This window comes from Fulvivirga imtechensis AK7 (assembly GCF_000331535.1).
GTDB lineage: Bacteria > Bacteroidota > Bacteroidia > Cytophagales > Cyclobacteriaceae > Fulvivirga > Fulvivirga imtechensis.
The window spans coordinates 1-57671 of sequence record NZ_AMZN01000051.1 but is presented as its reverse complement, the minus strand read 5'-3'; the positions used below and the strand labels follow the sequence as shown (position 1 = coordinate 57671).

The window sequence follows — 57671 nt, the reverse complement described above, 5'->3', positions numbered from 1 at the left end:
ATCAATCAATGGACAGTCTGAAGTTAATCTTACCACCCAATCTGCCCGCATTACTCTCGCTGCATTATAAAAACGGTCCAAAACATCATCGGTAGAGCCCTGATATACTTCTACGTGGTTCGCTGCTGCGATTTTCGAAATCTTGTCTGCTTCAGGCTCATTAGTTGTTGCGACAATTACATCATCTATTTTTTTTGCTCGTAATATTCGCTTAAGATGTATTTCCAGTAGAGTGGCGCCCTTAACCTCCTTAAGAACTTTCCCCGGCAAACGAGTTGAGCCATATCTTGCTTGTGTTATAGCTATAATTCTCATTTCCAATTGACAGGATTTAGCATTTTGCTATGTAAAATATCAATTTTCTTCACTCGTTCGGTAATTTCATTGTCCAGCAACCCTTTTAATGAAAGTACATTTGCTTTCAATTGGTCAAGTGTATTAACTCCGATGATCGCGTAGTCAACAGCAGGGTTGTGCACTACAAAATTCAAAGCTAGTTCCTCCATACTTATCTCAAATGAAAAACAAATTCTTCGTAATTCCGCTAATGGCTTTTTTAGTAACTGAAGATTTCCAGATAACTGATCCTCAGACATGAAAAATAAACCTTGTAGAAATATCGACCTACAATGGATCTCTGTTCCGTCAGCTTTCAACTTTTCAAAACAACTCTCAAATTTTCTATCTAACAGGTTATAAGGAACCTGAACTAAATCAGGAGTAATTTTTAAACTCCACAACTTATGCAACTGCTCTAGGGTATACAATGACACTCCTACCCTGGCCACCATCCCCTCATTTTTCAATCGTAGTAACTCTTCCCAAATGTGAGAGTTTTCGATCAAAAAATTTGCATCATGAGCCATATATCCATAGAGACGACTCACTTTTAATGCTTTAAGAGAACCTGCTAGCTGTACCTGCAAACTATCTTTTTCGTCAACTTTCAGACACTTGGAAACAATCTTGAAGGAACCCGCCAATGCTGACTGTCCTAACACCTTCTCACTTTCTCCATATGCTTTGGCCGTATCAACAAGATCAACCCCTGCTTCCTTTGCATATTGAAGTATTGATTTAACCTCCTCAAGAGAGGTTTTCCCATATATATTACTTATACCATAGTCCAGCCCGAATTGAACTGTTCCTATACCCAATTTAGAAATCATTGATTCTCCTCTTTGGTGTTAAACAGCGCCATCCTCAGCACATTGTGAAAAATTCCGTTATAACAGCTATGGTTCCTATACACCCCTTCAACTTCAAAGCCTAATTTTTCATACAGCTGTACCGCTCCCTGATTATCTTCTACTACACCAAGGGTAATTTTCCTTAATCCCAAAACCTCAAAACAAAACTGAATAACTTTCTCTGATGCTTCCCTGGCATACCCTTTTCCCCACTCACTTTTCTCTCCCATCATGATACCGTACTCCCCTCTCAGGTGTGTCATACTTACCGGATCAATTTTAATATTGCCAATGTGCTTGCCGGATTCCCTGATTACAATCGCCCAAAAAAGTATTTTCTTTTTTTCAACGTCATTCAAATACTCACGGAGTTTTTCAATAGTATAGTCACCTCCGCTCTCCAGGTATTTGTTTACTTCCTCATCATTCATCCAGCCAACATATTGTTCTGTGCAATACTTTAAACTCAGCGGTTCAAGTTTCAATCTTCCGGTCTCCATTTCTGGCGTTTCCATTGACTGACTTAGTTATAAAATGACAAAATCTTTGAAATCACAAACTCCTGTTCCTCTTCCGTTAAGGTGGGGTACATAGGCAGGCTGATGCATTGCTTATAGTAATTTTCAGCAAAAGGAAAATCACCTTCCTTCCATCCAAACTGCTTGTAGTACGGCATCAGGTGACACGGAATATAATGTATTTGTGTATAGATCCGATGTTCTCTCAAATAATTATAAAGGCCTAAGCGATTTTCTACCTCAACAACGTACAGGTGATAAGCATGTCCCTCAACCACACCTGATTGTCCCATTATAAAAGGTTTATCCTTAAATGAATCCTCATAAGTGGCAGCAATTTGTCGTCTCCTGTTTAGCCCGTCATCCGCTCGTTGCAATTGACTGATTCCCAACGCGGCCTGAAAATCGGTCAGGCGGTAATTGTACCCCAGACTTTGCATTTCCATGTACCAGCCGGGCCAGTCCTCGCCCTGCCCTCCATTGGCAAAAGACCTGGAATTTTCGAACTGGTTTGTATCGCGGGTGATCCCATGAGTGCGCAGCTCCAGCAATTTCTTATAGAGCGTGGGGTTATTGGTGGTTATCATGCCACCTTCGCCCGCTGCGATATGTTTCACGGGGTGAAAAGAGAAAATGCCCAAATCTGCAAATTCACTGTTACCACAGTTGTATTTATTATTCTGCTTGTCGATGAAAAAGCCACCGGGGGCATGGCAGGCGTCCTCGATGAGCCAAAGACCATACTCATCCGCCAGTGCTTTGAAGGCCTGCATATCCACAGCCCGACCTGCAAAATCAACAGGTATTATACCGTGATAGGTGCCCTTTGGACTTGCTTCCAGCAGCATTTGAACGCTTGCAATGTCCAGTAAATACGTATCAGGGTCAATATCGGCAAAAACCACCTCACCACCGCAATACCGTACGCAATTGGCAGATGCTGCAAATGTTATGGGTGTGGTGATCACTTTTTGCCCTTTCTCAACCCCAAGTGCCAGCGCGCTCAGGTGCAGCGCGGCTGTTCCATTGCTTACTGCTACGGCATATTCAGAACCGATGTAGCGTGCAAATGCCTGCTCAAATTCAGCGATCTTAGGCCCCTGAGTGAGATAGTCTGACTTTAAAGTTTCGGTTACGGCTTTGATATCCTCATCAGTAACAGACTGTCGTCCATATGGGATTGGGTTCATCATAATTCAAACGTAGGATCAACATGTTCCTTAATCAATGTTCGTAATTCTTCAACAGAAACCCATTCGGCATTCTCACCCGAATTGTATTTAAACCCCTGCTCCACCTTTTCAGCATTAAAATGCGATACAAAATCAGCAACTTTCCACATTGGTGTGGAGGGTATGATGGCATAGTATTTTCCAAGATCGTAAGTATAAAACGAATCTGAAGAGGTAATCATCTCTTCGTGAATCTTTTCTCCGGGCCTTATACCTACAACTTCCTTTTTACATTCAGGCGCTATCGCTTCCGCCATATCTATTATCTTGTAAGATGGTATCTTGGGCACAAATATTTCTCCACCCCAGGCATTTTCAAGCGCATGAAGTACCATGTCCACACCTCCTTCCAAAGTAATATTAAACCGGGTCATCCGATCATCGGTGATGGGTATAACTCCCTCTTTCCTCTTCTTAATAAAAAAAGGTATAACCGAGCCATTTGAGCCCATAACGTTTCCGTAACGCACTACAGAGAACTTTATGGGATTCCAGCCTTTGATGTTATTGGCGGCTACAAACAGCTTGTCTGAGGCAAGCTTTGTAGCTCCATATAAGTTAACCGGGGCAGCAGCTTTGTCTGTTGAAAGAGCAACAACTTTTTTCACCTCTGTCTCAAGGCATGCATTAATAATATTTTCTGCTCCAATAATGTTGGTCTTTACACACTCCATAGGATTGTACTCTGCAATGGGTACGTGTTTCATTGCCGCTGCATGAATGACGTATTCAATGCCTTTCAGAGCTCGCCTGACTCTATAATAATCCCTTACATCTCCTATAAAAAACCTGATGCCCGGATACTTCTCTACAGGAAACTCCTGAGCCATTTCAAATTGTTTCTGTTCATCTCTTGAAAAGATAACCAGTCGTTTGATGTCCGGCCAGCGCCCAAGGATTGACTTAGTCAGGGCCTTTCCCAAAGAGCCGGTTCCACCCGTAATTAATATTGACTTATTACTTAGCATAAATAAAATTAATATCTAAGCCAGTTAATGATCAGTATCACTAACATTTAAATTAGCTTATTACCTCCTTATTAATCTTCACTATAATACCCATAACCGCTTTTGCCCTTCCTGCCATAGCCGTACCCATAACCATAGCCGTACCCATAACCATAACCATACCCATAACCATAACCGAGTCCTGATTTACGTATGTCGTTAAAGACTATGCTAACATTTCTTAATTTTCCTGTCGAATAAATCTCCTGAATATTTGTCAATGCTTCTTTCGGTGTGTAGTCCTGGCGAACAAGAAATAGAGTATGATGTGCTTTCTTTGCTATAACAAAACCATCTGTCACCAATGCAATTGGCGGAGTATCCACTATGATATAATCGTAGCTTTCAAACAGGTCTTTACACATTTGTTCAAACCTGGGGTTCATAAGCAATTCACTGGGATTCGGAGGAACAGGTCCTGCGCTAATAATATCGAGAAAAGGTATTGATGTTTTTTGAATAATATCTTGCAGAGAAGCCATTCCTGATAAATGTTGACTCAAACCTCTATCGTTCGTCAATCCCAGATCATCAAATATCTTGGGCCTCCTCATGTCTGCTCCTATGATCAATGTTGGTTTTTCGGCAAAAGCAAAAATGGTTGCGAGATTAATCGTAGTAAAGGTTTTTCCCTCACCGGCAATCGAAGAGGTAATAACAAACAGCTTTTTATCCTTTCCTTCAGTGAAGTAATTTAGGTTACTTCTTAAAGCCCTGAAAGACTCGGCAACCGCTGATTTTGGTTTGCTATAAGCTACAAGATTATTGTCGTCTTTGTTGTGCCCTATTCCACCAATTACCGGTACTGTGGTAAATTTTTCGATATCTTCCTTTGACTGAATTTTTTGATCCAGAAGATCGCGAACTACAAAAAAGCCAAGTGGTATAAGCAAACCTATAAAAAAAGCAGTTATATAGTTTCTGGTTACCTTTGGGGTGATCGCCCCTCCTGCCAGATGGGGAGGGTTGACAACTACGATGTCGGAAGTAGTTGAGGCTCTTGAGATACCTGCTTCTGCTTGTTTCTGCAAAAGATAAGTATATAGATTTTCCCGGATATCATAATTTCGCTGTATATCAATCAGTTGCTGTTCTACACCCGGCAGCTTGCGTAGCTTTTGTTCCAGAACCCGAATCTGATCATTTATGAAATCCTCGTTAATTTTCCTTGTTTTTTTATAGTTATTAATACCTTCTCTGATGGATACTTTCAGTCGTTCATATCGTCTCTGCAATTCCTTATATAATGGATTTTCCTGCAAAAGCTGAGCCCCTCCTGATAACGCGATCTCACTTTTTAATGTGATAAGTTCATTAATAAGACTCACCAGAACAGGGTCCGATATATCTACACTGGAAGGAGTCACTATCTCCTCTGACATTTCAGCCTGATCAAGAAAATTTAACAGGTATTTAAAATATGTATCCTGAAGCCCCATTTGAACCAACTGATTTTCAAGCACTTGAAGCTTCTCATAGGCACGACTGGTTTCACTGCCAAAATCATTTATGGCATTATCTTTTTTAAAATCCAATATTCTGTTCTCGTAATACAGTAACGAATCTCCTATTATTACAAGTTGTTCATTTAAAAATTCAATTGATTTGGCTGCTGCCTGGCTTTTCTTATTAACATCATATTCCTGATAAGTCTCAATAAATTTATTTAAGAAATCCATTTCTTTTTCAGGAATGGGTCCATTGATATTTAAATTTACCACAGAAGCTCCCTGCTGAGCCCATGAAGCAGAGAGCTTTTGAGAGTATAACTTAGCCAGTCCAAAGGGATCAATAAATCTAATAACATAATACTTTTCTAATATTGGTTTTATAAATGTTCCATTCGTACGAACTAAAAACTTAAAGCCATTTATATTCACAGTATCATTTAAAGGAAGATCCTGAAACTGTTCACCTTTTACAGAAGCATCTTCGCTCAGGTATTCCATTATAAAAGTACCATTATTTTGTAGCTGGAAACCCATCGACCGGCCCCATGGCATACTTTTCCCGTCTAGAACTTTTATTTCAACAGGAAAATCATTCTCATAGATTTCGGTAGTTTTAATATTCCCTTCGCGATAAAAGGCCACAGTGAAATTAAGATCCTCCACTACCTGCTGCATCAAAGGATATGACTTTAAAATGTACAGCTCATTATAAAAATTGCGATATGGATTTACAAAACTATTATTTAAAAAAGAAGCCCCGGGATTCTCTTCATTTTCTTTTATTAAGATTGAAGCGGTCACTGGAAAAATACGGGTAGAATACCTATTAGTAAGATACGCAATGGTAAGACTTACTACTATGGTAAATATGAAAACATACCAGTACTTTAACGTTCTCGATAATATCCTTTTGAAGTTAAGAGAGACAACTGATTGTTCTCTCTGAACATTACCTTCAAATTCATTAAAATCCACACTTGAAGTTAAATGATTATCCAAGTTGTTCCTATTTAGCCAATGTTATTATGAATAATACCGTGGAAACTATAGATGCAGCAAGCCCTAGGTTTGAAGCAAAATATTTCCTGAAAGTTCTTTGCTTTAAAGGAGGCACAATTATGATATCATTCTGTTGTATGTAGTAATAGGGAGATTCAATATACTTTTCCTCCAGTAGGTTTACATAAAAAACTTCAGAGATATCTCCTTTTTGCCTTATAACTTTCACTATGCTTCTATCCGCCAATTCTGAAAAGCCTCCCGCCATACCAACCGCTTCCATCATTGTTATTCGCGTATTGGTCGAATTAATCACTTTTCCCCCATTTACCTCACCTAAAATTGTGAACCTAAAATTCAGTAATCGTATTCTAACAACTGCATCCTTAAGGTACAGATTGACTATTTTTTGTAGTTTCTCTTGCGCTTCAAATATGGTAAGTCCGGAAACATCAACTTTTCCTACTACAGGATACTCTATAAACCCTGAAGCATCAACAAGTACTCCCCCTAGTGCCGCACTATTCGCACCACCACCTGCTATCCTTGTCTGTGGAGAGGACCTTGAAAAAAAATCATATTCTTCGGCAGTAAGGCTCTCAAAATTAATGGATAATATATCGAGGGGTTGAATTCGGTATTCACGAATCTCCATGCTATGAGACCTTAATATGGAATCCCGGGGAATTTTATCTCTGTTACTCAACTCATCCCCATGCTGCAAATACACAATTTTCTTATTCGGCACACACGAAGCCCCCAGCACCACAATAAAAAGTAAAAAAATATAGTTCCTCATGTCAAAAATTAAAGCCTCGGCTATTTTACAAAACTTTTCCCCAACATCCACACATCTTTCAACATCTTTAAAAAATCCTCCATCTCATGGAGGGGCACCATATTAGGGCCATCACTGAGGGCCTGGGAAGGGTTGGGATGTGTTTCAATAAAAAAGCCATCTACTCCTACCGCTGCTGCTGCCCGCCCCAGATATGGAGCAAACTGTCTTTGGCCTCCGGAAGTTCCCCCGGCTCCACCGGGTTGCTGTACGCTGTGGGTAACGTCAAAAACTACCGGAGCGTATTGGCGCATGGTGGGTAGCGCACGCATATCGACCACCAGGTTGTGATACCCGAACGATACTCCTCTTTCGGTCAGACAAACATTTGGGTTGCCTGCGCCTTTCACTTTGTCTACTGCATACTTCATATCCTCAGGCGCCATGAACTGCCCCCGTTTTACCTTCACCATCTTACCTGTTTCAGCGGCAGCCAAAAGCAAGTCCGTTTGCCGGCATAAAAAAGCCGGGATCTGCAATACATCAGCCACCTCTGCTACCTCATTAGCCTGCTGTGACTCGTGTATGTCAGTAACGATGGGTACTTGCAAATCTTGTTTTACTCTCGATAAAATATTGAGTCCGCTTTCTAACCCTTTCCCCCTATACGAACCTGCAGATGTTCTGTTTGCCTTATCAAATGAGGCCTTAAAAACATAGTCTATTTCAAGCTTCTGGCATATTTCCTTTACTTTACTGCCTGTCTCCATGCATATTTCATAGCTTTCTGCTGCACACGGTCCGGCAAATAGCACCAGCCGATCTCCTCCAAGAGTTATATTGTCAGTTATCTTTGTTTTCTCTTTATAGATTTCCATATAGGTTAGATCTGAGATTTGAGATATGAGACATGAGATACCTCAATCCTGGTCTCATTCAAAAAATTACTCCAAATATTTATTTACAAGATCTTCAAGCACTCTCTGAGCTGCAAGAATGAAGTCAGCAGCTTCACGCACCACTCCGTCTCCACCACCCTTTTCAGTGACTACATCAGCATGTGATTTCACATATTCCAATGCATCGGCTGGCGCAATTCCTAATCCGGCTTGCTTAATCAATTTCAGGTCAATGATATCGTCACCGATATAAGCTACTTCCTCATCGCGAAGTTGATACTTTTTTAGCACCTCCTGGTAAACAGCAAATTTATCTTTTACGTTCTGATAATGAAAATCAAGTTTTAACTCCTTACAGCGCCTGTCAACCAATTCTGATGTTCTACCTGTAATTGCTCCAATGATGATCTTATGATCTCGCAGATGCTTAATGATCTGTCCATCCTTCACATTGAAGACTTTCAGTTCGTCTCCGGAATTCGTATAAATAATACCACCATTGGTTAACACACCATCCACATCAAATATAAGGGCACGGATCTTTTTCGCCTGAGCTATCTGGGATTGACTATATTTTTTAAGGATAATTTCCATTCTTCAGTAAAAACGCATCAAATATAGGAGTATTATTTTTTGCAATCCTTAATATTTTGGTGATTTATAATTACTTTAATGGATTAAGAAACCAACATCTGCCGGTATAGATGTATTCCACTTGCTAATCCTGAAAACTACATGAGGTTCGTTAAATTTTTGGTCGTTTCAGCCATTGCCATATCTGTTATCTATGCTTTTAGTAATCGTCTTGTTATATCCAATGTACCCATACCGCCTTTGGGGAAATTTTTGGATCCCAATCATGGCTTTTGGCAAAATGCAGAGGTAGATAGCTTTCCATATCATACAAACCTGGAACTCCAAGGACTTAAGAACGAGGTGATAGTAAAATATGATAAAAATGGCGTCCCTCACATTTTTGCTAACAACAACCATGATCTATACATGACTCAGGGCTACATTATAGCTCAGCATCGCCTATGGCAGATGGAATTTCAAACGCATGCTGCTGCGGGTCGTGTATCTGAAATTATTGGAAAAAATGGGTTGTCTTTCGATCGTTTGCAAAGAAGAAAAGGTATGGTAAAGGGTGCAAAAGCCACTTATGAGGCCATGCGAAAAGAGCCGGAAATTAATGAATACCTGGATGCCTATGCTGCCGGAGTTAACCAGTATATTTCCTCTCTGCCCTATGCTAATTTACCTATAGAATACAAACTGCTCGGCTACGAACCCGAAGAATGGACCCCGGTGAAGTCTGCACTCATACTGGAGTACATGATTGACAACCTCACCGGTTATGATGATGACCTTGAAAATACTAATGCGGTGCGATTATTTGGCAAAGAAATGTTTGACTTCCTGTTTCCTGAAAGATTGCCGGGAGTAGACCCCGTGATACCTACAAATATCGGACAACCGTGGGATTTTGAGGTGGTAAAAACTGAGAGGCCGGTATCTTCCGTATCAGAGGATAACATACAAACGGCCTTGCCTAAGCCAGACCCGGACAATGGTAGTAACAACTGGGCCATAGCAGGATCGAAAACAGCAAGTGGAAATGCCATTTTAGCGAATGACACCCACCTTGGCCTTAATCTGCCGTCACTTTGGATCATGCTGCAGTTGCAGTCACCCGATGTGAATGTTTATGGTTATACTTTTACAGGTGCAGCCGGCATTACTATCGGCTTCAACGATTCCATTGCATGGGGGTTTACCAATGCTCCTCGCGACCACAGAGATTGGTATAAAATACAGTTTAAAGACGAAAACGGGTATCAATACTGGCATGATGGCCAATGGAAAGATACATATAAAGAGATAGAAAAAATTGAGCTGCGTGGTCAGGAACCGTTCTATGATACGATCACCTATACGCACCATGGTCCGATAGTTTACGACAAAAGCTTTGGTGACATGGATAGTCGCAAAAACTACGCGCTCAGGTGGATTGGCCATGAGCCTTCTATGGTACAAAAGGCATTACTCAGATTAAACAGCGCTGACAACTATCAGGACTACCTAAGCGCCATTGAGTATTGGGACGCCCCTCCTCAAAACATTGTATTCGCTTCTGTAAGCGGAGATATTGCACTCAGGGTACAGGGTAATTTTACGGCTAAGTGGAAAGAGCAGGGTAAATTTTTAATGGATGGCTCTGACCCAAAAAATGACTGGCAGGCATTAATTCCAAAAGACCAAAACCCATATCAATACAATCCGGAAAGAGGTTTTGTTAGCTCTGCAAATCAGCACTCTGTCGATTCATTATATCCTTATTGGGTTTATGATGCCTCGTATGAATACTATCGCAACAGGACTATCAATAAACTGCTCTCAGAAATGGATAGCGTGACTGTTAAAGATATTATGGAAATGCACCACAACAGCTACAGCATGCTGCCACAAGAAACGCTACCATTGATGTTGGATTCCCTGGACCTCAGTAGTCTAACCGAACAGCAAAAAGAAGTAGTGAATGAATTGAGGCAATGGGACTATAACTACCTGGTGCAAGCTAAGGCTCCTTCATATTTCCAGGCCTGGTGGCGACAGTTCAACCTTGCGCTTTGGGATGAATTCGATCATGACAGCCTGGCTCTGGACGCTCCGGGTGAATACACAACAACCTACATCATGAAAAATTATCCTGATCATGAATTCGTTGATGTAGATTCCACACAAAAGAAGGAGACGTTAACGGAACTGATCAATTATTCCTTCAGACAAGCTTTGGCAACGCTCGAACAATGGAAAGAGGAACGCAAAATGGACTACACCTGGGGTAATTATAAAGGAACTTTCATCCGGCATCTGGCGGACCTGGGAGGGAGTCTGGCGGGTTTTAGCCATTATAATGTACAGGTAAACGGAGTCGCTGACGCCATCAACTCCACCAAGCGTAATCATGGTCCCTCTCAACGGCTGATAGTGGAAATGAGCTCACCTCCCCGGGCATGGGGTATTTATCCGGGGGGGCAATCGGGTAACCCCGGTAGCATCTGGTATGACAACCTGATCGATCTTTGGAGGGACGGCAAGTATATACCCCTGCTATTCATGCCTGACAAAGAGGCGGATAGTGACAAAATATTATTCACACAGACTTTCAAACCCGCAGAAAAATGAGATTTTTAGTCAAAACAATATTAATTGCAATTGGTGGTTATATCGCTGGTTTGTATCTGCCATTTTGGTCGCTGGCGTTGGTCGCTTTTATTGTAAGCCTGATCATCAGAACGAACGGCATATCCTCCTTTCTCTCCGGATTTCTGGCAATATTCGTTATTTGGGCCACCTTAGCGTTCAGTATTGATCGGGAAACACAGTCACTGCTTACAGAGAGAGTAGCCCAGGTTTTTATGGGAATATCGAGTATGACGTTGATCATCATTACAGGTGTAATTGGTGGTCTGGTTGGCGGGCTTGGAGCAGCCAGTGGAGCTTTATTGGTATCGATGACTAACAAGAAGCGTCAGCAGAAATACTACTCATGACCACATTACCGCTACACACAGGTTCCATGCGGCAGTGTTTAGAAAGGAAGAGATGAAAAGAGAATTTCTTATGGGAGAATTCTCTTTTCATCTACTTTTTAAATACAAGATGTTGGACTTATTCGCTGTCTTTAATGATCACCCCGGTAGCAACAAAAGTTACCTCGTCCTTAGGTTCTGTAATGGCATCAATTTCTTCCTGAGACTTTCCTGCATCTTTAGCAAAGTGCTTTAATGTTTCTATATCTGTAGTCACTTTCTTGGCATAGCCTTCCATTACTACATTTTTACCCTCAGCACCATCCTTAGGAACAAAAAAACCATAATCCTTAAAGGTCACTCTCATGTTATCCTCTCCGGGTATATCGACATTCATCCAGCATCCCTTCATTTTACAGGTAGCCAATATTTCGCTATTCACTTTCACTTTCACAGAATCTGCCCTTTCCAGTTGAGCAAGCATCTCTTCCGTTGAGATCACTCCTTCTTCAGTGATTTCTTCTCCAAAGCTGCCCGTTACCCTCATTTCTTCCTCCACAGGCTGCTCAACAGCCACCTCTTCTGTTTCACTTATTTTTTCTGTTACATTCTGGTTGTTATTGCATGCGCCAAGTATCAGGCTCAATACAACTACTGGTACTAGATTTTTCATGTTCTACTATTGGTTTGTTCGATAGAGTTATTACAACTTCCAAAAGTAATCATAAAAATGAAATAATCAGTAACCCCGGTAACTGTCGCGGATTGTACTGTGCGTCATTTTACTGTTAGTGAACTTGCGAGGATAGATTTCGGTTGTACTCAAAAACAAAACAAAGAGTATGCATTCAAAATTGTTGATCTTTCTCAGCTACTTATCTACAACATTTGCCATGGCTCAAACTGACAGCCAGAAGTATATTGAATGGACACCCTCCTATCAATTAAATTGGAATGATTTTGCCGGACAGCCTGGTGCCGGAGCCATTGGTGACGCGGGTACTGCTGTAGCTATTAAAGCTAAGCCCTATATCGAAAAGAGTAAAATACATTATATCGTGCATGCTCTGTTCGACAAGCACAAGTCATGGTATCGCGACAAATCCCCGTCCCTGTTAGCCCACGAACAGCTACATTTCGACTTAGCAGAACTCTACGCAAGAAAGGCCAGAAAAAAGATCATTGAAATAGCCTTGACAGGTGAAACAGATCTTAAAGTATATAATCAAGCGGTACAAAAGATCTTAAATGAGAGCAATATGATCGACCGCCAATATGATGCTGAAACGCTGCATGGTTCAATAACAAAAAAACAGCAGGAATGGAAAGAAAGGGTAGATAAAGAACTTATAGCTTTACAATCTTATACGGATCAACGTGTGGATTTGAAATAGAGGCCAGACTATTGGTTTACTAAAATTTGCCGCTATTTTTCCCTTTAGACAGAAAAATTTGAACGCATAGCACCGATATGGTTTGAAGTTTCAACGTAGTATAAAAGAAAAAGAGGAGTGAATAGCGATCATCACACTAGCGTTCAACAGCCTCTTTAATAACCTCCCATGACCGCCTTACATCAGCTTCCGTTAAATATGTTTGGCCTGTAACCATCCGGAGTACCAGTTTATCACCGATTTTGGTGTGGGTAAGATATATTTTGCCCGAAGCATTCAGTTTATCCATAAGATTTTTATTTCGCTGATTGATCTCTTCCAGGCTTTCTGCCTGATATGGTCTTAACCTGAAGCAGATCAGGTTGAGCGAAACAGTTAACACTTCAAAACCGGAATGTTCCCTGATCATTTCGGCAAGGCTTTTTGCCATATTGATATGTTCCCTGATGATCTTTTTCATTTGGTTTACACCATAACTCCTGATCACAAACCAAAGCTTGAGCGCTCTGAAGCTCCTTCCCAGTTGTATACTCCAATCACGATAGTCCTTTACCTTACCTGTAGTATTTGTCTTGAGGTATTCCGGCAATATACTGAAGGTATTGCTCAAGGCTTTTTCGTCTTTCACAAAGTAGGCCGAACAGTCAAAATTAACAAACATCCATTTATGCGGATTGAATACAAAACTGTCGACATCTTCTATCCCTTCAATCATCCATCGGTACTCCTCCAGGATAAGCGCTGTGCCGGCATAGGCCGCATCTACGTGCAGCCAAAGGTCAAACTCCCTGCACACGGCGGCTATTTCCTTTAGAGGATCAATGGCAACAGTTCCAGTGGTGCCAATAGCTGCCACCACCGCCAGTGGCTGGAAACCGGCCTCTATATCCTTTCTTATGGCCTGACGTAGTAAACGGATATCCACCGCCTGATTATCATCGACCCCTACCTTCACCAGGTTATTATTACCAGCACCCATAATCTTTACTGCTTTCTCTACAGAAGAATGGGTTTCCGCTGAACAATAAATACGCATAGGTTTTTGATCAAAAAAACCGTTACTGTTCACTCCGAAATTCGATTTTTTCTCCCTGGCAGTTATTAAAGCACACAATGTGGCAGTAGATGCCGTATCCTGAGTAACACCGGAAAAGGACTCCGGCAATCCTATCATGTCACGCAGCCAGATCATCACCTTTTCTTCCAGTTCAGCCGCTGCCGGTGAGGTATCCCATATCATACACTGGGCTCCAAGCGCTGAAGTTAGCATTTCCCCAAGAAGTGAAGGAAAACTGGTATTGGATGGGAAATAAGCATGAAAGGCGGGGCTCTGCCAATGGGTAATACCTGGCATAATGATATCCTCAAAATCCTTCAGTATCCGAGACATCTGTTCGCCCTCTTCGGGGGCTGCTCCATCCAGCTTATTAAATATCTCACCCGGACTTACCTGAGACCTAACAGGATAATCACGAATATTTTCATAATACGAGGCTATCCACTCTACTATTTCGTGTCCATACTTTTTAAATTCTTCTATATTCATTTCTGGCTTCTGGCTTCTGGTTTCTAGCTTCTGGTTGCTGGCTTCTGGTTCTCTAGCTAACGGGTTTCTGGCTGCTGGTTCTTGCTTCTGGCTGCGGTATTCTGGTAGTTTCTTGTTACTGGTGGCTGGGTTTCTGGTCGATTGTTGCTCACTGATCACTTGTCATTGGTCATTAGTTGATTTTTGATTATCCCTCCTGAATGCGATTACTGATTACTGATTACTGAGATTACCGATCAGTACCATAAAGTTTCTGCCCTGCCTCGTAATACTTATCCCCTTCTACCCAAACCGGAGTAGCATCAGCATTGGCAATATTCCTGCAAGACAAGACATATGATCGGAAAAACTTTTCCAGGTAATCGTAATCCAGTGTTTCGGGGTTATCAGTTACCTGGTGGTAGTACTTGAAAACCTCTGCGTCAAAAGCAGTAAATCCCAGGCTGAAGGTAGGTGCTGGAATGCCCTTTGCTGCAAAATGTACATTATCAGATCTGTCAAACAGATTTTGCTCCGGCGCAGGATCATCGATAGCCGTCAAACCGAAAGCTGCACAAGCATCTTTGATGTGCTGGGAAGCTGTAGTCCTCTCCAAACCCACAATTGTAGCTTTGGTTGTATCATTATACGAAGCATTGTCGCTGTTAAAGCAGTAAACCGATTGCTCCAGGGGTATCAAAGGGTGCTCAACATACCATTTACTTCCCAAAAGCCCCTTCTCTTCTGCTGTAAAAAGTATAAACAGGGCCGATCTTTTTGTGGGATACCTGGCAATATTCTCTGCTGCGCTAAGGACAGTGACAGTCCCCACCGCGTTATCGCGGGCACCGTTAAAAATAGAATCGCCTTCCGCATTGGGAGCACCAACACCTACGTGATCGTAATGTGCAGAATAAATAATGAATTCCTTTTTCAATTTGGGATCTGTACCTTCAACCATACCCACCACATTTCGTGAAGTCAGCGTCTTGTTATCAATACCATTCACTGTTAACTTCACTTTCAAATTTTCTCCCACCTTTAATGTTGTGAGCATTTTGGAAGTATCATTGACCCATAGATGAGCCAAACCATCTTCCTCCTCACTTCCATTAAAGATCGTCATTTTTTCATGATTGAGGTATCCACTCACCGAACTCCAGTACTGTGGGTTGAATTCGTGTATCTCTAACAAGGCCAGTGCGCCAGCTTTTTGAGCCAGTCCTCTTTTTTGAAGTGCCAGTTTAAACAAACTGCCCGGGTCTGTCTGATCAGGTCCACCTGCATAGGTAACCACGACTTTCCCTTCCACATGCTTTCCTTCAAAATCCTCCGCAGTTCCATAGTTCAGAAATACTGCTTGTCCGGCTGTTACTATGTTGTCTCCCTTTAACAGCGCAAGGTTCTCCTTAGCAAAGTCTGTGCTACCAATAGATGCTTTTATAGATGTAGGGACAGTGACATTCTTCAGCTTCACATGTTGAAAATATCCTTCTTCAGCTCCTTTCACCGGCTGCACACCATATGCTTTGAACTTATCAGCGATATAATCCGCAGCCTTTTCAATTCCCGGCGTACCTGTTTCACGCCCCTTGAGCTCATCAGACGCCAGATAATAGATGTGGTTCTTAATATCCTGTTTATCCACAGTGGCCTTTACCTTTTCGATATCTGTCGACTGCGCCAGTGCTATAATGCCGATCAAAAAGCAGCCAGCGGTTAATATTGATTTTTTCATAATGGATGTTTTTATAGAGAAACTGTCAAAATAAACAAAAAAATCATCCTGCCGTAAGGAAGGATCCCACTAAGATGGATGCATTCGCTGTGTTCTTAGTAAGATCCTTCGCAAAGCTGAGGATGACTTCTTTTTTAGGACACCTTCCTGCACGGTAAACGTACATAAATAAGGTGAAAACGGGAAAAATTTTATTAATGTTTCAACCAAAGCCCATCCATTTCTTCCAGGGTCTTTCCTTTGGTTTCGGGTATCATTCTCCAGGTAAATAGTATTGTTACAATACACAAAGTGGCAAAAATAAAATAAGGCAACGCGCCATTAAAAATATCGCTGTTGACCTCACTGCCATTAATTATCGGGAAGGTGTTAGCTACAATAGCATTAAACAGCCATTGTGCTGCAACCGCTATTGACATGGCCGCGCTTCTTACCTTATTAGGGAATATTTCAGAAAGCAACACCCAGGTAACAGGTCCCATTGACAGTGCAAATGAACCGATAAAAGTAAGCATGCCAATTAGCGATATTAACCCCAGTTGGTTGAGGTAAATGGAAACCCCCAATGTGCCAATACCAACGAACATACCGGTGGTACCCAGGATAAGCAATGGCTTTCTGCCCCATTTATCCACCTGGTAGATAGCTACAAAGGTGAACACCAGGTTGACTGCCCCTAACAATATCTGTTGCTTAAGTGCGTCCTCAGGGCCGTAGCCAAGTGCGTTACTGAAAATTTCGGCACCATAGTATAATATAGCATTAATACCCGTCACCTGTTGCAATATTGAAAGTGTAATACCAATGAAAAGCACAAGTCTCATACTTTTCGAAAAAACAGAAACCTTCTCTACCTTGGTTTCTCTAAAAAGTGACTCTTTGATCTCTTTATATTCACGTTCTGCTTCTGCCGGTGAGGATGTAACTTTGGCAAGTACAACTTTAGCTTCTTCATCGCGTCCTTTCATCATGAGCCAACGTGGGGTATGAGGAACAAAGAAAAGAAGTATGAAGAACGCCAGTGCGGGTATTAATTCCGACCAGAACATCACTCTCCATCCCCTGGAAACATTGTAATCATGTAGCTCTTCAATTTCGCCCGGACCAAGTTGAGAAGTATCACCACCACCAATGAAATAGGTTGCCAGGAACACAACAAAAAACCCAATAACAATGGCCAACTGATAATAAGACACCAGCCTTCCCCGCTCCTTTGGAGGGGCTACCTCCGCGATGTACATTGGCGCCGTCATAGAAGCTATACCCACACCGATACCTCCTATTATTCTGAAGATCACTAACACAGTTAATGAATCAGGAATCCCTGATCCCCAAGCTGAAATGGCAAAAAGGAACCCCGATAATATAAGCGAGTACTTTCGACTAAACCGGGAGCTTAAATATCCGGCAAAAAGAGCACCAAGGAGACATCCGTACAGGGCACTACTCACAGCCCACCCCTGCTCGGCTTTTGAAAAGCTAAAATATTCGGTAAAGTACAGTTGAGAACCTCCGATAACTCCCGTATCATAACCAAACAAAAGACCTCCAAGAGTGGCTACAACGGTTATCCCTAAGATAAAGCGCTTATAGCTTCCCGGTTTTGCAATTTCATTCATAGTTTCAAATTTTGTGGTTAGTTGTTATGTAATCCTCTTATTATGAGGAGATTAAAATTCAATTTTCATACACTCGAATATAATCAATTTCCATTCTCTGAGGCCATATAGAGTTGTCCACTCCATATTTCCCACCCCAGTCACCGCCAACTGCTATGTTGAGTATAAGGTGAAACTTGCTATCAAATGGCCAGCCGTCCCTGTTATCACCATTCTTATAGACCGTATAGAATTTCTCACCGTCTACAAACCAGCTAATATGCTCCGGCCCCCAGTCTATTGCATACACATGAAAATCCTTATGGATGTTGGCAATCTCCACACTGTCTGATTTTTGCGTACCAATTCGATGATTATATTTTCCGGTATGTATAGTACCGTAAACGGTACCCATATTATACCCTACATGCTCCATAATATCGATCTCGCCATCCATTGGCCAGTCTAGCTTCCGGTCCAGCGTTGGCAACATCCATATTGCCGGCCATGTGCCTTTTCCATAGGGTAGCTTTGCCCTTACTTCAATATAGCCATACTTCCAATCGCCCTTGCCGGTGCTTACCACTTTAGACGATGAATATGCATAAGGCATATTTTCCTCCCGATGGGCCTCTATAATCAGCTTACCATCTTCTACACGTACATTCTTCTCATCATCCGTATAATATTGGAGCTCATTATTGCCCCATCCACAAATCGTTGGACACCCGTCACCCATTTCAAATCCCCACCTGGCAGTATCGGGCTTTCCTTCGTAATTGAATTCGTCACTCCAGATCAACTGCCCGGTTTGTCCCTCAGCCGACACCACAAAAGAAAGGCTTAGGAGCACAACAAAAAATAAAGATTTCATAAAATTTTAATTTTTCAAAACAAAATGCTGTTCTTTTACATTTTTCGAGTCAGATCCGATGAAAATTTGAAAATCACCCGGCTCAATTCCGTAAGTCATATCATGCCTGTAAAATGACAGGTCATCGGATGAAAGCGTAAAGTCAACTTTCACGGTCTCTCCGTTTTTGATCATCAGCTTCTTAAAACCCTTCAATTCCTTTACAGGCCTGGTAACGCTACCCACAAGATCGCGGATGTAAAGCTGCACTACTTCCTCTCCATCATAAGGCCCTTCATTGGTTATGCTAACAGAAGCTGTTATGCTTTCACCTGCATTTAACGTATCAGCACTTAGTGTAATATCAGAATATTCGAAAGTAGAATAGCTCAAGCCATAACCAAACGGGTAGAGCGGTGAGTTTTGTACATCGCGATACTTGGACCTGTAGATACGCTCGCTCAGCGGTTCGGAATAATCTCCCTCGTATGGGCGGCCGGTATTCTTATGATTATAGTAAATGGGTACCTGCCCTACGTTGCGCGGAAATGTTACGGGCAGCTTTCCCGATGGATTGTAGTCACCAAACAACACGTCAGCCGCTGCATTACCCGCTTCTGAACCTAGCGTCCAGACTTCTAAAATAGCCGGTATGTTTTCATCCAACCAGCTCAGGTCAAGTGGTCTGCCACTCATTACCAATGCGACAACAGGCTTCCCGGTTTTTGCAATTTCCATCACCAGTTCAGGCTGTATCCCTGGTAGCCGTATATCTGATCTTGATCCTGCTTCGCCATTCATCACAGCACTCTCACCCACTGCAAGAATTACCACATCTGCTTTTTTTGCAATATTTACAGCTTCAGCAAATTTATCTTTGCTGCGATCGTACAAATTGCAGCCTTCAGCATAAAGCACCCTTGACTGGCCACTCACGGCATCTTTTATACCCTGCAGGAAGGTTATGGGGTGTTGTGCTTCACCAAAAAAAGACCATGTACCATTCATATCGGCCTGATTGTCAGCAAGAGGACCAATAACTGCAATAGTCCCAATACTTTTTTTCAATGGAAGTAACTTTTCTTTATTTTTAAGCAATACAATCGACTTTTTAGCCACATCACGGGCAGCCTCCAGGTGTTCCACTGCCCGGATATTATTCTTTTCCCGTATTGTATCACTGTAGCGGTAAGGGTCATCAAACAATCCCAGGTCATATTTTAGCTTAAGAACGTTTCGGACTGCCTCATCAACAAACTTAATATCCAGCTTTCCTTCGTTAACCAGCCGGGGTACCTCCTCAAGGTAGACATCGCCCATCATATCCATGTCTACTCCGGCTTTCAACGCCATCATGGCTGCCTCCGCATTGTTGGCGGCATTTCCATGGGCCACCATTTCATTAACAGACTGCCAATCGGAAACCACCATACCTTTGAAGCCCCACTCTTTTCGTAAAATGTCTCTGAGCAGAAACTGGCTTCCCGAAGCCGCAATGCCATTCAACTCGTTAAATGACGTCATGATGGTAGCTGCACCTGCATCTATGCCCGCCTTGTATGGTGGCAGGTACATCTCGCGCAACAGACGTTCTGACATATCCACAGTATTGTAGTCGCGTCCTCCGTCCGGAGCGCCATAAGCAGCAAAGTGCTTCACACATGCTGCCATAGTTTGTGGGTCTGTGAGTGATTGTTCCTGAAAACCTCGCACACGGGCTTTGGCTACTTCTGACCCCAGAAAAGGGTCCTCCCCTGCACCTTCTGCAATACGTCCCCATCGCGGATCCCGGGATATATCCACCATAGGGGCGAAGTTAAAGTTGATGCCTGCCGCAGTTGATTCGATAGCTGCTACCCGCTCGGCCTTTTCTATAGCCTCCAAATCCCAACTGGCGGCTGATGCCAAAGGAATAGGGAATACCGTTTTGAAGCCATGGATCACATCTGCGCCAAAAAGTAGTGGTATACCTAACCGAGACTCCTCAACAGCTATTTTTTGAAGGCGACCGGTGTATGCGGCTCCATGGACATTGAACAAACCGGTTAATTTTCCCTCCCGGATCAGTTGATCAAACTTATCAGATTCTGTTGTTCGCACTGTTGGGCCCGTATTGAAAAGGTCACCTACATAGAAATTCAGTTGTCCTACCTTTTCTTCCAGGGTCATTTGCCGGATTAAGGCTTCTATTTTCGGATTTTCATAGGTTTGAGGTTGATTTCGATTTCCTTCTGTCAGACATCCGTAGAAAATGAAGCTAATAAAAAAGAGTGGTATTTTTTTCACATCAAGTAATTTAAAAGGTTCTAAGAAAATAAAACAGTTGGCAGCACGCCAACCAATGAAACCAGTCCAACCCCTCAGACTCTTTCACTGGAAGGCATGCCGCAACATTATTGGAGGTTATTTTTTTAGCAGGCAGTGACAAAAGCCTCGGCACACCTGCCCCGGCATTGAAACTATTGGTCCTGAAATACTCTTACGTAATCTACCACCATACGCTGGGGAAATGTAGTAGAATCGTCAGGGCTTCCAGGCCAGTTACCACCAACAGCCACGTTAAAAATAAAGAAGAAATCATTCCTGAATTCACTGAGTTCAGCGGGAGTGATATCTATTTCATGATACTTAATATCATCTATGTACCAGGTGATGCTGGAGGCATCCCATATAATAGTAAACACATGAAACTCATCCGCCAAAATGCCTGAACTTAAGGTGTAGTGACCACCATAGCTGGCATATTCGCCTGCATTTTGCCAGTGAACTGTACCATGAACGGTGTTATCCTTTCCTGTACCCCCTATCATCTCCATAATATCTATCTCTCCGCAAGCTGGCCAGCCTACTGTGCTAAAGTCTGACCCCAACATCCATAGCGCAGGCCAGATGCCCTTCCCCTTTGGTAATGCAGCACGTATATCGATCCTCCCATATTGAAAGGTCTGCTTATCTTTGGTAATGATCCTTGAAGAGGTATATTCCTGCCCCTGAAATGACTCTTTTTTGGCTGTAATGATCAGGTAGCCATCGCGAACTTCCGTATTTTCCTGCCTGTAGTATTGGAGTTCATTATTTCCCCACCCGTTACTACCGGTACCTATCTCGAATGTCCAATCTGAACTGATGCCACTGCCATTAAACTCATCCTGCCATACCAGGTCCATACCTTCATAGCTCTCAGGGGTGGTGTAACCTGTGGCGGGTATATCGTCACTTTTTTCCTCCACTTCTACTACTACCTCTTTTTCCACACTCACAAATACTTCTGCTGTAGCATGTGCCTGAACAGTCACCACATAGGTGCCGGAAACTGAATAGGTGAAGGCAGCCTTTCCATCATTTGAGATTATGGGCTCATCGCCACCGTTGCCTTCTCCGAAATAGTAGCTGTAGTAGTTGGTATTATCTGCCGATGCATGGAACGTCACTAAACCTGACCCCTCATTATTCGCTTCCACTGTGACCACCAGATTGGAAGGTGGCACCAACTCTTCCGTAGGTTTGTCCTCCCCACATGCTGAAGCAAAAAGGAACAGTAATACGGCTATTAAACTTTTTTTCATATTATGGATTTTCTATAAGTAAAGTACTGCCTGAAAGGTTGGCCACAGAGGCCAGTCAAAGACTTCGGAGAGACTTTCTCTGTTAACTCTGATCATCTCTGAGACCTCTGTGGTTAACTAAACCCACTTAATATTTTATGACAACAACTTTTGTTTTTATTTACTGTTGGCTGATATCATCAAAATAGAACGTACCTGCATTGGAAACATTCCACCCCGGGAATACCACCACACGGGCATAGGTATCTGTAGCCGCAGGTGATACATCGAATTGTACCTCTACCCAGGTATCGGCAGTAGTTACATCCGCGTCCACCTCATAGAAGTCGGTATTATCCGATATATTCTCCAACTTTAACCGGAAAGTACCTGTCTGAGGAGCATAAACCTTTATCGATATAGTGGTCTGCGTGCTCAGGTCTAATGGTTCATCCAGGTCTACAAAAAGTCCCGCCCAGGTTTCTCCCCCGTGAACAGTCTCAGCCACCCTGGCACTGGTGTTGATACCTGAAGGATCAGGATTATCCACCACGGTGTAAGAGCTGCCTCCAAATGTGCTAAACACTGGCTCCTGAGATTCAAAATCAACAGGCAGCGCTACCGGAGGTGTTGCCTGGCGGATATCGTCAATATAAAATGTGCCTCCATTGTTGTTATCAAAATCCAGGAACATGGCTATTTTATCATAGGTATCAGAAGCTGCTGCCGAAAAGTCAAAAGTCAACTCTTCCCACTCGTTGGTTTTTGTGACATCGGCAAATACCTCTAGGGCAGTGGCAGTACCATCAACAGACTCAAGTTTAAATAATGCTCTGCCTGTCACCGGAGAGTAGACTTTGTACTTGATAAACTTATGAGTCGAGAAATCGATTTTACCATCCAACGTAGTCTCGATACCTGCCCAGTTACCATCCAGGCCTTTCACATACTCTCCTACTTTAGCACTGGCGTTGATACCGGAAGCGTCAGGATTATCTATTACCTGATATGTTGATCCTCCAAAACCATTGAAGGGAGGCACATCACCTTCGAAATCAATAGGCAAACTTGAAGTGGCAGGTGACAGTGGTGGCTCAGGAGAATACCCCTTCCTGATCAGTCGGTGATACCAGGCCAGATTGGCGCTGGCAGCATCTCTGAATCTTATGAACATCTCATCTTCCGTAATGGATAGTATCTGATATTGACTCACACCAGTGGCATAACCGATAAATCCTCCGTTGGTAATATTGATAAACTTATTGCCATCACCGTCTTCACTAATGGCATAATTCATGTTCTCAGGAGCGTTATAAGGAGCGGTAAAATCTCCCACTGATGCCTCTGTAGCTCCCGCAAAGTTGGGTGCTTGTGCCCCATTCAGGTAAACATTCCCGTTTGTTTCCTGCACAAATTTCGATTGGTTCAGAAAAAAGGTGAATTCGTCATCATACATCCCCCCACCTTCTTTTTCGTTAGCGGCCGCAGCGTACCAATCGGGGGTATAGGTAGGTCCACCCACAGCGGCTGTTGCCGGTCCTACACCAAAATGCCCTGCTCTACCGGCATCGATCACCCAGGTTTTACCCTCAGGAAAACCACAACCACCTGTCAGCAACTGCAACAGCTCTACATTACATATTTCCGGATCGGTCTCGTTTATGGTAACACTCTCGGATGTACTCACAGAACCCCCACCGGTATAAATAGTTAGTGTAACAGTATACTCGCCCTTAAAAGGGTAATATGCCGTAACATTATCACCTTCTGCAGTTGCCCCATTTCCAAAGTCCCACTTCTTTAAAAAGGCCGAGGAGCTATTGGAGAAATCAACATAATTGGGGCTACCTCCTTGTGGCTGGCTGGTAAACACTGCCTCGCCCTCTGCAGGAGGAGCATCCAGCTCATACTCTTCCACACAAGCGTTAAGCGCAAGTGCGAACAGTATCATGAAATATTTACTTAAATTTTTCATATTCATATTTTTTAATACCCTTTATTTTGAGCCCATCCGGCACCTGCAAGATCTATTTCGTCCTGAGGTATTGGGAATAGCTCATTTTTATTGCTCTTGAAACCTTCAATTTCATTGGCAGCTCTACCGGTTCTTACCAGGTCGAAGAAGCGATGCCCCTCTCCTGACAGCTCAACCCTGCGCTCGTGGTATATGGCTTCTGTCAACGCTGCTCCGGTAGCATTTACGGCTGGCATATCCACACGATCTCTGACTTCATTGAGATACAAACGGGCGGTTGCATCATCAGATGCTGCCTTTCTATTATGAGCTTCCGCAGCCATTAAAAGTACATCAGCATAGCGAATAGCCACATAGTTCAAAGGACTGGTAAGGTCAGTATCCGGCAGGCCCAATTCATCCTGTCGTTTAAGGTATTTATTGTTGTAGTATCCTGTGTGTCCACCTGCACCTTTTACATAGCTGATTTCATCGGGATTCTCCTGATTAGCAATAAAAGCCTCGATATCAAGCACTGATGCTTCCAATCGGGGGTCACCAACTTCAAATTCATCAACAAGGTCCTGTGTCGGCAGATTATAACTATTACCATCTGCGTAGATAGGGCCGTTATATCCTCTGATACCATGGAAGCCAACAGCGGCATGTCCTTCAAGGCAAACAAAGCAACCATAACTTCCTCCTTCCAGTGCTACATATTGTACATCGAAAACCACTTCTGAGTTATGCTCATTATCTAGCCGGAACAGTGTACCAAAATCATCAAACAGACCATATGGACCCTCATTGATCACCTGATCCAATGCCCCTGCCGCTTCGACAAATTCGTTCTGATAGAGGTGGGCCTTACCTAAAAGGGATAATGCAGCTCCTTTTGTAACCCGCCCTCTTACTGGAGATGTCCAATCCAACACACTGGCGGCATAAGTCAGATCTGCTTCTATCTGGTCGTATACCTCTGCTGCCGGTTTCCTGCTAAGGCCAGATACATCATCACTACTTAATCGTTTATCTACCACCAGCGGCACATCTCCGAAAAATTTCACCAACTCGAAATAGTAATAGGCTCTCAGAAATGCTGCTTCACCAAGTACTCTTTCTTTACCTGCGAAATCGATATTATCCTTATTTTCGAAAATAAAATTGGCTCTGGTAATACCTGCGTACATCCATCTCCAGATGCTTCTCAGCTCGGCATTTACTCCGCCATGGGTCATCGCATCAATTTGATGCAGACCTTCGCTGTCGGTAACGCTCTCACCTCCGGCTATGGCATTGTCAGAAGCAATTTCGCCAATCCACAAGCTCAGGTAGGAAGTCTGAAGCAGGTCGTATGCTGCTGTCAATGCTTTATCATAATCTTCGGGAGCTTTAAAGAAGTTATCCGCATCCCGGGTGTACTTTGGTTCTATATCTACATAGTCTTCACAGCTAAATGAAGCCACCATGCAGATCAGTAACATTATTGTTGTTTTAAATAAATTTTTCATCTGCTTAGAAAGTTAAGTTTACACCAACCATATAAGTCCTTGGCTGCGGGTAGAAGCCATAGTCTATACCGGAAGCTACAGGGTCGCCCGATGAGAAATCAGGATCATAGCCCATGTATTTTGTAAGCGTGTAGAGGTTATTGGCTGCCACATATATCCTGAACCGGGTGGCTCCGATCTTTTCAACAAGTTGCTGTGGCAATGTGTAGCCCAATTGAACGTTCTTCAGCCTCACAAAAGATCCATCCTCCACATAGTAGTCGGAAATTACTGCATTGTTATTAGCCGCAGTAGTAAGTCGTGGATGCTCATTGGTAGAGCCGGGGCCTGTCCAGCGATCCATCCTGTAAGCCAGCAAGTTGGCCAAAGGTTGCTGACGTTCATAGTTTCTGAGGATGTCGTTTCCTATTGATGAGTAGATATTCGCGGAAAAGTCAACTCCTTTAAACCTTAACCCCAGATTTAAGCCCATGATATAGTCCGGAATAGGTGAACCTATGATCGTTCTATCGGTATCATTGCTAAAATTAATGACGTCATCTCCGTTTTGGTCCACATATCGAAGGTCACCCGCCTGAGCTCCATCTTGTGTTACCCCTCTGTTAGACACTTCCTCAGACGACTGGTAAACACCATCGGTTTCGTAGCCAAAGAAATAGCCAATGGGATAGCCCACTTCCATGCGGGTAGCAGTAGCGCCACCGACTCCAAATGCTCCGAATTCAAAAAAGTCTACACCCTGAGGAAGTTCTATTACTTCATTATTAATGGTGGTAAGGTTATAGGTAACATTAAAATCAACATCCCTGGCTATTTTGGTATTGTAGCTCAGCAGGAATTCAAATCCTTTGTTGCGCACCGTACCGGCATTGATATACGGAGGGCTGCTGCCTGCTCCATATGCACCCACAACGCCTGATACATCAGGCTGAAACAGCAAATCTTTCGTAGTTTTGATATAATAATCCGCGCTGATGTCTATCTTACCATCAAGAACAGTCAGATCCACACCAAAATTGGCCTGGTGCGTAGTCTCCCACTTCAGATCCTGGTTTCCGAGAGTTCCCAGCGCCACACCTGTCACCAACTGATCATCAAAAGGGTATACGCCTTCTCCGTTTAGCAGACCACGGTAACGGAAATCACCTATGCGGTCGTTGCCGGAGACACCGTAGCTGGCCCGTACTTTGGCAAACTGGAAGAACCCAAAGTCGAAGAAGCTCTCATCAGAAGCCACCCAGGCAGCAGAAACAGCAGGAAAATAACCGGCCCTGTTGTTTTCTCCAAATCGTGAAGAGGCATCTCTTCTTAGGATAGCTGACAGCAGATACCTTTCATTAAAACCATATTCGGCCCGGATAAAGTATGACTGCAGTCTGCTCTGAAACTGAAAAGAAGAGGTGTTGTTGAGCAGGTCTGTACCATCCGTTGCAGAGATATCTGCAAAATCGTTGGAATTGTAGGGCACATTATAGCCGACTCCAGTCAGGTTCTCTCCACTATCCTCAAACAAAGACGCTCCTAAGGTCGCTTTCACCCCATGTACCTCTCCGAAGGTATGGCTGTAGTTTAGGAAGGCCTCCAGGTTATAGTTAAAATAGGTAGTGCGGCTCTCTGTAACACTATTGTTTATGGGAATTTCTACTCCTTCAGCAATTTTTGTGGTATTGGGCTGAAGGGCTGCATTGAGGGCGGTATTTTGGGCCTTCCCCGAGCCATAATACACCAAGGGCGAAAAGGCTTTGAAATCTACAATAGCATAGTTATAACCCGCTCTGCCTGTAACTTTAAAGTCATTGTTGATATCATAAGTCAATTCCTGTTTCCCGACAAGTTTATTCACTGCAGTTTCGTTAAATGAGTTAGCCATCTGTGCCATCGGGTTGATGATGTCGTTTACCTCTTCCAGGTAGGTAAATCTACCGTTAGTCATCACTGAGGCAGTAGGAGCCGCATTGATGGCGTTGTATAACACTGAGGAAATAACGTTTTCAGGAAGCGTACTACGGTTTTCGTTGGTATAGAGGAGCACATTTTCCAGCTTCACTTTCGGAGCCAGCTCAGTTATAAAGTTCAACCGGCCATTGTACCTTCTGAAAGCCGCTTTGTCGCCACCTACAATCCCCTCCTGATCGAGGAAAGAACCTCCGATGGAATAGCTGGTCTTTTCACTACCACCACTTACAGTCATACTGTAGTTCTGAATTGGCGCTCGTTCAAAAACTTCACCCTGCCAATCTGTGCCTTCACCTAAATTGACATTATTAAAGGGAGGTGTATTTCCTCCTGCTGCATAAGCTTCGTTTTTGAGGATCGCATATTCTCTGGCTGTGAGCAGGTCGAGTTTATTGGCTGCTTCCTGCATACCATAGTAGCCACTTACCTCAAAAGTAGGCTGGCTGTTAAGCTTTCCTTTTTTGGTAGTGATCATGATCACACCGTTGGCAGCTCTTACCCCATAAATACCGGCTGTAGCATCCTTCAGCACATTGACCGACTCTATGTCAGACGGATTAAGAGCATTTAGTCCATCCGCTGAGTATGGTACCCCATCAACAAGGATAAGGGGCGCATTATCTCCATTGGTGGAGAGCCCTCGGATGCGGATGTTTAATGCCCCACCCGGTGAGCCCGAAGCAGAGGTAATATTTACCCCTGCTACCTGGCCTTGAAGCGCCTGCTCGATCCGTTGAGGATTAAGGGCTTGAATGTCATCGCTGGACACCGCAGAAACTGCTCCTGTAAGTTCCTTTTTTGTTGAGGTGCCATATCCCACAACAATTACCTCCTGAAGAGCAGTTACATCAGGGGTAAGCTGAAGATCGACCACCGTGCGTGAGCCGGGCCTGATCTCTTCAGTAACATAGCCAATAAAGCTAAAAAGCAGAATTCCATCTTCGGATACCTCGATACTATAGCTACCATTAATATCAGTAACCGTACCTTGTGTAGTACCCCGCACGAGAACGTTTACCCCTGGCAAAGGTTCTCCGGTTTCGTCTGTCACTTTACCTGTAACTTTCGATTGGGCATACAACCCGGTCGAGAGCAGTAATGTGAGCATGGTCAGTAAAATTTTCATCATAAGAAATTAGGTTGTTTAATTATTGGAAATGCAATCGTTTCCAAACCGTGGATCAAGGAGGGACTTATAGGCCGGAATGGCAAAAAAGATAATACATCATAAATACATCATCGTGCTTTTTACGACTATTCAAAAACACATCATCAATAACATAAAATTGCCTTATTTGCCTAAAATGACACATCTGTCACTTAAACCAATTGATTGTACAATTACTTCATCAATGAGTTCACAATACATCAATATTTAATTATCTTTAGCTTTAGACCACTATTAAATGCAATGAAAAGATCTATACTACTCGTAGTTGCTTTATGCAGTCTTTGGTTAGATTTATTAGCTCAGGATTATAATCTGGGGCTCCCTTTTGTACGGTATTATTCAACCCGGGAATATGGCGGTGGGATACAGAACTGGTCGATAGCTCAAAATAAATATGGACTAATATATGTTGCCAATAATTTTGGCGTACTGGAATTTGACGGCTCCTCATGGAAGATACACACCCCACTCACCGGCACGAAGGTCAGGCATGTGTTTATAGACACAGACGGCAAAATATATGTTGCCAGCCAGGGTGATTTTGGATACCTGTTCCCAGACGATCAGGGCAAGTTGGTATATACCTCGCTTGCAGACAGCCTACCCCGGCAGTACCGAAATTTTGATGAAACGTGGCGTATTTTTAAAGATGGTGACAGATTATTATTTTGTACTTTCAGGCAAATTTTTATATATAATTCATCCGGTGAAATAGAGGTGGTCGATCCCGAATATGCTCCTGAAAACTTTTTCTACAGCAATCACCAATTATATGTCAACCAATTGGAGGAAGGGTTGGCCTATCTCAGCGGCAATGAATTAAAGCAGATCAATAACAGCTCCTTCCTAAAGGGAAAGACAGTAACGGGAGTGATCAATCTGCCCAACAACGAACTATGGATAAGTACGCTTCACCATGGAGTATATGTTTATAACGGAACTGATTTTCTGGTTTGGAATAGAGCAAACCATGACACTTTTATTCATTCCTCCATCAATTGTGCCTTACGGCTAAGGAATGGCAACTATGCCATTGGCACCCAAAGTAACGGTGTGTTTATTCTATCACCCGATGGGGAGATACTCCTCCACCTAAACAAGACCAGGGGCCTCAATAACCGCACTGTACTGAGCCTTTTCGAAGACGCACAGCACAACCTGTGGCTTGGGCATAACAACGGATTAAGTTTTATCGAGTTAGGCATGCCTTTTACCTACATTAATGAACAGGTTGGACTGCCAGGTACCGGCTACGATGGATTCCTGGATAATGAAAGGTTATACCTGGGTACCAATAATGGCCTGTACTTTAAAGATATTACTGACAGAACATCACAGAATTTCCAGTTCGTTAAGAATACCGAAGGACAGGTCTATGCCATTAATAAAATAAAAAAACACCTTCTTTTAGGACATCATCATGGTGCCTTTCAACTCAACCACAGCGAAGCACATCAGTTTTCTGATATCCTTGGAGCATGGACTTTCCTCAGGTTAAAGGATCATCCAGAATACCTTATTGAGGGCACCTACAAAGGTTTGCTGCTTCATAAGGAAGTTGATGGTAATATTGTTTTCCAGCATAAGATCAAAGGCTTTAGTGAGTCATCAAGAGTCATGGAGCAGGATGAAAATGGCCAGATCTGGATGACCCATGGCTATAAAGGTGTTTACCGACTGGAACTCAGCGAAGATCTGGATTCCGTGAAGTCTGTCAGATACTATGGAGAAGGGTCCGGCTTGCCATCCAACCTGCTGATCAATGTCTTCAGGGTCAGAAACAGACTGATCTTTACTACTCAAAACAAAATATATCGCTACAATAATGCCACCGATACTTTTGTGCTTGACGAATTCTTTAAGGGTTTTTTCGATAATGACCCGGTGATAGCCATGGCGGAGGACCCATTTCAAAACATTTACTATATAACGTTAAACGATATTGGTGTACTTCAAAAAAATGCCAGTGGTGAATTTCAAAAGAGATCGAGCATGTTCAATAAACTCAAGGATATGCTTAATGACGACCTGCAAAATGTGTCGATACTTAGTGCCAATCAGGTGCTATATGGAGCCAAAGAAGGCTTTATTTTATACCAGGCAGATAAAGTTGATGTTGAAGAGCCCACCTTCCATACGCTGATCAGAGAGGTAAGTATCAAGGGTGATTCGACCATACAGTTGTTCAGCGGATTTTATATTGAAAACGGGCAAATAAGTAGCCGTCAACCAAAATCATATGTGAAGGAGATCCCTTACCAACACAATTCCATACAATTTTCCTTCAGTGCTTCTTTTATTGATGGCTTTGAAAAGACCGAATATCAATATTGGCTTGAAAACGCTGAGAAAGGATGGAGCAACTGGTCACCAAAAAAAGATAAAGAGTACACCAACTTGCCTGAAGGCAAATATATTTTTCATGTAAGGGCAAAAAACATCTACGACAGGGTAAGTGAGCAGGCGTCTTACGAATTTGTGATCCAGGCTCCATGGTATCGCACCAATATGGCCTACACAGGTTATGGTTCGCTTGTATTTGTTTCACTCTTTGTTTCTTTTTACCTGTTTGACAAAAAACATAAAAAGGAACGCAAGCTGTTAACCATTAAGCAGAAAAGGGAGTTAAATGCCAAGGAATATGAAATAGAATCCATCACCCGCAAATCAGAGGAAGAGATACAACGCTTAAAAACTGAAAAGTTACAGAATGAAATAGAAAATAAAAACAAGCAGTTGGCCACCTCTACTATGCACCTGATCAACAAGAACGGCTTTATATCGAGTATCAAAGGAAATCTGGGTAGTATCTCGAAACGCAGTAAAAATCAGGAAGTGAAGAAAGAGCTCAAAAAGATCATCTATACTATTGACAAAAACATTTCGCAAGATGATGACTGGGAGCACTTTGCCTTTCACTTCGACCAGGTGCATGGAGACTTCACAAACCGCTTTAAAGCACAGTATCCGGACCTTAGCCCGCAGGAAATGAAGCTAAGCGCCTACCTGAGAATGAATTTGTCAACCAAAGAAATAGCACACCTGCTAAATATCTCTGTTCGGGGGGTTGAGATAGCCCGCTACAGGCTTCGCAAGAAGCTCGCACTGGAAAGGTCCGTCAACCTTCAGGAGTTTATCCTGAAGTTTTAACCCCGGTTATTCCTATCGGCAGCGCCAGATATCATCCATCCATTAAAAACTTAACTGCGCTCTCCTCGTCCGGGAAGATCTTAAAGGGCATGTTGAATTTATTAACTGCCGAAAGGATCATATTTAAATAATATCGTTTAAAAACATTGCCGCCTGTAATGGCAGCCGACCTTCTTAAGCCGGCTGCCATGGCCGCAGGAACCATCTCCTTCTCGAACCATTTACGGTTTTCCGGTGACACCACTCCCTGATCACGTGTATCCGAAAGGAAACGAGGCACGGGATGGCCCTTTGATGCCCAATCGAGCAATATTTCAAAAGGCTTTTTATATTGTTCTGTTGTGGGATTCCCCGACCAAATTATTTTCCCTATCTGTCTTTCTCTGTCATACAAAACCTTAGCATAAGGTTCATTCATTAATTCCATATCCATATCAGATTTCAATTAACGCCATCCAAATTTTATAACAAAATGCCTCATTTTCTAAACTTTCTAAGATACCACATGCCATATAAAAATCATAACATTCCATTAATGGATTGTGTATACCATGTACTCAGCGTTACAATTCTCAATTCCTTCGCATGTTTACAACGTATTCCTGATATTGCTCGAGTACCCATTGCCATCCCTGCTTTGAATCCATAGCTTCAAGATAGCTTTCCCAGCCTTCACCATGTTTGTGAAAGGCACGATGTTCCAGAACCAATTGAGTACTGGCTGCATTATCAGACACAAATGATACCTCCACCTCACTGGCTTTTGATGGATCAGGTACCGGCTCTCGAGAGGGACTGATCTGCCATGTAAAAGCTAATGATCCCGGTGGGTCGAAGCTAAGCACCCTACCCCAGTCACATGAAAAGTCAAAAGGTCCGCGCTCATAGCAACGGCCGTCCACTTTCGGCTCTATAACGATCTCCTTCAGCACATCCCCGCTCCAGGTATAAGCTGAGGGCCACCACACAGAGAAGTGCGTAATGAAAATATCAAAAGCCTCCTCTCTGTCAATATTAATGGTAACAGATTTTGTTACTTTATTATTTATTCCTTTCTCCGCCATAATTTTATTTACTTTAATGTTCAAAATGGAAAACTAAGCTTTCCCTTAAGTTCTTAACAACGGATCAGGAAAAATGTAATAAAAAATGCCTGCCGTTTTTCAACAGCAGGCAACCTAAACCTATTTTATTCACGTATTAATTTCCCACATCTACCAACGCTACCTCATAGATCAGCGGAGAGTACGGCTGTGCTTTGGTAACAATAATATGGTCTTTGATCAATTCTTCCCTAATGGTTGTAGGCAGTACCTGAATACTTTCTCCAAAGGCAATTTTTGAAGGCATGATCAGGAGGGCCTTACCTCCCTTCTTCATCTGAAGCAAACCCTCCTTAAGACCCGGAACTACCCCGCTGCTCAATTGAACGCTCACGGGGTTTCCTGTATTCGTTTTCTCAATAAGCGTACCGTTCAGGTACCTGCGAGCGAAGTGGAACGTAACCCTGCTGTGTTCCAAAGGTTTTACCCCTGCTCCTTCTTCCAATTGCTTATACCTCAACCCGGACGAAAAGGCCTGCACATTTTCCAGTGCTGCTGTGTCTATATAATTCTCAATAGCAGCCATTTCAAGTTCGTTGATCTGCGATTCCGTCTGAATTTCAACCAGTTCCACATCAATGATGAATATTGAACCTGGCTCAAAGAAGTCGGAGTCGCCATAATCGCCATAAGCCATTGTAGAGGGGATAAAAAACCGATATTTTTCACCTTTATTCATCAGGTGTATTCCATAATCCAGCCCTAAAGGTATCAGGCTCTTAAAGTTATGGCCAAACACAACCGGGGCCAAAGAGTCAGTAGTTTGCCCTACCAGTTTACCTTCCAACGTACGCATGGTATAGTATATTGAGATCACATCATTGGTACTTACAGATTTGCCTTGAGGATTTTCCTTCAATGGCAGATAGTAAATCCCGCTTGGATCCCTGATGGCGCTTATATTATGCTCCTTTAAATAATCCTTAATCTCAGCCTCTTCACGTTCTCTTCGCTTCTCAAATTCAGATTTCTCCAGTTCACAGGCGCCAAGAAGCATGACTGCCAACATCATGTATAGCAGCCGATACACTGTTCTTTTACTCTTCATCTTTGTTATAAAATGGTTAGTTATTAGCTTGTAACTTTAAGACACCAACAGCGCTTGATCGGTTGTAATCACTATAAAAAATTACCCCGAACTGGATGTTTTGAAATACAATGGTGATATTTGATACAACCAAGACCTTAGCAAATGAAGAAGAAAACGCCACGAGGTTTTTGGATTGCCATAGGTGCGGCTTTGGGGCTGGCACTTGGAGCTGCTTTCGACAGCACAGCCATAGGTGTAGCCGTGGGAATCGGTATTGGAGTAGCTATGGATGCGGCCCAAAGGAGTAAAAGGAGAGATGAAGGTTAAATATACCTGGCCTTCATCCATTTGTCAATCCTACTCTTTGCCGTTGCTAATTGCATCGAATGCTGCTCCGGCAGCTACCGCATATACAAGGTGCAAAAGTGCGTCTTTGCTTAATGCTTTGGCTCCCCATTCCGTAGCAGGGGGTGACTTGGTCATATTGGGGATCATCACCAATTCGGTGCCCCAAACAGCACCAAAATGGATAACGCTGGCTGCAGGTCCCTTGATATTAACCAATGAAAGCAACCCTCTGCAAACACCCCAGCCGGTGCCATAGCCCCAATGCATCAACTGGCCAAATCTCTCCTGGTTCGCTTCCTTGTCCGACTTCTTTTCACCTTTTTTCTTTCTATCTGCTCCCCGGGGCTTAACGCCCAATACTTTGCCACCTACCTCTACAGGTGCATTACTCGGCTCACGGCCCGATATTTTCATTTCTATCATTTGGGCAATAGTTATTGCAACCGTACCTGCTATCCCTGCTATCAGCCCCTTACCTATGGCACTACCAACTCTTCCAACTGCGTTACTTACACCTGACATATTTTTACTTTAAGTTGCATGTTCCTTTTGATCTGTTTTTTTTCTCTTTTCCTGCTTTTCCAGACTAGCGGGTAGCTCAAGCCTATTTTCTTTGTACCACTTCACCGGATCTTTCTTCAGCTTTCCTATCATTACCGGGATGGTGTCCGGCAGCCTCCTTTCGGGCGCCCATCCAAGTAAATCCTTTGCACGGGAAACATCGAATTCATAATGATCATCAGCACGGTCTATCATCCACGGTTTTATAAATGAATCTTTAAACAGATTCATTCCCCACGATCCTATTTTTGCCAATGATTCGGGCACCTTGTAGGTCTCCCACTCTTCACCATGTAGCAGTAATCCGATCTGCATCTGCAGATCTTCATAGCTAGGGGTCTCCGGCTCACCAATATTTATAGCCACCTCATCGGGCAGTGATGCTCTTTTTTTTACAGTTTTCTCCAATGCGACCAACAGGTCATCCATATGCAAAAACACATTGCCGTGGGTAACATCACCAGAATAAAAATGGCTGGTAAACTGCTTCTCATAGATCCTCTGTATTTGGTGTGAAATGGGTAAGGAATGGCAGTAGTCGTCATAGACACCCGCCAGCCGAAGCAGGACGGCTTTAATTTTACCCCGGTTATGACGGATTAAATTCTCCGTATCAACCTTTGACTCAGGATAATCCCAATGTGGTTCTATCGGGCAATCTTCGTTGATCTTCTGACCGGGAACAGTGGGCTTGTATATCAGATTAGTGCTTGAAAAGATAAACTGCTCTACTTCAAAATTCTGAAGCTCGTGTAAAAATTTCTCTGTACCCTTTACTGTTACTTCTTCGTACATAGGGCTGGGCTTACCGCTAAAGTCGTAATACGCAGCAAGGTGAATTACAGAAGCTATTTTACTACCATAGCCATAACGAACGCGCTCCATAGCCATTCTGATACTGTCTTCGGAGGTGATGTCAAATGAAACACATTCAGCCTCAACAGGTGGGTAAGGGTTTCCAACTCTGTCCAAACCAATGATCCTGTAATTTCGGGCCAGTTTTTTAATGATTTTTGTACCGATTAATCCGCTGCTACCCGTGACAAGCACCACCGGCTTATCCGTATTTCCAGCTCCTGAACTCCTTGTGATCGACTGATTATCTAATTCATCCATAGCTCAACCCATTATAAGCATATAACACCCTGCTGATTAAACTGTTTTTTTAAAGACAGTGGATAAAAAGAAAAATAATCGGACCCTACTGACATAACGTTGTCAATCCCATCATCTAATTTTATATCATGTTAGAAAATATATCAACTTAATGCATACATCATGACGAAACGAAAATGTGCCATATTTTTATTTGACGGCTATGCCGACTGGGAACCCGCCCTTGCCATTGCAGGCCTTAGGCAATACGGAGGTTTTGAGGTTAACTCATTTGGTATCAACAGAGAACCCATCATTTCAAATGGAGGCCTTAAGATACTCCCGGATCTAAATGCTGATGAAGTGAATGTTGATGATTATGAGTTGCTCATCATTCCCGGAGGAGCGGCATGGGAAGAAGGCAAAAACAGGGAAATAATTCCACTAGTAACTGAATTTCAACAAAAAAAGAGGAAGGTTGCTGCGATTTGTGGAGCCACTATCTTATTGGCAGAAATGGGCCTGCTGAATGCATCAAAGCATACTTCAAACAACGATTCCGAATACATCAGGCAGTTCTGTCCGTCATACCAGGGGGCTTCACTATACCAAAAAGAACCCGCAACAACGGACAATGGTATCATTACAGCCAACGGTGCAGCTATGGTTGAATTTGCCCATGAAATATTTAAAAGCATGGAGATTATGCCACCCGAAGTGCTGGACAATGTAAAACTACTCTATAAAAGTGGAGGTATGGATAACAGACTGATGCAGTATAGTTAACAGCATCAGGAAGTGATGTCGCTTAAGGAGAGTGACATCACCTACCTTTTAAAAAAGAGCCTCATCTCCACAAAAGACGAAGTGCCATCATCATTATCTCGCACAACCACGGCAGTCAATTGATCACCCTTTTCCTCTTTAATCACAATTGACTCCAATTTGCCAGGGTATGGCTTATCGCCTTTCATAACCTGTTTACACACCAACTCTTTGCTCTGCTGGTCATTCAGATCAAGAATGCCGATGAAACTGCCCAGGATCTCCCCATCCTGATACCAGTCTTCCGTATCCTCAATGGTAGCGGTAAATACAACCAGATCAGTACCAGCCAGTAATTGAGCGCCTGAAAATCCTGCTTCAATACCGTTGATTTCGGGTAGCTTGTATTGGCGAACTTCAGGATTCGGAATATTTTTACCGTCTTCCAAGTATTGGTACAGCTCATAAGAGTCAAACAAAAAAAGGATATTACCTCCCCGATTGAAAAGCAATAGTTGATTATTCCAAAACGCAGCAGCCTCAAGGTTCATCTCAGCACCCTTATCATGTAAAATCTGCCGGAGGCGTTCATATAAATTGTGTAAGTCATACTCTCTACCTGCGCCCGCTCCCGGCCATCTGTACATAAAATCACGCTTCTCCGGTAACGATCCTGAGCCAAAAGCAAACAGTTCACGATTCCCGTTCAGGGAAGCAAAAGTAAGCGCTTCATAGTCTCTTTTTTCTTGCTTAATGATCCTTCCGTCAACGGTTTCTGCATCAGGAGATATCCTTATTCTCTCTGTTATGGCCATTTCGTTATTCAACAGGAACAACCAGGGCGTATCATCACCAACTATATACATGGTATCTCCTTCTATTTCAATACCTGAAGCAGAGGACAAGCCGGGTATATCACCTTCTTTAATAAACTCCAGCTCGAAATCAACTATTTTTTTCATACAACCATTAGCAATGACCAACAACCAGGACAAAATGATGCCATACTGCAAAATACGACTTTTGTGCACACCGTTTTTCATAGAGCTATCTTCCATTTTAAAATAAACACGTTCACAACCACCGGGTTAGCATTTTACGATAAACTTTGGATGCCTCCCAGTGTTTTAAATTGCACACAGCACCCAAAAGACACAAAGCTATGAGAAGAATATTAATGATACTTACCTCGCATAAAGAACTCAACAACACAGACAAAACTACAGGTGTTTGGCTGGGCGAATTTACAGATCCTTATTATGAATTTATAGACAAAGGATATGAAGTTGTATTGGCGAGCCCAAAGGGAGGTGAACCACCACTCGATCCACGGAGCAAACTTACCGAGAACATTACTTCATCAAATCGTAGGTTTGATGACGATGCAGACGCACAGCAAAAATTTAAGAGTACATTTTCTCTGTCAGAGGTTAGTGCTGCCGACTTTGATGCCTTATTTTTTCCCGGAGGTCATGGACCAATGTGGGACCTGGCTACTGATGATCGCTGCGCTCAGCTTATTGTAGACTTTTATAGTCAGAAGAAACCCATTGCGGCTGTTTGTCATGGTCCGGCAGCATTGGTTAGAGCTGCCGAGCTAAAACCTGAAATACTCAGAGGCAAAAAAGTGACAGCATTTTCAAATAAGGAAGAAGTGCTTGTGGGTTTGGCTGACAATATACCTTTCAAATTACAGGATAGGCTTAAAGAACTGGGCGCTGATTATGATGCTTCGTTCATTCCTTTCACGTCAAAAGTACGGGTTGACGGATTGCTAATTACAGGAGAGAATCCTGCATCAGCGGAGCCGGCAGCAAAGAAGCTTATAGAAACGCTCGAAAAACAACCATCGAAAATCCACTAAATGCCAGCAATCAATGGATACCAGCCCTCGGGGTCCAATGATTGCTATTAGTTTAGAAAAGAACTAATTAGTGTCTCTTAGAAAACGCCAATGTCTGCGTTACGCTCGCCCCAAAAATGCTCACTTCCCCCAGTACGCTCCGCTTTTTGGGACTTCCTCCCGCCCTTTGGCGGGAACGTTTTCTTAAAGCCACTTAGAGTTTTCTTACAAACACTAATTATTGATTCCTATTTTGTGCGCTCCAATTCATCGCCTCATCACCTGTCATCTTTTCTCCATCCCCATTCATTAAGTACAATGTTCTTGTCGGGTAAGCTATCTCAACATCCATTTTCTTAAATTCTTCGAATATGCGGAAGTTTATCGCCTGCTGAATATCCATGTATATGTTATAATCTGAGGATAATACATAATAAACAATTTCGAAATCCAGGCTGGAATTTCCATAAGCTTTGAAATGAGCCCGATCAAATTCCACATTTTCCTGGTCTTCTACTGCTGACTTGAGTACCCCCGGTATCCTTTTTAGATTTTCATATGATGTTTGATAAGTGACACCAATATTAAAAAGCACCCTCCTCCGTTGCATCCTTTTATAGTTATGTATCCTGGATCCGGTGAGGTCACTGTTGGAAAATACCAGTTGCTCACCCGACAGGCTTTTTATTCTGGTGGTTTTGATCCCGATATATTCAACTACTCCCAGTTTATCATCGATGATCAAAAAATCGCCTACCTCAAAAGGCCGGTCGAAGAAGATCACAAAATAATTGAACAGATCACCCAATATATTTTGTGCTGCAAGAGCAATGGCGATACCACCGATACCCAATCCTGCGATAACGGCTGTAATGTCGTAGCCCATATTATCGAAGAAGAACAACAGCCCCATGACCCAGATAAAAACATTAATGATCAGTATAACACCGCCAAGCTGTTTTACCTTTTCTTCGCCATTTTCCTGTCTTCTGACGTAATGCCGGAGTAATTGTAAAATGGTAGATGATACAAACCTGATGACCAAAAAGGTTACCATCACAGTGATTGCAACAGATAAAATATCCTGAACCCTGGGATGCAGGGTCAGATAACTCAGCCCAAAGTACACTATCCAGGCATAAACGGCAGGTATGATAAACTTATCGATGGTGGTGATCACATAATCATCAACATGATTGGCTGTACTCGCGGCCCATTTCTTCAACCGAGTGATGACAATACCCTTAAAAAGCCTCATGATGGATAGTGCCACCAATATGCCCCCTATCACAATCAGGTAGTCCTGCACCGTATTGTTATAATAGGTCTTTTCAAGAAATTCATTCATAGGAACATATACGTCTATTATTTTCGTGCTCAGTAGTATAAACACCTAAAAGGCATTTTGTTCACTGTGATGTTTGAATACTTAGTGTCTCTAAGAAAACGCCAATGTCTGCGTTACGCTAACCCAAAAATGCTCATCCGAGGCATCCAACAACTTTTTTAGTTGATTTTGAGGATAATGACATTACACCATCATTAACCACAGAGGAAGCAGAGGAGCAACAGCAATCATAAACCACCACGTCATGCTGAAATTTTCGCAGAGCAACGGAGAAAATATTCAGGATCCCCCTGATCCGTTGGCAGAGGCTGAAGTTCAGTCACAGCCAGTAGAGAGGAGATCCAGGATCTTCCCCCGAGTCCTGGCTCGGGACAGACGGGATGACTGAAGCAGGGAATTGAATAATTATCTGACTATCAGTATATTGGTACAACTGTACGGAACTCCGCTTTTGGGACTTCGTCCGCCCTTTGGCGAGAATGTTTTCTTAAAGCCACTACTTAGGTATGATCTGCCGAACTATGCACTTCTTCAATGTTGATGAAGTAAATGATTAAAAGGGAAACCGCCACTGCTGTTGTAATAAAGGTGGCCTTCGGACTAACATAAAACCATATGAGTCCTGCAAGCGAGCTGGCCAGTAATGTGGCAATACTTCGAAAAGCCTCGTAGGTACCTATTGCCGTTGCCATATCTTCCTTTTTACAGGTATTGCTTATCCATGCCTTGGAAACACCCTCTGTGCAAGCCGCATAGACACCGTATAAAAAGAACAGAACAAAAAACATTTCCTGATCTTTAAAATATGCCATACCAAAATAGACTATGCTAAAGAAGGCCAAGCCTGCAATAAACATTTTTTTAAGACCGATATTGTCCGCCACTTTTCCAAGGGGGTAAGCAAATACAGCAAAAATAAGATTGTAAAAAATGTACATACCTATGAGCATAGTATCGCTAATTCCGTGATGTTTGAGCATAAGAAGAAGGAAAACATCAGAACTATTGAACAAGGTAAATACCAAAAGGCCTGATAGCAACTTCTTATACGCGGCACTACTTGTGGGGAGATAGCGAATGAAGCTAAAAAAAGACACCGCCTTCTTTCTGACAATATTGATCTTCTTTTCTTTAATGGCCAGGGTACCCAACACACCTGCTACACCCGGAATGAACGCCAGGTAAAACAGCATATGGTACGAACCTGGATTTAAGTACAAAAAAACAAGCGCTAGCGTAGGACCCAATGCCGCTCCAAAAGTATCCATAGTCCGGTGAAAACCAAATACTTCACCGCGTGATCTGCCTGGCGCCTCTCCTGCCAATAGGGCGTCCCTGGCCCCCGTTCTGACTCCCTTACCTAATCTATCGATCGTTCTGGCAGAAAATATCCACCAAGGCCACGTTAAAACTGCCATCATGGGTTTTGATATGGCGCTAAGAGCATATCCAAGCTGCACAAAAGGCAGCCTCTTTCCCTGTACATCCGATAATTTACCAAAATAACCTTTGCTCAATCCTGCTGTGGCTTCTGCAAAGCCTTCTAACACTCCGATCAGAACAACTGAAAAACCGATGCTCTTTAAATACAAAGGCATCACCGGATACAGCATTTCGCTTGAAATGTCTGTAAAAAAACTGACAAGGGACAGTACCCAAACCGTTCGGCTAATTACCTTCATCGCTTAAATTTAGAGATTTGACATCGATCTCCTTCCAAATCTCACAGTTTTTATCAAACTAACTTACAGGACTTTTTTATCTTCTATTCACTAACGTTATATTTGCGCTGAGCGTACCCGGAAATGATTTGTGCAAGTATGAATAGAACACCCATTAGAAGACATCCCTCACTGGTAGCTTTATCAAAAGATCATCACTTTGGTCTGTTATTATGCTGGAAAATAAGAACAGGTTTCAACAGAGGTATCTCCCCTGGAAGGATGCAAAACTATGTACAGTACTATTTTTCAGAACACCTCTTTGATCACTTTGCCTGGGAAGAACGTATGGTATTCACTCTTTTAGATGAACAAGATCCTTTAATAAAAAAGGCGCTGAGTCAGCATAGAAAGCTAAGAAAGCTTTACAACCAACTGGAATCAAAACCTGAAAAGTGTGAGGTGAGCCTGGGATTGATCGAAGAGCTGCTGGAAAATCATATTCGTTTTGAAGAACGTGAACTCTTCAATCATATACAAGAGGTGTGTTCGGAAGCAGCACTTGACAAGCTCGGGAATGAAATAAATAATGAACATATCTCTTTTAAAGATGAATGGAATGATGTTTTTTGGGATAAAAAGAAATAGAGAATGTTTTCAAAGGCATGTGAATATGGCATAAGGGCCGTCATATATATTGTTTCGGTCAGTTCATCAGGCAAAAAAGCAGGTATTAAGGATATCTGCAAACACATTAAAGCGCCCGAGCCATTTACTGCCAAAATACTTCAGAACCTGAGCCGGTTGGGCATTGTTAAATCTACAAAAGGCCCACATGGTGGATTTTATGTGGAAGAAGGAGCCCACGATATTCGTCTTATCGATATTGTAACTGCCATTGATGGTGATAAGCTATTTACAGGCTGCGGACTGGGGGTTGACGTTTGCTCTGAAAAAAAGCCGTGCCCGATACACAATGAATTTAAAAGTATCCGCGAGTCATTACGCATTATGCTGGAAAAGACTTCCATTCAGCACATTGCCAAGGATCTGGACAAAGGACTTGTATTTCTAAAAACTTAATTATGGCTGTTGACATTAAGGGACTAGCTGAAATAAAGATCCTGGTAGACCATTTTTACCTGAAGGTCAGGCATGATGACCTTCTGGGTCCGGTTTTCGAAAGCAGGATCAGGGGACACTGGCACCCTCACCTTCAGAAAATGTACACCTTCTGGGACTCGGTGCTATTTGCCAGTCAAACCTATAAGGGGAGCCCTTTCCTCAAACATTATGATTTACCTGTGTCTGATAAACATTTTACACAATGGCTGCACCTCTTCAACCAAACTATTGATGAATTCTTTAGCGGACCGAAAGCTGAAGAAGCAAAAAACCGTGCCTATCTGATGTCTGAAATGTTTCAAAAGAAAATCAACGCCTATCGCCAGTCAGGAAGTCAACCTCTATTATGAAAGGCTAAAAAAACGGCTGCCATCAGACGGCATAGATGACAGCCATTAAAAACTAAAAGGATTAAGTTAATATTTACAACTACCCTACCAGGCAATAAATTACGATCATCAGATGAGCTATCGTGCTCAATACAAAAATTGAAATGGTAACACGTGTAGGCATTACGGCCAGGTTAGAAACCAGGATCATAAATGAAAAAATGGTCATGACCAGGTAAGGTATGGCCCCGGCATCTGCATGGAGCATAAGAAGTAATGTGGGCGGCACCACCACGCATGTATGTATCAGGATAATGACTGCCATGACCAGCAATCTGTTAAATTCCAGTGTCTCTGTCCAACTGTTATAACGTCTTATTAATGCTCCCATTTCATTAAAAGATTAAAAGGTCTTTAATTCATTTATTCAAAAATACAGACTGGATTTGATAAATAAAAATAAAAAGACCTTTTTATCCTTTAATAAAATAAAATGAACGGGAGGCTATATTAACCATCCCATCCATTCGCTTGGATCACCCAACCCAAAACTAATCTCGTCTTGAACCTCCGATACACCAGATGCAGTCACGATAACCTGCTTTATGGGCAGAAATTAAAGAGGGAAAAGGTCTGTCTCCACCATCTTCCATTATATCATTGATCTGGCAGTTAGTTTTGACGTTAAACAGGTCATGAACCTCTCTTTTACCAGTATCTACCATATACCGCTGGCCTTTCATATTGCCTCTGTAGGTAATGAGTATGCTTCGTGCTTCTTCCATTACATTAAAAAATTTGGTTCTACATTATTTCAGTTCACGCTTTTGCTTCCGGGGTAGCCATTATTCAACAGGTGGATCCGGCCTCTTGTTCTATACCCTTCAATCTCCTGTTGCCTGCTGATTACAGCATCTTCTTTATTTGTTAAAGAAAGTTCCATGTTCTTTGCCCTCTTAGAGGAGGACGAGCTGGAAGGTTTAGCCGCTGAGGAGTGCTGTATTTGCACCCCGTGATCATCTGCATCAGGCATAGGTGAAAGACCCATAGTTCCAACCAACACAACAAATAGAATAGTCTTCATAAAATTGATTTCTATTGACAATGCAACTTACAAATGAAAAATAAATTTCTGCCCGGGGATTATTCCCCTAAAATGTCATAAACGGCTTTTTTGAAGCAAAAGAAAGGTTTTCAACTATTAAGGCATAGGTAATTTTACCTATAAAAAGGAGTAAAATTCACTAATAAGGGTCTATAAGGAAACTCAAAGTCAAAGGTCCAGGCTTGTGAAGTGCCAAAAAGCGGAGCGTACAATCCGGCCCACCGGTCATACATATATACTTTAGCTCTTGTATAAACATACCACGTCTGATCAAAAATATACCCGATCAGGTATACATTAAAATTCATTAGTAGCGGAAAATGTCTAATTGAACTTTTAAAGTCCACCCCTCATAAATCAATTTTAAATCACTGTAAATCAGCAATTAAAATAAAACTCCAGCAACATAATCAAAAAAGTCAACACACACCAATTTTATCCCCAACTGAAGCTCTGTCTTCAATACCCTATTTTGGATCATCAAAGTAGAAAAGCATGAAAAAATTAAAAGATAAAGTAGCCATCATTACAGGCGGTGCACGAGGAATAGGTTTTGCCTCCGCCAGTAAGTTTTTAACAGAAGGGGCTCAGGTGGTGATATGGGACATCAGCGATGATGCCGGCCAGCACGCCCTGGAAAGCCTGAAAGGAAATGGCAGTATCAGCTTTATAAAAGTAGATACCACAAGCCCGGAATCAGTTGTCCGTGCTACAGAACTGGTAATAAATACCTATAAAAAAATAGATATCCTCATCAATAATGCGGGTATCACGCGTGACGCCACGATCAAAAAAATGACTTTGGCCGAGTGGCAGCAGGTGATCGATGTCAATCTTACAGGGGTATTCAACTGCACTCAGGCTGTAGTACCGCACATGATTGAACAAGGCGCTGGTTGTATCATCAACACCTCCTCTGTGGTGGGGCTTTACGGCAATTTCGGCCAGGCCAATTATGCCGCCACTAAGTCCGGACTCATAGGCATGACCAAAACGCTGGCCAAGGAGTTGGGCAAATATAATATCACCGTCAATGCTGTGGCCCCCGGTTTCATTGCCACAGACATGATACAGACCATCCCAGAGAAGGTGATCAATATGATGGTAGGCAAAACACCGCTGGGCAGGCTCGGAAAGCCTGAAGATATCGCCAATGCCTACGCCTTTCTTGCCTCAAGCGATGCTGCATTTATCAGTGGCACAGTGTTGAGTGTGGACGGGGCTGTTTCAATTTAACTATTCTGAAATCAAAGAATATATGCGCAAAGCAATTATAAGATCCACAGGTGCCTATGTACCTGAAAAGGTAATCCCTAACAGCTATTTCTCTGAACTTCTGCGGGAAGATGTAGACGGGTGGTTAAGAGAGAATGTAAATATCTATGAAAGGCGATGGTGTGCAGAAAATGAGTCGGTAGCTGACCTGTGCCAACGCGCCAGCGAGCAGGCACTCCAGCGGGCCGTCCTGAATGCCAGTGACCTCGACCTGATCATAGTAGCTACGGATACACCGGAGTACATCTCCCCCTCCACCGCTGCCGTGCTGCAAGACCGGCTTGGCGCTGTCAATGCCGGCACTTTCGACCTCAACACTGCCTGTGCCGGTTTTGTAACTGCCTTTGATGTAGCAGCAAAGTATATTACCGCTGATGAACGGTACAACAACATATTGGTGCTGGGCGGATACGCCATGAGCAAACACCTCAATATGTCTGATAAAAAAACAGTCACGCTCTTTGCAGACGGTGCAGGTGCAGTAATACTATCAGCCGAGAACAACAGTGACAATGGTTTTATCACCAGCGAGCTAAAAACCAAGGGTGAATACAACGGGTGGATGGGCATCTACAGTGGTGGCTCACATGAACCGGTGAATGCCGATGTGATCAGCAGGATGGATCATAAGTTGAAGTTTGTACATAAGTTCCCTAAAGAGATCAATCCGGTGATGTGGACGGAGATGACATTGAAGATGTGTGAACGGCTCGGCATCACACCCGATGATATTGACCAATACCTGATCACCCAACTGAATTTCAACTCTATCGATGAAACAATGGACCGTTTGGGTGTAGACCGCAGCAAGGCGCATAAGATCATGAAGTATTATGGCTATACCGGATCGGCCTGTATTCCCATGGCTTTGAACGATGCCATTGAAAATGGCAAGATCCAGCGTGGAGATATGTTGTTTTTGATAGGCTCCGGTGGCGGGTTGGCTTTCGCCTGTGCGGCTATAAAGTATTAAAATATGAATGACCTCGCTTCTAATGAACAAATAATAGCCACGTGGGTCCTGATCATTGTTTACATAGCCGTGGTGCTGTTGTTTGTGATCAGAGGGGCACGCAGAACCCAAAACATCAGTGATTATGCCCTGGGCACAATTGGTTTCTCGCCGGTGGCGGTTGGGTTGGCGCTGGCAGCTTCCATGACCAGTGCCGCCACCTTTATTATCAACCCGGGGTTCATCGCGCTTTATGGGATCAGCGGTGTCATCTCCTTTGCTGTAGTTATGCCACTGGCTATTTACATCTCTCTTATTGTAATGACGAAGGGTTTTCGAAAATATGGCGCTACGGTAAAGGCGCTAACCATGGCTCAATGGATAGGAAAAATGTACAACAGCCAGAGGTATTCTATCTTTTTTGCCTTTCTGTCATTCCTATTGATCACCTTCATCGTTTTGATCTGTGTGGGACTCACTCAGGTGCTTTCCAGCGCCCTGAATGCCGAACCCGTATGGGTGCTGGCTGCCGTCATCGCATTTGTATTTGGCTATATGATGTTTGGTGGCGCCAATTCCCTGGTATATACCAATGCAATCCAGGCCACACTTATGTTGGTAGTCGCTATCATCCTTCTGTCATCCGGCACTAGTTATTTTGAAAAGGGAATAGATGGATTCATTGGACAACTTCAGGCCATTGACGAGCAATTGGTGAAGCCTGTCAACCCCGACAGCTTCTTATTCCGCGATTATTTTGAAATCATCTTTTGCCAGTTTATCATAGGAATAGCCATTGTATGCCAGCCCCATATTATGACCAAAAGCCTGCTATTGAAAAAAGACAGTGATGTAAATAAATACCTTACTGTCAGTATTATCACCTTGATCATTTTTTTCGCTGTCGTATTCACCGGGTTATATGTCAGGCTATATTTTCCCGACCTGACCGTTAACGGAGAACCCATGCCTATGGATAGCCTGATTTCTGCTTATGTGGTAAGTAAATTCCCTGTTTATGTGGGTATCATGGTGATATTGGGGCTGATCTCAGCAGGGCTCTCTACATTGGAAGGGCTGGTACAATCGTTAAGCACCACCATCACAGCCGACCTTCTCGATCCTTTGGTGGGGAAACACCTGGGCTTTCATGAACATAAAAAGCAGGTATTCATCAACAAAATGGTGATTGTGGCTTTGGCATTTGTCAGCTTTGGGCTCTCGTATGAGCAACTGAAAAACCCTAACCTCAGTGTTGCTATTTTCGCTCAAAATGGCGTGTATGCCTACTTTTCCGCTGCCTTTGTGCCGGTGCTTTTTGGCACATTTTTAAAGAAATCTTCACTAACAGCAGTATTTTCAGCATCAATTACGGCTATAATTGTGCATTTTGGCGTTTATTATGGGCAAATAACTCCCTACATGAAAGAACCGGTAAACAACCCCGCCATTGCTTCAACATTTGCCATATTGAGCTCACTGCTCGTTGGTGGAGTAATTTATTATTTCAGTTTAGCGTCAAACAAACGGGAAGAGAAAGTATATGTACACTAAAGACTGGTTAAGCAAGTGGGCCATTTACAATCCTGACAAGATTGCGATTGAGGAGTATGAAACGGAACGAAACCTCACTTATTCGTATTTAAATACCAACGCCATTAAACTTGTGGCTTTGCTCAGGGCCTGGAATGTAACCAAGGGAGATCGGGTACTAGTGGTCGCAGAACATAGCCTGGAATTGGTCACATTGTTTGGAGCAGCTCAGAAGTGTGGTATTATTATCGTGCCAGTCAACTACAGGCTGGCACCTGCCGAGATAGATTTTTTAATAGAAAACTGTAGCCCTGCCCTCATACTACACGATCGGCAATTTCTTCAAAAGGTAGCATTGTTAAAAAACGCCAGGTCGATCCATACTGAAATACTCGAGGACCTTTCCGCACTCATAGAAAAAATAGCTATCAAAGAAACCGAGCCTGTATCATTGCGTGAAGATGATCCCTTATTCATTTTATACACTTCCGGCACTACCGGTTTCCCGAAAGGGGCAATATATACTTACAAGATGCTATTTTGGAATAGCCTGAATACCACCATGAGCCTGGCGCTTACCCCGAATGACCACACCATCAACTGCATGCCTGCCTTTCATACCGGCGGGTGGAACGTACTGCTCACCCCAATGCTCCACCGGGGCGCTACTGTAGGCATTGTTAAGAAATTTGATGCAGAACACCTGTTAAATCTGCTGGATCAACAGCAGTCCACTGTTTTTATGGGCGTTCCAACTATGCTTAAAATGATGATGGATGCGCCTGCTTTTGATAAAGTAAAACTGGAAAAACTCAGGTACTTCATTGTAGGTGGCGAAGCCCTGCCCCACCCCGTGATCAAGCGCTGGCACAACAAAGGCATCAGCATCAGACAGGGCTATGGGTTAACGGAAGTAGGCCCGAACCTGACTTCGTTGCACCAGGAGGATGCAGAACGCAAGCTGGGGTCGATCGGCAAGCCAAATTTCTATGTAGAAGCCGCACTATTCGATGAAAACATGCAGGAAGTGCGGCCTGGTGAGATAGGTGAATTTTGTCTCAGAGGTGAGGTGGTTACCCCCGGCTACTGGCAAAACGAAGAAGCCACCAGAGAGGCGATCAGTGATGGCTGGTTCAGGACCGGGGACCTGATGGAAAAAGACGATGAGGGATACCTGTATGTGGTCGACCGGAAAAAGTGTATGTTTATTTCCGGCGGGGAGAACGTGTACCCTGCTGAAGTAGAACGAGTGCTGATCTCTGCTGAAGGGGTGAGCGAAGTAGCCGTTGTCGGTGTACCGGATGATAAATGGGGTGAAGTAGGCAAGGCTTACATAGTAATAAAGGAAGGATACAAGACTGATGGAATTCAATCCTTTTGCTGTGACAAACTGGCTAAATTTAAGATACCAAAATACTTTGTAACCATCGATGAGCTTCCCAAAAATGATAGCGGTAAAATCGATCGGAAAGCTTTAAAAACATTGCATTATGAAAGTTAAATATCTCTTTTCTCTGTGCTTATTACTGATTTCCTTATCAGCTATGTCTCAAGAACGAACCATCGCCAGCATTATTAAACCCTATTCATTTACAACCCATTACCTGGATATCAACGACAGCACTACCATTGCTTATGTAGATGAAGGCAGGGGAGATAAAACATTGATTTTTGTGCATGGCCTGGCCACCTACCTCCCCTCCTGGCAGAAAAACATACCCGAACTAAAAAAGCACTACCGCTGTATCGCCATTGATCTCCCCGGCTATGGCCGTTCTTCGAAAAGCCTTTCCCATGCCACGATGAGCTACTACGCGCAATCGATCAATCAGCTTATTGAAAAGCTAAAGCTGGAAAAAGTAACTATGGTCGGGCATTCCATGGGCGCCCAGGTAAGCATGACCGTAGCGCTACAATATCCGGAAAAAGTAGAATCGCTGATACTCGCGGCACCTGCAGGTTTTGAAACGTTTAATGAGAAAGAAGCCATCTGGCTAAGGTCGATTTTTAAACCGGAGGCAGTAGCCGCTGCCAGCCCGGAACAGATCAGGTTTAATTATGGGCTAAACTTCTATAAAATGACTGCCGATGTAGAATTCATGATCCAGGATCGCATCAAGATGACAGCCGCTAAAGATTTCATGCTATACTGCAAGACGATATCCAAAGGGGTATCGGGAATGCTGGATGAGCCGGTATTTCAACAATTAAAGGATCTTCAGCAACCTGTTATGGTGGTTTATGGTGAAAATGATGCGCTAATTCCAAACCCGATCTTACATAAAGCCGTGACCACTGCCGACATTGCAAAAAAAGGACACGAGCAACTCCCGAACAGTCAGCTAAAAATGATCCGCGAATGCGGACATTTTGTTCCCTTCGAAAAACCTGATATATTCAATAGGATTATTGTTGATTTTCTTGGAGGAAGGTAATAAATCGGGTATAGCATGGAAAATGATGGGATTGAAAACGTGTCACTACCGAGCAGTCATAGAAGCACAGAGATGAATAGATCTCTCCTTGCAGTCGAGATGACCGGGCGATGAAAGACGAGCTTTACGAAGCCAGGACATCCCAAACATGAGGAACAACACGCGATAATAGAGGAATTTGCTCTTCACCAGGCAGTTATCCCGACCCAAGGAGGGGTCTATGCAGATCAAGATCGCAGCAAAGGTGCTACTGCATTTTGGCCTTTGCTCTTGGTAAGAAGATAGCTATGGTAATAAAATGGCAGGTAGTAACCTTCGTTAGGGGGAATGTATTTAAAGGTAGAAGTTCAGAGATGAATAGATCTCTCCTTACAGTCGAGATGACCGCGCGATGAAGGACAAGCTTTACAAAGCCAGGTCATCCCGACCATGAGGAGCAACACGAGAGATGACAAGATAATGGAGGTAATCTACTCTCCACCAGGCGGTCATCCCGACCCAAGTAGGGATCTATGCAGATCAGAAACGAAGCAAACCATTATGGCCGTTAAAAAGAAACTAAAGAAGTTTAGCGAATATGCAGAAAAGATACTCCCTCATGAAGCATCTTATCTGCTGGGCGTTGAAAATTTTGAAGACCCAGAGAAAAAGAGCATCCTCGAAAAAATTGCCCACAATAGCAATAACTTCAACAGAGCCGAGTCCTACGACACCTCCATCGACAAAAGAAAATATACCAACCTCAAAAACTGGATCGATGCCAGGCTGGACGACATCAATGTCGACAAACACTTTGAATGGATCAATGAAATGGACAGGAAGGTCATGACCGACTCCATTACGCCAGAAGATGAGTTGCTTTTACTCAAAACCATCAAAAGCTATAGACATCCCATCTATAATTTCATGAAATACTACGAGCTCATGCTCAACTTCCGGCATTTTCTCCTGATCAGGCTCCGGTATGATGACCATAAGATCGTTAACCAGTTCATCACTGCCTACAAAGATCCGTATGACAAGGCCCGGGAGGTAAATCAGAAGCTACACCAGGCCACCGTAGATATCATCGATCAATACTCTCTTAACAACACGGAATCACGTCATTGGGAAAGCTGGCTCACCGACATCTTTTATAATGAACAACTGGATGGCAACAACCGCTATTTCGCTATCATCAGGCTTACTTTCATGTACTTCAACTATAGAGAATTTGATAAGCTGAAAACGCTTTATGACCATCTGGACGGCCTGCTGGCCAAAGGCTTCTTCTACTCCAGGAGGATCTTGTACAACTATTATGCTAACAGGCTGATGCTTCATTCAAAATTTGATGTGCTTCAACAGGCCGAAGAATATGGCTACCTCTCCATCCGGCAAAAAAATGCGGACCATCTGCAATACCTGACCAATTTCAGTTCTATTCTGTTGAGAAGAGGAAAGATTGACGAGGCCCTAAGTCTGCTAAAGGAGTCTATGACAGAAATGAAAATTTCCCATAACTTTCACAATAAGATCGGCTTTGTCGCTTTTTATGTGAAGTGCCTGAACCTCAACAACCAGCCGCAGGATGGAGAGCGATACGCTGAGAGCTTTTTGAGGATCAACAAAGAGCATGTACTGGCCAAAAGATGGTATATCTTCTTTACGGCATACCTCAATTCACTCCTACTGCAGGAAAAGTATGAAAAGGTGATACATACCTGTAAAAGGTACGGACTGCTTGTACGCGACCGGGAAGACCAGAAAAAACCAATTTACCTGCCCACTATCAGGTGGTATTATGAAATGTCAATGTATATGGAAGGACGAATAGCTGAGGACAAGTTGATTGAAGCTATAACAACTTCAGGCAAAGATTACCTGACCAACCACCACAAATCATCTGTTATTCAAGACCTTCTCGATGACCTGCAGATACATGTTCCGCACATCATCAAAGAAATAAAGTCATCACTACATTTTTAGCACATAAATTTCTATAAAACAGATAGTTACATAAAAAACACAAGCTAAATAGCTTCAAAGTCATCCCTTTCTTATTTTTATGCTGGTTTAATGCCCTCTCAGCAATGATTAGGTTAGAGGTAACAATTAACCCTATCCTACTATGAAGAATTTTTTTACAATATGTTCACTGCTCTTGCTTCTGTTATCCTTTTCGTTAAAGGCGCAGGATGGAGGTATCAAAGGGCAGGTAATTGAAGTCAGTGGCGAGCCTCTCGTGGGAGCTAATGTAACCCTAAAGGGAACAACAAAGGGAGCCACTACAGACCTCAGCGGAAACTTCACCATATCTAACGTTGATGATGGTTCATATGCATTAATAGTCAGTTTCGTTGGCTATGAAGAGGTGGAAAAGTCAGTTACCGTATCAGGCAACATCACCGATTTGGGAACGATCAGCCTAAGTCCCTCCCTCCTGTTTTTATCCAATCAGGTGGTGATATCGGGTACACGAAGGGCTGAAAAGCTTACAGAAACTCCTGCTACCATCCAGTTGATCAGTTCGAGGCAAATTGTCGAATTGCCTTCTTTCAACCCGGGAGAATTACTGGCACGTGTAAAAGGCGTAGAATTTGTGAGATCAGGTGTTGTTGGTACAGGTATTAATATCCGTGGTTTTAACAGCAACTTTAACTCCAAGAACCTGCAGATCAACGATGGACGTTATGCCACCCTGGTAGCCACAGGCCTGCCCTTCGGCCCTTTGGGGACTATTATAAAGGAAGATGTAGACCGGATAGAAGTTATCCTCGGCCCTAATGCAGCGCTTTATGGCCCCAATGCGCACAACGGATTGGTCAACACCATCACGAAAGACCCCAGAAGCTCGGAAGGGACCACTTTCGCACTCGGAGCAGGTAATCAGAGTATGCTCACCGCGCGCCTGCGACATGCCCAGGCGCTCAACGACAGATGGGCTATTAAGGTCACCGGAGAATACACCAAAGGCGAGGAATTTGAATTTGCCGATTCCGTATACATAGACAGGCTAAATGCCAGTGGCAACCCCGGCCGGGATGGTATCAAAGAAGGATACGAAGAACTTGAATTGGATAATGATTTCAGTTTCCTTAGAGGGGGCGCCTCATTATACTACAACGTATCGGATGATGCCGACATTATAGCCAGTTGGGGTGGTAGTAATAGTACCTACCTGGCGCCCACCAACGTGGGCCGGAACCAGATCATAGACTGGAAGATCAGCTATTACTCGTTGAAATATACTTCACCACATTGGTTCGCCCAGGCTTATATGACTACCAGCAAAACCGATGATACCTATGCCATCGATGAGCGAACAAAAAGATACTACATAGGCATAGATACCGGCTTACCTGATGCAGAAGCCAGGGGTGAATATTCCTACTCAAGCGGAGCCAGGTTTATCGATGACTCACAGCGTTACAATGCCGAAGTACAATACAATACTACACTCAGCGAATTCAATATAGTGCTGGGAGCACAGTGGCAGCGCGACCTCGCCAACAGCCACGGCACCTACCTGTTGGACAATAATGAAAAAGACTACATACAAGTAGACCAAACAGGCATATATGGACAGTTAGAGCGTGAATTTGGATCAGGATTTAAAGTAACAACTGCATTCAGAGGTGATAACCATGAGATCTACGGCTTCAACTTTGTGCCGAAAGCAGGAATAGTAAAAACTGTTAACAACGGTTCATTCAGGCTGACCTACGCACAGGGTATAGCTGCACCAACTATTCTTAACATGTATGGCAACCTTTTCTCAGGCCTGATCCTGGGCAATGCTGAAGGGTTTACACTGGCAGATGGCTCAAAAGTAGAGAAACAGAAGGTGGAAAAGATCCAGACTTTTGAAATTGGCTATAAAGGACAAGCAGCTAAGAAGCTATTCCTGGATGCCAATGCATATTACAATATCTCCGAAGACTTCCTGAGCCCGGTAACGGTAATAGGAGTTACCACACATAGAGGTGACCAGCCTACATCAGAAGTACAGGACGCTTATGCGGTATACCAGGGTCTGGTAGCCACCTATGTCAACTTCGGGAAAGTGAACACTTACGGATTTGACATAGGCCTTAACTACAGTTTCACCCCTAATCTGAATCTTGATTTTAACTACTCTTACTTCGATTATTCTGTAGATGAAGATAACCTGGAGGAAAATGATTTCAACAAAGATGGTGTGGTAAATAAGCTGGATGTGCTGGTGAATGCACCTACCCATAAGTTTGGAGTAGGCCTGAACTATAGCAGTGATAAATTCTTCGGAACGGTATTTACCCGTTGGGTACAGGAGTACGACTACTTCTCAAGCTTCCAGATCGCGGCAAAAACACAGGATCTTGTTTACAGAGGGGTACCTGTGGTGGAAGATGCCAGAAGCGCTGATACCTGGAACTACGGCCCATTAGGAGGCTTTGTGAATGTTGATCTTGGTGTGGGGTACCATATCAATGATATCTTTACCGTTTCCGGTCAGGTCACTAACCTGTTCGATGCAGAATTCAGAGAATTTACTGCTTCACCATTCATCGGAAGGCTTTATTCTGTAGAGTTGAAGATCGACCTTCCTGCTATAAAATAAATAGTGGCTGTAAGAAAACTCTAAGTGGCTTTAAGAAAACGTTCCCGCCAAAGAGCGGGATGAAGTGCCAAAAAGCGGAGCGTACTGGGGTACGAGAGCATTTTTGGGGCAAACGTAACGCAGACATTGGCGTTTTCTTAGAGACACTAAATAGTAAGTTTTGTCAGATAATGTAGGTTTCAGTTGATGCTGGAACCTACTTTTTTCTAACCATTTCTAACACATACGCCTCAGGCAAACGATGAAAAGTCCACCAATTTTCATCACGCTATTTCCTACTGATAATCAATACAATAAGCACGAAAGCATATTTATAATCCAGTAAAGTCATAGTGTTTTATTTGGGCTCATACATTCTCCTTTTCATCAGTAAGTGGTAATATGAGATAACCACTTGGGTAATACACCTTAATTGTCTTCAAAAATGGCTATTATCTCAAAACCATTTTAAATAACCTAAACCCTCACTACAATGAAAAGGCTCACTCTACTTCTTGCACTATTTCTCACTTATAGCATAGCCTTACCTCAAACCAGGGTAACCAACTTTGGCTCCAATCCGGGTAATCTGGCTATGTATGTGTATTCTCCGCCCGCTGTACCTGATAACGCCCCTTTGGTACTGGCACTTCATGGCTGTACACAAAGCGCCACCTCGTATGCTCTGGAAAGCGGGTGGAATTCCCTTGCTGATAGTTATGGCTTTCACGTCATTTACGCGGAACAGAACAGCGCCAACAATTCATCCAAATGCTTCAACTGGTTTGAAAGTCAGGACATTGCCCGTGGCTCGGGAGAGGCAGCTTCTTTAAAATCTATGGTCGATTATATGAAAAACCATTATTCCTTAGATAATACCAGTGTTTTTGTCACCGGCTTTTCCGCAGGCGGTGCCATGACAACAGTAATGATGGCCACCTACCCTGATGTATTCGCTGCCGGGGCTGTAATGAGCGGACTTCCTTACAAGGTAGCCATTGGCTCCAATGCAGCATTTATGGCTATGTTTGGGAATGTCAACAAGTCTCCGCAGGAACTGGGAAGCCTGGTAAAAAATGCCTACCCTTCCTATAGCGGCCCCTGGCCCAGGCTGGCCACTTTTCATGGCACATCCGACTATACGGTATATTTTATGAATCAGAGAGAATTAATGGAGCAGTGGACGGATGTTCATGGTGTAGATCAAACCTCTGACGAAGAAATTAATCCGTTTGTTGGTAATCCGGCAGTGACTAAAAAGAGTTATCGAAATAGCAGCGAACAAGACGTTGTTGTCTCATATAGTATTACCGGCATGGGACATGCCGTAGCAGTTGATCCTGGCTCAGGAGAATACCAGGGAGGCGCTACCGGATCTTATGCTACAGATGTCAACTTTTTCTCCAGCTACTACGCTGCGGAGTTCTTCGGTATTACAGGCTCATCCATGTCACCACTGGAGGCTCCTGACAATATTCAGGCTGTAGGCATTTCTGACAATGAAATCCGGCTGACCTGGCGTGATAAATCCACTGCAGAAACAGCCTACGAAGTGGAGAGGTCAGAAGATCCGGAAAACGGATTCAGCACCGTGGCCAATTTGGCAGCTAATATTGAAGATTATAATGACACGGGGCTTTCACCCGACACAAAATACCATTATAAGGTGACAGCCATTGGGTTAGCAGGAGAACGTGCCACTGGTAATATAATTTCCGCAACGACTCTACCGACCGGTGACGGAGGTTCTGTCGTAACTATTGAACAGCTCCATGGAAATGGTATATTAAGCTACAACAATAATCAAAACATGGGACAGTCTTTTACTTCACCGGTTGATGGTACTCCGACTTCAGTTTTATTCAATTTGGTTAATCCCATATCCAATTCAACCCTTAAAATATATGAAGGGAATACAGTCTCGGGTTCGGCATTCTTTGAGCAAAGCAATATATCCAAATCGGCCGGCTGGCAAACCATCAGTTTACAAAATGGACCTGCGCTGAGCAATGGGCAACAGTATACCATTTTGCTCACCAATTCATCTTTAAAGTACAGCTACTCCAATGTATATGCCGGTGGTAATTTTTGGTACGGCAATATCGCGTATGGCGTTTTTGATGCAGCTTTCAAAGTCGAGCTCCGCACCATCGCAACAACTTCCGCCCGTAGAACAGCAGTCCCAACATCTGAACAGGATCAAATAACTGATCCTTTTCTACTATATCCAAATCCCGCAAATAAAAGGCTCTATTTTCAAACAAGCTTTCCGGGTACCAGGTATCAAATAGAGATTATTTCACCCCGTGGGGCTATATTAAAGCTACCCGAAAAGATAAATGCAGATCAAACAAATATCGACTTGTCTTCTATCCCCCCTGGTTTGTATTTGGTGAGGGTTAGTCTTCAGGGAAAGCACTATACAAGAAAAGTTATGATCCAGAGGTGAGATAATACTCCGTGTGGGCTCCCCAATGCTATTAGGTTAAGGATGTCATCCCGAGGAAATCAACAACTTTCAGTTGATTTTGAGGATAATGACAATACACCATTATTACCATAGCAGAAACTGAGGAAACAGAGGTTGTAAACCACCC

Annotated in this window: 49 protein-coding genes (1 of these 49 running past the window's edge); 18 read left to right on the top strand and 31 right to left on the bottom strand. The window is 43.1% G+C overall.

The genetic code is table 11. From position 1 onward, the window contains the following. The 9 genes from C900_RS15360 to C900_RS15320 all read right to left on the bottom strand — a co-directional run. Nucleotides 1–315, bottom strand: partial view of a cytidylyltransferase domain-containing protein gene (locus C900_RS15360; RefSeq protein ID WP_009580944.1) — the start only. 450 nt of this gene lie to the left of the window's left edge; 315 of the gene's 765 nt are visible here — the first part of the coding sequence; its start codon is at nucleotides 313–315; its stop codon lies off the left edge, out of view. After that, the gene (locus tag C900_RS15355; protein WP_009580943.1) at nucleotides 312–1169 is read right to left on the bottom strand and encodes an aldo/keto reductase; all 858 of its coding nucleotides are present in this window, start codon (nucleotides 1167–1169) and stop codon (nucleotides 312–314) included. Before C900_RS15355 ends, C900_RS15360 begins: the two co-directional genes overlap by 4 nt. Continuing rightward, nucleotides 1166–1705: a GNAT family N-acetyltransferase gene (locus tag C900_RS15350; RefSeq protein ID WP_009580942.1), complete on the bottom strand. Its 540-nt coding sequence runs from the start codon at nucleotides 1703–1705 to the stop codon at nucleotides 1166–1168. The genes C900_RS15355 and C900_RS15350 overlap by 4 nt, the downstream gene beginning before the upstream one ends. Before the next feature lie 8 nt (nucleotides 1706–1713). Next, complete coding sequence (gene pseC / locus C900_RS15345) at nucleotides 1714–2898, bottom strand: UDP-4-amino-4,6-dideoxy-N-acetyl-beta-L-altrosamine transaminase (protein ID WP_009580941.1); 1185 nt, start codon at nucleotides 2896–2898, stop codon at nucleotides 1714–1716. After that, complete coding sequence (gene pseB / locus C900_RS15340) at nucleotides 2898–3908, bottom strand: UDP-N-acetylglucosamine 4,6-dehydratase (inverting) (RefSeq protein WP_009580940.1); 1011 nt, start codon at nucleotides 3906–3908, stop codon at nucleotides 2898–2900. Before pseB ends, pseC begins: the two co-directional genes overlap by 1 nt. Nucleotides 3909–3979: 71 nt before the next feature. After that, entirely contained in the window at nucleotides 3980–6397 is a 2418-nt protein-coding gene (locus C900_RS15335; protein WP_157494046.1) for a GumC family protein, read from the bottom strand. A gap of 7 nt (nucleotides 6398–6404) precedes the next feature. Beyond that, complete coding sequence (locus C900_RS15330; RefSeq protein WP_009580938.1) at nucleotides 6405–7196, bottom strand: polysaccharide biosynthesis/export family protein; 792 nt, start codon at nucleotides 7194–7196, stop codon at nucleotides 6405–6407. A 20-nt stretch (nucleotides 7197–7216) separates the two neighbouring features. Then, on the bottom strand, nucleotides 7217–8053 hold the full coding sequence (gene kdsA, locus C900_RS15325; RefSeq protein ID WP_009580937.1) for a 3-deoxy-8-phosphooctulonate synthase: 837 nt from the start codon (nucleotides 8051–8053) through the stop codon (nucleotides 7217–7219). A gap of 66 nt (nucleotides 8054–8119) precedes the next feature. Beyond that, nucleotides 8120–8668 (bottom strand): KdsC family phosphatase, encoded by a 549-nt coding sequence (locus C900_RS15320; protein WP_009580936.1) that lies wholly within the window; start codon nucleotides 8666–8668, stop codon nucleotides 8120–8122. 141 nt (nucleotides 8669–8809) lie between these two features. On the opposite strand from C900_RS15320, the gene C900_RS15315 reads away from it, so the two are divergent. Continuing rightward, nucleotides 8810–11263, top strand: a complete 2454-nt coding sequence (locus C900_RS15315; RefSeq protein WP_009580935.1) for a penicillin acylase family protein — start codon at nucleotides 8810–8812, stop codon at nucleotides 11261–11263. After that, the gene (locus C900_RS15310; RefSeq protein ID WP_040496887.1) at nucleotides 11260–11631 is read left to right on the top strand and encodes a hypothetical protein; all 372 of its coding nucleotides are present in this window, start codon (nucleotides 11260–11262) and stop codon (nucleotides 11629–11631) included. Before C900_RS15315 ends, C900_RS15310 begins: the two co-directional genes overlap by 4 nt. 118 nt (nucleotides 11632–11749) lie before the next feature. On the opposite strand, the gene C900_RS15305 is transcribed toward C900_RS15310, so the two are convergent. After that, the gene (locus C900_RS15305) at nucleotides 11750–12283 is read right to left on the bottom strand and encodes a DUF4920 domain-containing protein (RefSeq protein WP_040496886.1); all 534 of its coding nucleotides are present in this window, start codon (nucleotides 12281–12283) and stop codon (nucleotides 11750–11752) included. 169 nt (nucleotides 12284–12452) lie between these two features. Here C900_RS15305 and C900_RS28515 point away from each other — a divergent pair, with 169 nt between their 5' ends. Further along, the gene (locus C900_RS28515) at nucleotides 12453–13004 is read left to right on the top strand and encodes a DUF922 domain-containing protein (RefSeq protein ID WP_051052860.1); all 552 of its coding nucleotides are present in this window, start codon (nucleotides 12453–12455) and stop codon (nucleotides 13002–13004) included. Between the two features lie 136 nt (nucleotides 13005–13140). Here C900_RS28515 and C900_RS15295 read toward each other — a convergent pair whose 3' ends face one another. The 9 genes from C900_RS15295 to C900_RS15255 form a co-directional block, all read right to left on the bottom strand. Beyond that, nucleotides 13141–14550, bottom strand: coding sequence for a pyridoxal phosphate-dependent decarboxylase family protein (locus C900_RS15295; RefSeq protein WP_009580930.1), 1410 nt, complete (start codon nucleotides 14548–14550; stop codon nucleotides 13141–13143). A gap of 229 nt (nucleotides 14551–14779) precedes the next feature. Beyond that, nucleotides 14780–16267 carry a M28 family peptidase gene (locus C900_RS15290; RefSeq protein WP_009580929.1) on the bottom strand — a complete coding sequence of 496 codons (1488 nt, stop codon included), beginning with the start codon at nucleotides 16265–16267 and terminating at the stop codon, nucleotides 14780–14782. A gap of 194 nt (nucleotides 16268–16461) precedes the next feature. After that, nucleotides 16462–17886, bottom strand: a complete 1425-nt coding sequence (locus C900_RS15285) for a sugar porter family MFS transporter (protein WP_009580928.1) — start codon at nucleotides 17884–17886, stop codon at nucleotides 16462–16464. Nucleotides 17887–17944: 58 nt separating this feature from the next. Continuing rightward, nucleotides 17945–18739 carry a glycoside hydrolase family 16 protein gene (locus C900_RS15280; RefSeq protein ID WP_009580927.1) on the bottom strand — a complete coding sequence of 265 codons (795 nt, stop codon included), beginning with the start codon at nucleotides 18737–18739 and terminating at the stop codon, nucleotides 17945–17947. A 6-nt stretch (nucleotides 18740–18745) separates the two neighbouring features. Beyond that, nucleotides 18746–21004 carry a beta-glucosidase BglX gene (gene bglX, locus C900_RS15275; protein ID WP_009580926.1) on the bottom strand — a complete coding sequence of 753 codons (2259 nt, stop codon included), beginning with the start codon at nucleotides 21002–21004 and terminating at the stop codon, nucleotides 18746–18748. A 173-nt stretch (nucleotides 21005–21177) separates the two neighbouring features. Next, nucleotides 21178–22284: a glycoside hydrolase family 16 protein gene (locus C900_RS15270; RefSeq protein ID WP_009580925.1), complete on the bottom strand. Its 1107-nt coding sequence runs from the start codon at nucleotides 22282–22284 to the stop codon at nucleotides 21178–21180. Nucleotides 22285–22444: 160 nt separating this feature from the next. Beyond that, on the bottom strand, nucleotides 22445–24238 hold the full coding sequence (locus C900_RS15265) for a carbohydrate binding domain-containing protein (protein ID WP_009580924.1): 1794 nt from the start codon (nucleotides 24236–24238) through the stop codon (nucleotides 22445–22447). 11 nt (nucleotides 24239–24249) lie between these two features. Continuing rightward, nucleotides 24250–25728 (bottom strand): RagB/SusD family nutrient uptake outer membrane protein, encoded by a 1479-nt coding sequence (locus C900_RS15260; protein WP_157494045.1) that lies wholly within the window; start codon nucleotides 25726–25728, stop codon nucleotides 24250–24252. Nucleotides 25729–25732: 4 nt separating this feature from the next. Continuing rightward, nucleotides 25733–28813, bottom strand: a complete 3081-nt coding sequence (locus tag C900_RS15255; RefSeq protein ID WP_009580922.1) for a SusC/RagA family TonB-linked outer membrane protein — start codon at nucleotides 28811–28813, stop codon at nucleotides 25733–25735. Between the two features lie 282 nt (nucleotides 28814–29095). Here C900_RS15255 and C900_RS15250 point away from each other — a divergent pair, with 282 nt between their 5' ends. Beyond that, entirely contained in the window at nucleotides 29096–32005 is a 2910-nt protein-coding gene (locus C900_RS15250; RefSeq protein ID WP_009580920.1) for a two-component regulator propeller domain-containing protein, read from the top strand. 31 nt (nucleotides 32006–32036) lie between these two features. Here C900_RS15250 and C900_RS15245 read toward each other — a convergent pair whose 3' ends face one another. The 3 genes from C900_RS15245 to C900_RS15235 form a co-directional block, all read right to left on the bottom strand. Then, the gene (locus C900_RS15245; protein WP_009580919.1) at nucleotides 32037–32438 is read right to left on the bottom strand and encodes a hypothetical protein; all 402 of its coding nucleotides are present in this window, start codon (nucleotides 32436–32438) and stop codon (nucleotides 32037–32039) included. A gap of 139 nt (nucleotides 32439–32577) precedes the next feature. Continuing rightward, nucleotides 32578–33069, bottom strand: a complete 492-nt coding sequence (locus C900_RS15240; RefSeq protein WP_009580918.1) for an SRPBCC family protein — start codon at nucleotides 33067–33069, stop codon at nucleotides 32578–32580. A 136-nt stretch (nucleotides 33070–33205) separates the two neighbouring features. Continuing rightward, complete coding sequence (locus C900_RS15235; RefSeq protein ID WP_009580917.1) at nucleotides 33206–34156, bottom strand: FKBP-type peptidyl-prolyl cis-trans isomerase; 951 nt, start codon at nucleotides 34154–34156, stop codon at nucleotides 33206–33208. Between the two features lie 144 nt (nucleotides 34157–34300). On the opposite strand from C900_RS15235, the gene C900_RS30250 reads away from it, so the two are divergent. Further along, complete coding sequence (locus C900_RS30250; RefSeq protein ID WP_009580916.1) at nucleotides 34301–34465, top strand: glycine zipper domain-containing protein; 165 nt, start codon at nucleotides 34301–34303, stop codon at nucleotides 34463–34465. 30 nt (nucleotides 34466–34495) lie between these two features. Here C900_RS30250 and C900_RS15230 read toward each other — a convergent pair whose 3' ends face one another. Further along, the gene (locus tag C900_RS15230; protein ID WP_009580915.1) at nucleotides 34496–35008 is read right to left on the bottom strand and encodes a hypothetical protein; all 513 of its coding nucleotides are present in this window, start codon (nucleotides 35006–35008) and stop codon (nucleotides 34496–34498) included. Between the two features lie 9 nt (nucleotides 35009–35017). Beyond that, nucleotides 35018–36163, bottom strand: a complete 1146-nt coding sequence (locus tag C900_RS15225) for an NAD-dependent epimerase/dehydratase family protein (RefSeq protein ID WP_009580914.1) — start codon at nucleotides 36161–36163, stop codon at nucleotides 35018–35020. A 162-nt stretch (nucleotides 36164–36325) separates the two neighbouring features. Between C900_RS15225 and C900_RS15220 the strand changes: the two genes are divergently transcribed. After that, the gene (locus tag C900_RS15220; protein WP_009580913.1) at nucleotides 36326–36928 is read left to right on the top strand and encodes a type 1 glutamine amidotransferase family protein; all 603 of its coding nucleotides are present in this window, start codon (nucleotides 36326–36328) and stop codon (nucleotides 36926–36928) included. Between the two features lie 41 nt (nucleotides 36929–36969). Here the strand turns inward: C900_RS15220 and C900_RS15215 are convergent, their stop codons facing one another. Next, nucleotides 36970–37950, bottom strand: coding sequence for a DUF6929 family protein (locus C900_RS15215; protein ID WP_009580912.1), 981 nt, complete (start codon nucleotides 37948–37950; stop codon nucleotides 36970–36972). A 119-nt stretch (nucleotides 37951–38069) separates the two neighbouring features. Here C900_RS15215 and C900_RS15210 point away from each other — a divergent pair, with 119 nt between their 5' ends. After that, nucleotides 38070–38771: a type 1 glutamine amidotransferase domain-containing protein gene (locus C900_RS15210; protein ID WP_083867506.1), complete on the top strand. Its 702-nt coding sequence runs from the start codon at nucleotides 38070–38072 to the stop codon at nucleotides 38769–38771. 217 nt (nucleotides 38772–38988) lie between these two features. Here the strand turns inward: C900_RS15210 and C900_RS15205 are convergent, their stop codons facing one another. After that, a complete protein-coding gene (locus tag C900_RS15205; protein WP_245558445.1) occupies nucleotides 38989–40143 on the bottom strand; it encodes a mechanosensitive ion channel family protein in 1155 nt (384 codons plus the stop codon). A 455-nt stretch (nucleotides 40144–40598) separates the two neighbouring features. Beyond that, on the bottom strand, nucleotides 40599–41780 hold the full coding sequence (locus C900_RS15200) for an MFS transporter (protein ID WP_009580908.1): 1182 nt from the start codon (nucleotides 41778–41780) through the stop codon (nucleotides 40599–40601). A 138-nt stretch (nucleotides 41781–41918) separates the two neighbouring features. Between C900_RS15200 and C900_RS15195 the strand changes: the two genes are divergently transcribed. The 3 genes from C900_RS15195 to C900_RS15185 are packed head-to-tail and all read left to right on the top strand — an operon-like array spanning nucleotide 41919 to nucleotide 43234. Next, complete coding sequence (locus C900_RS15195) at nucleotides 41919–42407, top strand: hemerythrin domain-containing protein (protein ID WP_009580907.1); 489 nt, start codon at nucleotides 41919–41921, stop codon at nucleotides 42405–42407. Between the two features lie 3 nt (nucleotides 42408–42410). Beyond that, a complete protein-coding gene (locus C900_RS15190; RefSeq protein WP_009580906.1) occupies nucleotides 42411–42842 on the top strand; it encodes an RrF2 family transcriptional regulator in 432 nt (143 codons plus the stop codon). A 2-nt stretch (nucleotides 42843–42844) separates the two neighbouring features. Then, a complete protein-coding gene (locus C900_RS15185) occupies nucleotides 42845–43234 on the top strand; it encodes a group III truncated hemoglobin (protein WP_009580905.1) in 390 nt (129 codons plus the stop codon). A gap of 79 nt (nucleotides 43235–43313) precedes the next feature. Here C900_RS15185 and C900_RS15180 read toward each other — a convergent pair whose 3' ends face one another. The 4 genes from C900_RS15180 to C900_RS15165 all read right to left on the bottom strand — a co-directional run bounded on the left by C900_RS15180 (nucleotide 43314) and on the right by C900_RS15165 (nucleotide 44626). Further along, nucleotides 43314–43604 (bottom strand): hypothetical protein, encoded by a 291-nt coding sequence (locus C900_RS15180; RefSeq protein ID WP_040496884.1) that lies wholly within the window; start codon nucleotides 43602–43604, stop codon nucleotides 43314–43316. Between the two features lie 160 nt (nucleotides 43605–43764). Continuing rightward, nucleotides 43765–43998: a hypothetical protein gene (locus C900_RS15175; protein WP_051052858.1), complete on the bottom strand. Its 234-nt coding sequence runs from the start codon at nucleotides 43996–43998 to the stop codon at nucleotides 43765–43767. A gap of 29 nt (nucleotides 43999–44027) precedes the next feature. Next, a complete protein-coding gene (locus tag C900_RS15170) occupies nucleotides 44028–44297 on the bottom strand; it encodes a hypothetical protein (protein ID WP_040496883.1) in 270 nt (89 codons plus the stop codon). Between the two features lie 134 nt (nucleotides 44298–44431). Further along, nucleotides 44432–44626, bottom strand: a complete 195-nt coding sequence (locus tag C900_RS15165) for a hypothetical protein (RefSeq protein ID WP_009580900.1) — start codon at nucleotides 44624–44626, stop codon at nucleotides 44432–44434. A 187-nt stretch (nucleotides 44627–44813) separates the two neighbouring features. Here C900_RS15165 and fabG point away from each other — a divergent pair, with 187 nt between their 5' ends. The 8 genes from fabG (at nucleotide 44814) to C900_RS28510 (ending at nucleotide 57523) form a co-directional block, all read left to right on the top strand. Next, entirely contained in the window at nucleotides 44814–45554 is a 741-nt protein-coding gene (fabG, locus tag C900_RS15160) for a 3-oxoacyl-ACP reductase FabG (RefSeq protein ID WP_009580899.1), read from the top strand. A 22-nt stretch (nucleotides 45555–45576) separates the two neighbouring features. Then, entirely contained in the window at nucleotides 45577–46566 is a 990-nt protein-coding gene (locus tag C900_RS15155; protein ID WP_009580898.1) for a 3-oxoacyl-ACP synthase III family protein, read from the top strand. A gap of 3 nt (nucleotides 46567–46569) precedes the next feature. Then, the gene (locus C900_RS15150) at nucleotides 46570–48099 is read left to right on the top strand and encodes a sodium/pantothenate symporter (protein ID WP_009580897.1); all 1530 of its coding nucleotides are present in this window, start codon (nucleotides 46570–46572) and stop codon (nucleotides 48097–48099) included. Continuing rightward, nucleotides 48089–49579, top strand: coding sequence for an o-succinylbenzoate--CoA ligase (gene menE, locus C900_RS15145; protein WP_009580896.1), 1491 nt, complete (start codon nucleotides 48089–48091; stop codon nucleotides 49577–49579). The genes C900_RS15150 and menE overlap by 11 nt, the downstream gene beginning before the upstream one ends. After that, a complete protein-coding gene (locus C900_RS15140) occupies nucleotides 49569–50513 on the top strand; it encodes an alpha/beta fold hydrolase (RefSeq protein ID WP_157494043.1) in 945 nt (314 codons plus the stop codon). Before menE ends, C900_RS15140 begins: the two co-directional genes overlap by 11 nt. Before the next feature lie 429 nt (nucleotides 50514–50942). Then, nucleotides 50943–52481 carry a hypothetical protein gene (locus C900_RS15135; RefSeq protein ID WP_185113974.1) on the top strand — a complete coding sequence of 513 codons (1539 nt, stop codon included), beginning with the start codon at nucleotides 50943–50945 and terminating at the stop codon, nucleotides 52479–52481. Nucleotides 52482–52623: 142 nt separating this feature from the next. Then, on the top strand, nucleotides 52624–55095 hold the full coding sequence (locus C900_RS15130; RefSeq protein WP_009580893.1) for a TonB-dependent receptor: 2472 nt from the start codon (nucleotides 52624–52626) through the stop codon (nucleotides 55093–55095). Between the two features lie 472 nt (nucleotides 55096–55567). Further along, the gene (locus tag C900_RS28510) at nucleotides 55568–57523 is read left to right on the top strand and encodes an extracellular catalytic domain type 1 short-chain-length polyhydroxyalkanoate depolymerase (protein WP_009580892.1); all 1956 of its coding nucleotides are present in this window, start codon (nucleotides 55568–55570) and stop codon (nucleotides 57521–57523) included. Nucleotides 57524–57671 lie beyond the last annotated feature (148 nt).

Coding starts and splice junctions, on each gene's coding strand:
- C900_RS15355 (WP_009580943.1), bottom strand. CDS start 1,169: ATGATTTCTAAATTGGGTATAGGAACAGTTCAATTCGGGCTGGACTAT.
- C900_RS15350 (WP_009580942.1), bottom strand. CDS start 1,705: ATGGAAACGCCAGAAATGGAGACCGGAAGATTGAAACTTGAACCGCTG.
- pseC (WP_009580941.1), bottom strand. CDS start 2,898: ATGAACCCAATCCCATATGGACGACAGTCTGTTACTGATGAGGATATC.
- pseB (WP_009580940.1), bottom strand. CDS start 3,908: ATGCTAAGTAATAAGTCAATATTAATTACGGGTGGAACCGGCTCTTTG.
- C900_RS15330 (WP_009580938.1), bottom strand. CDS start 7,196: ATGAGGAACTATATTTTTTTACTTTTTATTGTGGTGCTGGGGGCTTCG.
- kdsA (WP_009580937.1), bottom strand. CDS start 8,053: ATGGAAATCTATAAAGAGAAAACAAAGATAACTGACAATATAACTCTT.
- C900_RS15320 (WP_009580936.1), bottom strand. CDS start 8,668: ATGGAAATTATCCTTAAAAAATATAGTCAATCCCAGATAGCTCAGGCG.
- C900_RS15315 (WP_009580935.1), top strand. CDS start 8,810: ATGAGGTTCGTTAAATTTTTGGTCGTTTCAGCCATTGCCATATCTGTT.
- C900_RS15310 (WP_040496887.1), top strand. CDS start 11,260: ATGAGATTTTTAGTCAAAACAATATTAATTGCAATTGGTGGTTATATC.
- C900_RS15305 (WP_040496886.1), bottom strand. CDS start 12,283: ATGAAAAATCTAGTACCAGTAGTTGTATTGAGCCTGATACTTGGCGCA.
- C900_RS28515 (WP_051052860.1), top strand. CDS start 12,453: ATGCATTCAAAATTGTTGATCTTTCTCAGCTACTTATCTACAACATTT.
- C900_RS15295 (WP_009580930.1), bottom strand. CDS start 14,550: ATGAATATAGAAGAATTTAAAAAGTATGGACACGAAATAGTAGAGTGG.
- C900_RS15290 (WP_009580929.1), bottom strand. CDS start 16,267: ATGAAAAAATCAATATTAACCGCTGGCTGCTTTTTGATCGGCATTATA.
- C900_RS15285 (WP_009580928.1), bottom strand. CDS start 17,886: ATGAATGAAATTGCAAAACCGGGAAGCTATAAGCGCTTTATCTTAGGG.
- C900_RS15280 (WP_009580927.1), bottom strand. CDS start 18,739: ATGAAATCTTTATTTTTTGTTGTGCTCCTAAGCCTTTCTTTTGTGGTG.
- C900_RS15270 (WP_009580925.1), bottom strand. CDS start 22,284: ATGAAAAAAAGTTTAATAGCCGTATTACTGTTCCTTTTTGCTTCAGCA.
- C900_RS15265 (WP_009580924.1), bottom strand. CDS start 24,238: ATGAAAAATTTAAGTAAATATTTCATGATACTGTTCGCACTTGCGCTT.
- C900_RS15260 (WP_157494045.1), bottom strand. CDS start 25,728: ATGAAAAATTTATTTAAAACAACAATAATGTTACTGATCTGCATGGTG.
- C900_RS15255 (WP_009580922.1), bottom strand. CDS start 28,813: ATGATGAAAATTTTACTGACCATGCTCACATTACTGCTCTCGACCGGG.
- C900_RS15250 (WP_009580920.1), top strand. CDS start 29,096: ATGAAAAGATCTATACTACTCGTAGTTGCTTTATGCAGTCTTTGGTTA.
- C900_RS15245 (WP_009580919.1), bottom strand. CDS start 32,438: ATGGATATGGAATTAATGAATGAACCTTATGCTAAGGTTTTGTATGAC.
- C900_RS15240 (WP_009580918.1), bottom strand. CDS start 33,069: ATGGCGGAGAAAGGAATAAATAATAAAGTAACAAAATCTGTTACCATT.
- C900_RS15235 (WP_009580917.1), bottom strand. CDS start 34,156: ATGAAGAGTAAAAGAACAGTGTATCGGCTGCTATACATGATGTTGGCA.
- C900_RS30250 (WP_009580916.1), top strand. CDS start 34,301: ATGAAGAAGAAAACGCCACGAGGTTTTTGGATTGCCATAGGTGCGGCT.
- C900_RS15230 (WP_009580915.1), bottom strand. CDS start 35,008: ATGTCAGGTGTAAGTAACGCAGTTGGAAGAGTTGGTAGTGCCATAGGT.
- C900_RS15225 (WP_009580914.1), bottom strand. CDS start 36,163: ATGGATGAATTAGATAATCAGTCGATCACAAGGAGTTCAGGAGCTGGA.
- C900_RS15220 (WP_009580913.1), top strand. CDS start 36,326: ATGACGAAACGAAAATGTGCCATATTTTTATTTGACGGCTATGCCGAC.
- C900_RS15215 (WP_009580912.1), bottom strand. CDS start 37,950: ATGAAAAACGGTGTGCACAAAAGTCGTATTTTGCAGTATGGCATCATT.
- C900_RS15210 (WP_083867506.1), top strand. CDS start 38,070: ATGAGAAGAATATTAATGATACTTACCTCGCATAAAGAACTCAACAAC.
- C900_RS15200 (WP_009580908.1), bottom strand. CDS start 41,780: ATGAAGGTAATTAGCCGAACGGTTTGGGTACTGTCCCTTGTCAGTTTT.
- C900_RS15195 (WP_009580907.1), top strand. CDS start 41,919: ATGAATAGAACACCCATTAGAAGACATCCCTCACTGGTAGCTTTATCA.
- C900_RS15190 (WP_009580906.1), top strand. CDS start 42,411: ATGTTTTCAAAGGCATGTGAATATGGCATAAGGGCCGTCATATATATT.
- C900_RS15185 (WP_009580905.1), top strand. CDS start 42,845: ATGGCTGTTGACATTAAGGGACTAGCTGAAATAAAGATCCTGGTAGAC.
- C900_RS15180 (WP_040496884.1), bottom strand. CDS start 43,604: ATGGGAGCATTAATAAGACGTTATAACAGTTGGACAGAGACACTGGAA.
- C900_RS15175 (WP_051052858.1), bottom strand. CDS start 43,998: ATGGAAGAAGCACGAAGCATACTCATTACCTACAGAGGCAATATGAAA.
- C900_RS15170 (WP_040496883.1), bottom strand. CDS start 44,297: ATGAAGACTATTCTATTTGTTGTGTTGGTTGGAACTATGGGTCTTTCA.
- C900_RS15165 (WP_009580900.1), bottom strand. CDS start 44,626: ATGAATTTTAATGTATACCTGATCGGGTATATTTTTGATCAGACGTGG.
- fabG (WP_009580899.1), top strand. CDS start 44,814: ATGAAAAAATTAAAAGATAAAGTAGCCATCATTACAGGCGGTGCACGA.
- C900_RS15155 (WP_009580898.1), top strand. CDS start 45,577: ATGCGCAAAGCAATTATAAGATCCACAGGTGCCTATGTACCTGAAAAG.
- C900_RS15150 (WP_009580897.1), top strand. CDS start 46,570: ATGAATGACCTCGCTTCTAATGAACAAATAATAGCCACGTGGGTCCTG.
- menE (WP_009580896.1), top strand. CDS start 48,089: ATGTACACTAAAGACTGGTTAAGCAAGTGGGCCATTTACAATCCTGAC.
- C900_RS15140 (WP_157494043.1), top strand. CDS start 49,569: ATGAAAGTTAAATATCTCTTTTCTCTGTGCTTATTACTGATTTCCTTA.
- C900_RS15135 (WP_185113974.1), top strand. CDS start 50,943: ATGAGGAGCAACACGAGAGATGACAAGATAATGGAGGTAATCTACTCT.
- C900_RS15130 (WP_009580893.1), top strand. CDS start 52,624: ATGAAGAATTTTTTTACAATATGTTCACTGCTCTTGCTTCTGTTATCC.
- C900_RS28510 (WP_009580892.1), top strand. CDS start 55,568: ATGAAAAGGCTCACTCTACTTCTTGCACTATTTCTCACTTATAGCATA.